General features: G+C 70.5%; 48 protein-coding genes, 2 tRNA genes and 1 rRNA gene. 33 read left to right on the top strand and 18 right to left on the bottom strand.

All coding sequences use genetic code 11. The features are described from left to right. Positions 1-406: 406 nt before the first annotated feature. A complete protein-coding gene (locus AB0C27_RS38005; RefSeq protein WP_357854645.1) occupies positions 407-766 on the bottom strand; it encodes a hypothetical protein in 360 nt (119 codons plus the stop codon). An 869-nt stretch (positions 767-1,635) separates the two neighbouring features. On the opposite strand from AB0C27_RS38005, the gene AB0C27_RS38000 reads away from it, so the two are divergent. The 9 genes from AB0C27_RS38000 (at position 1,636) to AB0C27_RS37960 (ending at position 11,599) form a co-directional block, all read left to right on the top strand. Continuing rightward, positions 1,636-2,535, top strand: a complete 900-nt coding sequence (locus tag AB0C27_RS38000; RefSeq protein WP_357854642.1) for an alpha/beta hydrolase — start codon at positions 1,636-1,638, stop codon at positions 2,533-2,535. A gap of 43 nt (positions 2,536-2,578) precedes the next feature. Beyond that, positions 2,579-3,760 (top strand): adenylyltransferase/sulfurtransferase MoeZ, encoded by a 1,182-nt coding sequence (gene moeZ, locus AB0C27_RS37995; protein WP_357854640.1) that lies wholly within the window; start codon positions 2,579-2,581, stop codon positions 3,758-3,760. A gap of 46 nt (positions 3,761-3,806) precedes the next feature. After that, positions 3,807-4,529, top strand: coding sequence for a hypothetical protein (locus tag AB0C27_RS37990; protein ID WP_357854637.1), 723 nt, complete (start codon positions 3,807-3,809; stop codon positions 4,527-4,529). Then, positions 4,523-5,770, top strand: coding sequence for a S8 family serine peptidase (locus AB0C27_RS37985; RefSeq protein ID WP_357854634.1), 1,248 nt, complete (start codon positions 4,523-4,525; stop codon positions 5,768-5,770). The genes AB0C27_RS37990 and AB0C27_RS37985 overlap by 7 nt, the downstream gene beginning before the upstream one ends. Positions 5,771-5,826: 56 nt before the next feature. Next, entirely contained in the window at positions 5,827-6,729 is a 903-nt protein-coding gene (locus AB0C27_RS37980; RefSeq protein WP_357854631.1) for a hypothetical protein, read from the top strand. Next, positions 6,723-7,871 carry a S8 family serine peptidase gene (locus AB0C27_RS37975; RefSeq protein WP_357854628.1) on the top strand — a complete coding sequence of 383 codons (1,149 nt, stop codon included), beginning with the start codon at positions 6,723-6,725 and terminating at the stop codon, positions 7,869-7,871. Before AB0C27_RS37980 ends, AB0C27_RS37975 begins: the two co-directional genes overlap by 7 nt. 110 nt (positions 7,872-7,981) lie before the next feature. Continuing rightward, a complete protein-coding gene (locus AB0C27_RS37970; RefSeq protein ID WP_346111412.1) occupies positions 7,982-8,341 on the top strand; it encodes a hypothetical protein in 360 nt (119 codons plus the stop codon). Then, entirely contained in the window at positions 8,329-8,643 is a 315-nt protein-coding gene (locus AB0C27_RS37965; RefSeq protein WP_346111410.1) for an MGMT family protein, read from the top strand. The genes AB0C27_RS37970 and AB0C27_RS37965 overlap by 13 nt, the downstream gene beginning before the upstream one ends. 208 nt (positions 8,644-8,851) lie before the next feature. Further along, positions 8,852-11,599 carry a CDP-glycerol glycerophosphotransferase family protein gene (locus AB0C27_RS37960; protein WP_357854623.1) on the top strand — a complete coding sequence of 916 codons (2,748 nt, stop codon included), beginning with the start codon at positions 8,852-8,854 and terminating at the stop codon, positions 11,597-11,599. A gap of 43 nt (positions 11,600-11,642) precedes the next feature. Here the strand turns inward: AB0C27_RS37960 and AB0C27_RS37955 are convergent, their stop codons facing one another. Next, positions 11,643-12,260 carry an NUDIX hydrolase gene (locus AB0C27_RS37955; protein ID WP_357854620.1) on the bottom strand — a complete coding sequence of 206 codons (618 nt, stop codon included), beginning with the start codon at positions 12,258-12,260 and terminating at the stop codon, positions 11,643-11,645. Positions 12,261-12,552: 292 nt separating this feature from the next. Between AB0C27_RS37955 and AB0C27_RS37950 the strand changes: the two genes are divergently transcribed. Together AB0C27_RS37950 and AB0C27_RS37945 are read left to right on the top strand one after the other, a co-directional pair. Next, entirely contained in the window at positions 12,553-15,738 is a 3,186-nt protein-coding gene (locus tag AB0C27_RS37950; protein WP_357854617.1) for an ATP-dependent DNA helicase, read from the top strand. Then, the gene (locus AB0C27_RS37945; RefSeq protein WP_357854614.1) at positions 15,732-19,013 is read left to right on the top strand and encodes an ATP-dependent DNA helicase; all 3,282 of its coding nucleotides are present in this window, start codon (positions 15,732-15,734) and stop codon (positions 19,011-19,013) included. The genes AB0C27_RS37950 and AB0C27_RS37945 overlap by 7 nt, the downstream gene beginning before the upstream one ends. On the opposite strand, the gene AB0C27_RS37940 is transcribed toward AB0C27_RS37945, so the two are convergent. Genes AB0C27_RS37940 through AB0C27_RS37925 form a run of 4 tightly spaced genes read right to left on the bottom strand, consistent with a single transcriptional unit; the run spans position 18,973 to position 24,361 of the window. After that, positions 18,973-20,043 carry a type III PLP-dependent enzyme gene (locus AB0C27_RS37940; RefSeq protein ID WP_357854611.1) on the bottom strand — a complete coding sequence of 357 codons (1,071 nt, stop codon included), beginning with the start codon at positions 20,041-20,043 and terminating at the stop codon, positions 18,973-18,975. The genes AB0C27_RS37945 and AB0C27_RS37940 overlap by 41 nt on opposite strands. Beyond that, positions 20,040-21,737 (bottom strand): IucA/IucC family protein, encoded by a 1,698-nt coding sequence (locus AB0C27_RS37935; RefSeq protein ID WP_357854608.1) that lies wholly within the window; start codon positions 21,735-21,737, stop codon positions 20,040-20,042. The genes AB0C27_RS37940 and AB0C27_RS37935 overlap by 4 nt, the downstream gene beginning before the upstream one ends. Further along, positions 21,738-23,231, bottom strand: coding sequence for an IucA/IucC family protein (locus AB0C27_RS37930; protein WP_357854605.1), 1,494 nt, complete (start codon positions 23,229-23,231; stop codon positions 21,738-21,740). Beyond that, positions 23,228-24,361, bottom strand: coding sequence for a siderophore biosynthesis protein (locus AB0C27_RS37925; protein ID WP_357854602.1), 1,134 nt, complete (start codon positions 24,359-24,361; stop codon positions 23,228-23,230). The genes AB0C27_RS37930 and AB0C27_RS37925 overlap by 4 nt, the downstream gene beginning before the upstream one ends. A gap of 145 nt (positions 24,362-24,506) precedes the next feature. On the opposite strand from AB0C27_RS37925, the gene nudC reads away from it, so the two are divergent. Continuing rightward, the gene (gene nudC, locus AB0C27_RS37920; RefSeq protein WP_357854599.1) at positions 24,507-25,478 is read left to right on the top strand and encodes an NAD(+) diphosphatase; all 972 of its coding nucleotides are present in this window, start codon (positions 24,507-24,509) and stop codon (positions 25,476-25,478) included. A gap of 6 nt (positions 25,479-25,484) precedes the next feature. Here the strand turns inward: nudC and AB0C27_RS37915 are convergent, their stop codons facing one another. Together AB0C27_RS37915 and AB0C27_RS37910 are read right to left on the bottom strand one after the other, a co-directional pair. Next, positions 25,485-25,733, bottom strand: coding sequence for a mycoredoxin (locus AB0C27_RS37915; protein WP_106240949.1), 249 nt, complete (start codon positions 25,731-25,733; stop codon positions 25,485-25,487). A gap of 75 nt (positions 25,734-25,808) precedes the next feature. Continuing rightward, on the bottom strand, positions 25,809-26,681 hold the full coding sequence (locus tag AB0C27_RS37910; protein WP_357854596.1) for an alpha/beta hydrolase: 873 nt from the start codon (positions 26,679-26,681) through the stop codon (positions 25,809-25,811). Between the two features lie 189 nt (positions 26,682-26,870). Here AB0C27_RS37910 and AB0C27_RS37905 point away from each other — a divergent pair, with 189 nt between their 5' ends. The 6 genes from AB0C27_RS37905 to AB0C27_RS37880 all read left to right on the top strand — a co-directional run bounded on the left by AB0C27_RS37905 (position 26,871) and on the right by AB0C27_RS37880 (position 32,715). Further along, positions 26,871-28,913, top strand: coding sequence for an ATP-dependent DNA helicase UvrD2 (locus AB0C27_RS37905; RefSeq protein WP_357854594.1), 2,043 nt, complete (start codon positions 26,871-26,873; stop codon positions 28,911-28,913). A gap of 183 nt (positions 28,914-29,096) precedes the next feature. Further along, positions 29,097-29,966 carry an acyl-CoA thioesterase II gene (locus AB0C27_RS37900; RefSeq protein ID WP_357854591.1) on the top strand — a complete coding sequence of 290 codons (870 nt, stop codon included), beginning with the start codon at positions 29,097-29,099 and terminating at the stop codon, positions 29,964-29,966. Positions 29,967-30,081: 115 nt separating this feature from the next. Next, the gene (locus tag AB0C27_RS37895) at positions 30,082-30,348 is read left to right on the top strand and encodes a hypothetical protein (protein ID WP_357854588.1); all 267 of its coding nucleotides are present in this window, start codon (positions 30,082-30,084) and stop codon (positions 30,346-30,348) included. 128 nt (positions 30,349-30,476) lie between these two features. Next, positions 30,477-30,746, top strand: a complete 270-nt coding sequence (locus tag AB0C27_RS37890; RefSeq protein WP_106240958.1) for a WhiB family transcriptional regulator — start codon at positions 30,477-30,479, stop codon at positions 30,744-30,746. Between the two features lie 74 nt (positions 30,747-30,820). Beyond that, on the top strand, positions 30,821-30,985 hold the full coding sequence (locus tag AB0C27_RS37885) for a hypothetical protein (protein ID WP_346111393.1): 165 nt from the start codon (positions 30,821-30,823) through the stop codon (positions 30,983-30,985). Positions 30,986-31,110: 125 nt separating this feature from the next. Next, a complete protein-coding gene (locus tag AB0C27_RS37880) occupies positions 31,111-32,715 on the top strand; it encodes a hypothetical protein (protein ID WP_357854584.1) in 1,605 nt (534 codons plus the stop codon). A 416-nt stretch (positions 32,716-33,131) separates the two neighbouring features. Here AB0C27_RS37880 and AB0C27_RS37875 read toward each other — a convergent pair whose 3' ends face one another. Next, complete coding sequence (locus tag AB0C27_RS37875) at positions 33,132-33,734, bottom strand: hypothetical protein (protein WP_357854581.1); 603 nt, start codon at positions 33,732-33,734, stop codon at positions 33,132-33,134. A gap of 87 nt (positions 33,735-33,821) precedes the next feature. Here AB0C27_RS37875 and AB0C27_RS37870 point away from each other — a divergent pair, with 87 nt between their 5' ends. Next, entirely contained in the window at positions 33,822-34,451 is a 630-nt protein-coding gene (locus AB0C27_RS37870) for a TetR/AcrR family transcriptional regulator (RefSeq protein ID WP_357854578.1), read from the top strand. A 211-nt stretch (positions 34,452-34,662) separates the two neighbouring features. Here the strand turns inward: AB0C27_RS37870 and AB0C27_RS37865 are convergent, their stop codons facing one another. Beyond that, positions 34,663-35,088 (bottom strand): MarR family transcriptional regulator, encoded by a 426-nt coding sequence (locus AB0C27_RS37865; RefSeq protein WP_357854575.1) that lies wholly within the window; start codon positions 35,086-35,088, stop codon positions 34,663-34,665. A 91-nt stretch (positions 35,089-35,179) separates the two neighbouring features. Here AB0C27_RS37865 and AB0C27_RS37860 point away from each other — a divergent pair, with 91 nt between their 5' ends. After that, entirely contained in the window at positions 35,180-35,911 is a 732-nt protein-coding gene (locus tag AB0C27_RS37860) for an SDR family oxidoreductase (RefSeq protein ID WP_357854572.1), read from the top strand. 341 nt (positions 35,912-36,252) lie between these two features. Here AB0C27_RS37860 and AB0C27_RS37855 read toward each other — a convergent pair whose 3' ends face one another. The 3 genes from AB0C27_RS37855 to AB0C27_RS37845 form a co-directional block, all read right to left on the bottom strand. Then, positions 36,253-37,173: a hypothetical protein gene (locus AB0C27_RS37855; protein ID WP_357854569.1), complete on the bottom strand. Its 921-nt coding sequence runs from the start codon at positions 37,171-37,173 to the stop codon at positions 36,253-36,255. 322 nt (positions 37,174-37,495) lie between these two features. Beyond that, a complete protein-coding gene (locus AB0C27_RS37850) occupies positions 37,496-38,848 on the bottom strand; it encodes an AarF/UbiB family protein (protein ID WP_357854566.1) in 1,353 nt (450 codons plus the stop codon). A 59-nt stretch (positions 38,849-38,907) separates the two neighbouring features. After that, a complete protein-coding gene (locus tag AB0C27_RS37845) occupies positions 38,908-40,785 on the bottom strand; it encodes a ThiF family adenylyltransferase (RefSeq protein WP_357854564.1) in 1,878 nt (625 codons plus the stop codon). Positions 40,786-41,209: 424 nt separating this feature from the next. Between AB0C27_RS37845 and AB0C27_RS37840 the strand changes: the two genes are divergently transcribed. The 3 genes from AB0C27_RS37840 (at position 41,210) to AB0C27_RS37830 (ending at position 43,156) form a co-directional block, all read left to right on the top strand. Next, positions 41,210-41,992 (top strand): enoyl-CoA hydratase-related protein, encoded by a 783-nt coding sequence (locus AB0C27_RS37840; RefSeq protein ID WP_357854561.1) that lies wholly within the window; start codon positions 41,210-41,212, stop codon positions 41,990-41,992. A gap of 67 nt (positions 41,993-42,059) precedes the next feature. Continuing rightward, the gene (locus AB0C27_RS37835; protein WP_169789153.1) at positions 42,060-42,575 is read left to right on the top strand and encodes a M48 family metallopeptidase; all 516 of its coding nucleotides are present in this window, start codon (positions 42,060-42,062) and stop codon (positions 42,573-42,575) included. Then, a complete protein-coding gene (locus AB0C27_RS37830) occupies positions 42,572-43,156 on the top strand; it encodes a hypothetical protein (protein WP_357854558.1) in 585 nt (194 codons plus the stop codon). The genes AB0C27_RS37835 and AB0C27_RS37830 overlap by 4 nt, the downstream gene beginning before the upstream one ends. A gap of 42 nt (positions 43,157-43,198) precedes the next feature. Here AB0C27_RS37830 and AB0C27_RS37825 read toward each other — a convergent pair whose 3' ends face one another. The 3 genes from AB0C27_RS37825 to AB0C27_RS37815 are packed head-to-tail and all read right to left on the bottom strand — an operon-like array spanning position 43,199 to position 45,996. After that, complete coding sequence (locus AB0C27_RS37825; RefSeq protein ID WP_357854555.1) at positions 43,199-44,185, bottom strand: endonuclease/exonuclease/phosphatase family protein; 987 nt, start codon at positions 44,183-44,185, stop codon at positions 43,199-43,201. Between the two features lie 42 nt (positions 44,186-44,227). Then, positions 44,228-44,788 carry an NUDIX domain-containing protein gene (locus tag AB0C27_RS37820; RefSeq protein ID WP_357854552.1) on the bottom strand — a complete coding sequence of 187 codons (561 nt, stop codon included), beginning with the start codon at positions 44,786-44,788 and terminating at the stop codon, positions 44,228-44,230. Beyond that, positions 44,785-45,996, bottom strand: a complete 1,212-nt coding sequence (locus AB0C27_RS37815; protein WP_357855516.1) for a zinc-dependent metalloprotease — start codon at positions 45,994-45,996, stop codon at positions 44,785-44,787. Before AB0C27_RS37815 ends, AB0C27_RS37820 begins: the two co-directional genes overlap by 4 nt. A gap of 130 nt (positions 45,997-46,126) precedes the next feature. On the opposite strand from AB0C27_RS37815, the gene AB0C27_RS37810 reads away from it, so the two are divergent. From AB0C27_RS37810 to AB0C27_RS37770, 9 genes are all read left to right on the top strand, one after another. Next, positions 46,127-47,200 (top strand): NAD-dependent epimerase/dehydratase family protein, encoded by a 1,074-nt coding sequence (locus AB0C27_RS37810; RefSeq protein ID WP_357855513.1) that lies wholly within the window; start codon positions 46,127-46,129, stop codon positions 47,198-47,200. A gap of 52 nt (positions 47,201-47,252) precedes the next feature. Next, entirely contained in the window at positions 47,253-47,678 is a 426-nt protein-coding gene (locus tag AB0C27_RS37805; RefSeq protein WP_346114809.1) for a molybdenum cofactor biosynthesis protein MoaE, read from the top strand. A 10-nt stretch (positions 47,679-47,688) separates the two neighbouring features. Continuing rightward, positions 47,689-48,735 carry a PDZ domain-containing protein gene (locus AB0C27_RS37800; protein ID WP_357854548.1) on the top strand — a complete coding sequence of 349 codons (1,047 nt, stop codon included), beginning with the start codon at positions 47,689-47,691 and terminating at the stop codon, positions 48,733-48,735. A 129-nt stretch (positions 48,736-48,864) separates the two neighbouring features. Further along, the gene (locus tag AB0C27_RS37795; RefSeq protein WP_357854545.1) at positions 48,865-51,828 is read left to right on the top strand and encodes a UPF0182 family protein; all 2,964 of its coding nucleotides are present in this window, start codon (positions 48,865-48,867) and stop codon (positions 51,826-51,828) included. A gap of 92 nt (positions 51,829-51,920) precedes the next feature. Next, positions 51,921-51,997, top strand: a tRNA-Met gene (locus AB0C27_RS37790). 110 nt (positions 51,998-52,107) lie between these two features. Next, positions 52,108-52,184: transfer RNA gene (locus AB0C27_RS37785), tRNA-Met, on the top strand. A 129-nt stretch (positions 52,185-52,313) separates the two neighbouring features. Then, positions 52,314-52,781 carry a group II truncated hemoglobin gene (locus AB0C27_RS37780; RefSeq protein ID WP_357854542.1) on the top strand — a complete coding sequence of 156 codons (468 nt, stop codon included), beginning with the start codon at positions 52,314-52,316 and terminating at the stop codon, positions 52,779-52,781. 48 nt (positions 52,782-52,829) lie between these two features. After that, positions 52,830-55,427 (top strand): ATP-binding protein, encoded by a 2,598-nt coding sequence (locus AB0C27_RS37775; RefSeq protein ID WP_357854539.1) that lies wholly within the window; start codon positions 52,830-52,832, stop codon positions 55,425-55,427. Further along, entirely contained in the window at positions 55,424-56,104 is a 681-nt protein-coding gene (locus AB0C27_RS37770; RefSeq protein WP_357854537.1) for a response regulator, read from the top strand. The genes AB0C27_RS37775 and AB0C27_RS37770 overlap by 4 nt, the downstream gene beginning before the upstream one ends. A 24-nt stretch (positions 56,105-56,128) precedes the next feature. On the opposite strand, the gene AB0C27_RS37765 is transcribed toward AB0C27_RS37770, so the two are convergent. Beyond that, complete coding sequence (locus tag AB0C27_RS37765) at positions 56,129-56,257, bottom strand: hypothetical protein (protein ID WP_346114815.1); 129 nt, start codon at positions 56,255-56,257, stop codon at positions 56,129-56,131. A gap of 321 nt (positions 56,258-56,578) precedes the next feature. Beyond that, on the bottom strand, positions 56,579-56,977 hold the full coding sequence (locus AB0C27_RS37760) for a hypothetical protein (protein WP_357854534.1): 399 nt from the start codon (positions 56,975-56,977) through the stop codon (positions 56,579-56,581). A 597-nt stretch (positions 56,978-57,574) separates the two neighbouring features. Here AB0C27_RS37760 and AB0C27_RS37755 point away from each other — a divergent pair. Beyond that, positions 57,575-57,671, top strand: a 16S ribosomal RNA gene (locus AB0C27_RS37755); the annotation flags it as partial.

The raw sequence follows: 57,671 nt of genomic DNA, 5'->3' as shown, positions 1-57,671 counted from the left end.
CAGAGCTGTCCGCGTCAAAGCGAATGGTTCGTACAGCGACTCGGATGACGACTTGCATTTCATCCGTACGGGGCATATTTCCTGCAGAAAGCGCGACAAACCGGACTTACCGGGTTTTGCCCGACACGAGGCATTTCCATGGGGCATGCGACAGCCCATGGGGCATGCGACAGCACGGCACCACGGCGAAAAAGCCGGGAACGGCGATTCCCGGCGGCAGTGACAATGGCCCGAAAACGACGCAGCGAGGGCTCCCCGGCTGTTGCCGAGGGAGCCCTCACCGAGTTGCCGTGGAGACGAGGAGAAATGAAAGCCTCAGGCCGAACCGCGAGGAAAAGCGGACCGCTCCCGAGAACCCGCACTAATGGCGGGCACTCATCCCTGCGCCATCAACGCACGGACTTTGTTACCAGTTCTGCCCGTCACGGCGCTGGTGGTGGTGCTCGTGCTCGTGGTCGTTGATGTTGTGGTTGTCGTTGCGGATGACGATGCAGATGTTGCCGCTACGGTGGTGCCGGCGGTGGCCGCCCCAGCCCCAGCCCCAGCCGCCGCCACCGTGGTGGCCCCTGTTGCAGCGCTGGTGGTGACGACCGTGGTGGCGGTGGTGACGGCCCCAGCCCCAGCCGTCCGACGCGAGGACGGACGTGCCGCTGGTGACCTGGGTGGCGGCGTTGGCCGCGGTCGTCGCCGCGCCCGCGCTGACCATGCCGCCGGTCAGCGCCGTGCTGAAGGCGAGGCCTGCGATAACACTCTTGAGCTTGGGCATTGCGTTTTCCCCCTAAAGGATCGGTTGCCCCGTTCTCGGCGTTTTCCGGATTGCCGGGAAACAGATCTTGGACGGCTGCTGAAGGCTCATCCACGGAATGTCATTTCCGGGCCGGTGGACGGGCAAACAGTCACGACTCCATTTTGCTCTGCATTAACAATCTTATTGCTCGGATTAAAGATTTATCCACTGAAAAGAGTGGATATGTCCGAATCTTCCGCATTTGGCCCGGCCAAGTATGGGCGGCAACGGCCGTCGTCCGGACGTCGAATGACGCCGGACCCTTTTCGGCGCCGATGATGCGCATGCGCGGGCCGCTCACGGAAACAAAAGTCCGCGAGTGAACAATGGCGCGACGCCGGCCATGACAAACGCACGAACAGGCTTGGCCGTTTTCGCCGCAATGGGGATGCGTACCAAAAACCGATGTGCGTCGTCCGGCGCGAGCGGCGGTCATCGTCGAGCGGGAAGCGGCGATCGAGCCGTCCCGGGAGATGTCCGCCGCTGTGCGTGGATCCCGGTCATGACGCTCGCCGGCCCGTTCCGTCTGTTCACGGTACGTGCCTCGGTCGTCACGCTAGGTATCGTCATGCTTTCCGGCAGGGATGGCCATAAACGGCTTACGCCAGCTTTTGCCACAGCCTTGGTGCGTCATGAGATCGCTTAGACATCTATCCAGCGAAAAATCCAGAAACGCCCGAGTCGGGCCCCGGGCCGGCGGCCATGGGAGAGCGGGCACCACGCAGGACGGCGAGCCCTCCACCGATCATGCGCGTACCCCTCCGCACGGAGTCCGGACCCCACCAAGGGCCGATGGTTATCGTGGAAAGACGGGATGAGGCGTTCGAAGGAAACGAGGAGGAGAGATCATGGCCGCGGAGCCGGTCCCACACTGGCCGGGACGCATGATCGGCTCGGTGCACGTCCGATCCACGCCGAAGGGCCCCGCCGAGCAGGCGGTGTTCGTGCACGGCCTGGCGGGGGCGGCGACCAACTGGACCGATCTGATGGACGAACTCAAGGACACCGTCACCGGCCACGCCATCGACCTGCCGGGCGCGGGGTTCTCGCCCGTGCCGCCCGACGGCGACTACTCGGTCGCCGCCCACGCGGGCGCCGTGGTCGGCCTGCTGGAGCACACGGGCCCGGCCCACCTGTTCGGCAACTCGCTCGGCGGCGCGATCGCGGTCAGGGTGGCCGCCTCCCGCCCCGACCTGGTCCGCTCGCTCACGCTCGTCTCGCCGGCCCTGCCCGACCTGCTCCCGAGGTACGGCCCCGTCCGCATCGCCGCGGCGGCGGTGCCCAGACTGGGCGAGTGGGTGGCCGACAGGCTGCGCATGATCCCGGTCGAGCAGCGCATCACCGCGTCCATGTCCTTGGTGTGGGCCGACGCGGGCGCCGTGCACCCCGTACGCCTGCGCGACGCCATCGACGAGCAGCGCAGGCGCGACGACCTGCCGCACGCGGGCGAGGCCATGATCCGCTCCGCGCGGGGCATCGTCGCCGAGTACTTCCGCAGGGGCGAGGACACGCTGTGGCGCCAGGCGGAGAAGGTCAGGGCCCGCACCCTGATCATTCACGGCCGCCACGACCGCCTGGTCCGCCCGGCCATGGCGAGGAAGGCGTACCGTGCGTTCCGGCAGGTCAGGCTGGTGCTGCTGCCGACGGCGGGGCACGTGGCGATGATGGAGACGCCGAAGGTGGTGGCGGCCGAGGCACGCCGTCTGATCAGTGAGACTCGATTGGGGAATGCCCCACTGCCCAGCTAGGTTTCACAGTTGAGATAAGACCCCTGAAACGGGAGCGTAGAACGTGTCGTTGCCACCGCTGGTCGAGCCGGCCGCAGAGCTGACCGTCGACGAAGTGCGCCGCTACTCGCGCCACCTGATCATTCCCGATGTGGGCATGGCGGGGCAGAAGCGGCTGAAGAACGCCAAGGTGCTGTGTGTGGGCGCCGGTGGCCTGGGCTCCCCCGCGCTGTTGTATCTCGCGGCGGCGGGTGTCGGCACCCTGGGCATCATCGACTTCGACGTGGTCGATGAGTCCAACCTGCAGCGCCAGGTCATCCACGGCCAGTCCGACGTGGGCCGGCCGAAGGCCGAGAGCGCCGCCGCCTCGATCCGCGAGATCAACCCGCTGGTCGACGTCGTGATCCACAACACGGCGCTGACGACCGAGAACGTCATGGAGATCTTCGCCGGCTACGACCTCATCGTCGACGGCACCGACAACTTCGCCACCCGCTACATGGTGAACGACGCCGCCGTGCTGCTCGGCAAGCCGTACGTCTGGGGCTCGATCTACCGCTTCGACGGCCAGGCCAGCGTCTTCTGGGCCGAGCACGGGCCCTGCTACCGCTGCCTCTACCCGGAGCCCCCGCCTCCCGGCATGGTGCCGTCGTGCGCCGAGGGCGGCGTGCTCGGCGTGCTGTGCGCCTCCATCGGCTCCATCCAGGTCAACGAGGCCATCAAGCTGCTGACCGGCATCGGCGACCCGCTGGTCGGCCGGCTGATGATCTATGACGCCCTGGAGATGAAGTACCGCGATGTCAAGGTCCGCAAGGACCCCGAGTGCGTGCTGTGCGGCAAGGACCCGTCGGTCACCCAGCTGCTCGACGACTACGAGGCGTTCTGCGGCGCGGTCTCCGACGAGGCCGCCGAGGCCGCCAGCGGCTCCACGATCACGGCGGTCGAGCTCAAGGGCATGATGGACCGCGGCGAGAACATCTACGTCGTCGACGTCCGCGAGCCCAACGAGTACGAGATCGTCTCCATCCCCGGCGCCACGCTGATCCCCAAGGGCGAGTTCCTCAACGGCTCGGCCCTGGAGAAGCTGCCCCAGGACAAGAAGATCGTGCTCCACTGCAAGTCGGGCGCGCGCTCGGCCGAGGCGCTCGCGGTCGTCAAGAACGCCGGCTTCTCCGACGCCGTCCACGTGGGCGGTGGCGTGCTGAGCTGGGTCAAGACCGTGGACCCGAGCCTGCCCAGCTACTGAGGGTTTCTGGGGATGTTCCCCCGACACCCGCTTTAAGGTCGAAGGTGTGAACTCCGCCCGCCCCTGGCCCACACTCGTGGTGGCCTCCGCGCTGACCCTGTTCTGCGCGGTGACCGCCGGAGTGGCGGGCAGCGCGGCGGGCACGGAGCTCACCAGGGGGCCCAGCACGGCCGAGTTGCGCACGGCGGCCGCGCTGGAGGTGGCCGAGCGCTGGCGTACTTGGCCCACGGGCCGCATCTTCCCCGCGACGTTGCCCTACTCCGCCGAACAGGGCGGGCGCGAGCGGGCCCACCGGGTCGGCATCTCGCCGCACGCGACGTGCGGGAAGGACGCCGTGGACGCCAAGGCGGTCGCGACGCTGCGGGCGGCGGGCTGCAAGGGCGTCCTGCGGGCCACGTACGTGGACGCGTTGCGCGGCGTGCTCGTCACGATCGGCGTGGTGGCGCTGCGCGACGAGCCGGGGGCCGTACACGCCAGGTCGGCCTTCGCCGACAACGGCAAGCCGGCACCCGGGCTGCGTCCGCTGGCCTTCACCGGCACGGTCTCCGACCGGTTCACGCCGGCCGTGCGCCAGTCGGGGTCGGTCCGCCAGGCGGGCCCGTACCTGGTGCTGACCACGGCCGGCCAGGTCGACGGGCGGCCGGCCGACGCGGCCGGCGAGCCCCGGCCCGCGATCTTCGCCTTCGCCACCGACATCGCCGAGCGCGTGCTGAGCGAGCTGAGCACCCCGAAGATGCCCGACTGCGCCGCCAAGGAGTGGCGGTGCTGACCGGGGGCAGAGGGCGCGGCGTTGGCGCCGTGGTGGGGGTGTTGCTGCTCGCCGCCGCCGCCCCCGCCGTCGCTGGGACCCTGCTCCACCCCGCCCACGCCGACGACGTGCGCGGAGGCCAGCAGGCCGTCATCGAGACGCTGAAACTGCCGCAGGCGTGGCGGACCAGCAAGGGCGCGGGCGTGCTTGTGGCGGTGCTCGACTCCGGCGTCGATCCGGGCCATCGCGACCTTTCCGGCTCGGTCCGCGTGGGCAAAGATTTCACCGAGGGCGCAAACCCGCCCGGCACCACGCCCAGCAGGCTGCACGGCACGTACATGGCCTCCCTGATCGCCGGGCACGGCCACGGACCCCAGGGAAAACGGGGGATCATCGGCGTCGCGCCCGAAGCGGACGTACTGTCGGTAAGGGTCATTCTCGAAGACGAGGAGCCGGGCTTCCGGGAGTTCAACTCGGCCGAGCGCTTCGAGAACGTGGTGGCCAAGGGCATCCGCTACGCGGTGGACGAGGGGGCAGACGTCATCAACATGTCGATCTCCAAGGAGCTGGCGACCAGGGAGGAGCGCGCGGCCATCCGCTACGCCATCTCCAAGGGCGTCGTGCTCGTCGCCGCCGCGGGCAACCGGGGCGACAGGAAGGTCGAAGGCGACTTCGCCCCCTACTCCTACCCGGCGGCCTTCCCCGGCGTCGTCTCCGTCGGCGCGACCGACGGAGAGCTGCGGCGGGCCACGTTCTCCAACTGGAACTCCTCGGTGCTGGTGGCCGCGCCCGGCGTGGACATCATGGGCGCGGGCCCCGGCGACGAATACTGGGTCGGCCGGGGCACCTCGCAGGCCAGCGCGCTGGTGTCGGGCGTGGCCGCGCTGATCAAGGCGCGCCATCCGCGCATGTCGCCGCCGCTGGTGGCGCGGGCCATGGCCGACAGCGCCACCGACCGGCCTCCAGGCGGCTACGACACCGCGACCGGCTTCGGCGTGGTCAACGCCGCCAAGGCCCTGGCCGAGGCGGCCCGGCTGGCCGGGCACACCGAGACCGCCGCGGGCGCGCAGGCCCAGGACCCGGCCCGGCCGCTGGCCGGCGGGCAGGCGGGCCCGGTCAAGGTCATCGTCAGGGACGAACGGCGCGTCACGGTCTACGCGGCGGTCGCCGCCGCGGCCGGCGCCGGCGCGCTCGCGTCCCTGGCCGTCATATTCATCCTGGTCAGACGGGTACGCCGGGCCGCCATGGCACAGGACGCATGATCCGCCCACCAAGGGGGACGAAATAGACACGAAGCGAATGCGGGAACGAGGCGGTGGTGAAGGGACGTAGGTCGGTCACAGGGCTCCCGCGTGCCGAGGGAGAGGCCACGCAGGAGCACAGGAACCCGCTCGGCGCCACCACCGGCCGGCGGTCGCGCGTGCGTTCATGGCCGGCGGCGGGCTCGCGCCGGCGTACGGAGGCCAAGGAGCGGGCCGAGCTGGCCCTCCTCCAGCAGGGCATCCGCAACCGCCGCGTCTTCGTGACGCTGCTCGGCGTCATCATCGCCGTGTCGGCGGTCGTCGTGCTGCTCGGCACGGTCGGCATGGTCGCCGAGACACGCTCGCGTCCGCTGACGCCCGCCGAGCAGAACCAGTACAAGCAGGAGGAGATCGCCAGGCGCTGGCAGGCGTGGCCCGCCAGCGGGGTCTTCCCAGAAGAGGTGAGATACCTCGGGCTCGACCGTGCCCAGCAGTACGCCAGAAGGGTCGGCATCGCCCCCGAGACCGAGTGCGCCAAGGGTGTGGACGCCTCCGTGGCCGGCGTGCTGCAGAGCCACGGCTGCCTCACCATGCTGCGGGCCACCTACATCGACCAGACGGCCTCCTTCGTCATCACGGTCGGCGTGGCCGTGCTGAAGGACGAGGCGTCCAGGATCTCGGCCGCCGAGGAGCTCACCCAGGACGACCGCGTCGGCGTGCTGCCCGTCGCCTTCCCCGGCACGGTGAGCGAGCGCTTCGGGCCCGACCAGCGCCAGCGCACCGGATGGGTGGGCGCCGGCCCCTACCTCGTGTTCTCGACGGCGGGCTACGCCGACGGGCGCACCAGGGCCGCGATCCCGCCCGAGGAGATCCTGCACAGCGAGCTGTGGCCGGCCGCCAAGTCGATCGGCAACCAGATCGCCTACTTCCTGGCGGACCCGCCCAAGGTGCCGCCCTGCACCCAGGGGAACGTGTGCTGACCGCCGTACGCGTCGTCACCGCCGCGCTGCTCGCCTTCTCCGCACCCGCCGCCGATCCCGTCAGGGAGCAGCAGCAGTGGGTGCTCGACGCGCTCAACATCGAGCAGGCGTGGCAGGTCACCAAGGGGGAGAACGTCACCGTCGCCGTCGTCGACAGCGCCGTCGACGGCGAGATCAAGGAGCTGAAGGGCCGCGTCGCCGCCGGCCCCGACATGACCTCGGGCTCGGTCACCCGCGAGCTGCCGCCTGGACGGCACGGCACCGCCATGGCCGCCCTGATCGCGGGCTCGGGCAAGGACGACGGGCTCATCGGCACCGCGCCGGCCGCCCGAATCCTGTCGCTGCCCATGGTCATCGACGACGAGCCCGCGCTCATCCCGCCGCTGGAGAGCGAGGCGTCGGCGGAGAGCCCGCTGGCCCGCGCCCTCCGCTACGCCGCCAACCACGGCGCCCAGGTGGTCAGCATGTCGATCGGCTCGTACGGCCCGCTCAGGTCCGAGCGCGAGGCGGTCTCGTACGCGCTCAGCAAGGGCGTCGTGCTGGTCGCGGCCGTGGGCAACGACGGAGTGACCCAATACGCCAAGGACAAGGGCACCTCCTACTGGAGCTTCCCGGCCGGTTACCCCGGCGTCATCGGCGTGGCCGCCACCGACAAGCAGGGCCGTCGGGCCACGTTCAGCAGCGACAACCTGTCCGTGCTGGTCTCCGCGCCCGGCGTGCAGGTGCCGGTGGCCAAGCGCAAGAAGGGTTACGAGCTGTCCGAGGGCACCAGTTCGGCCGCCGCGCTGGTGGCCGGGGTGGCGGCGCTGATCAAGTCGCGTCATCCGACGTTGCCGCCCGAGCAGGTCGCGCAGGCGCTGGCGGCCAGCGCCAGGGGCCGGCCGGCGGCCGGTTACGACGACAAGACCGGGTTCGGCGTGGTGGACGCCGCCGCCGCGCTGAACGCCGCCGAGCGGCTCACGGGCGCGCAGCGCAGCATCACGCCCGGGATGGAGCACTTCGGTCAGGGCGAGGACTCTCCGGCGCCCACCAGGCCCGGCCCCGACCCCTTGCGGCTGTGGCTGTACGGGGGCGGCCTGCTCGTGGCGCTGGTCACGTTCTGCGGCGCGATCGTCGTGCTCAACCAGCGCAAGGAGCAGTGACAGGCCCGATGACAGGCATCGGCCAGCCGCAACGACATGCTCGACCAGGCATAACGGCATGAGGTGAACAGGTTTCTCGTTGGTGGGAAGATCCGCTATGGTCGCGCGTCATGGGATACGAGCTGCGGGTGGTGCGCGAGTCGCCACTCGCCTTCGCGGAGCTCGCGAAGGCCATCGCGCCGGCCGGTTTCGAGCTGCGCGGATCTGAGGAGATCGTGGCCGGGCACGGGGGCGGCACGCACGCCGTCGCCCGCTGGCACGGTCAGCTGGTCGGCGAGCCCGGCTCCGACTGGCAGGTGGCCCAGCTCCTGAGGCTGGCGACCGCGCTCGGAGCCCGGCTCATGGGCGAGGACGGCGAGGTCTACGCGCTGCGCGACGGCGTCATCGAGGTCTCGACGGGCGGCAGCGTGGTGGAGATCGGCAAGTTCGAGGAGATCATCGACGCGGGCCCGTCCGCATGGAGCCCGTGAACCCCTTCGCCGAGCGCGTGCTCGACGTGGTCGAGCGGATTCCGCCCGGCAAGGTCATGGCGTACGGCGACATCGCCGAATATCTCGGCGAGGGCGGCCCCCGTCAGGTGGGCAAGGTCATGTCCACGTGGGGCGGCGGCGTGCCGTGGTGGCGCGTCGTCCACGCGGACGGCACCGCCGCGGCCCCTGACCACCTGCGACGCTGCCTGGACCACTGGCGCGAAGAGGGCACTCCGCTGCGCGGCGAGCGGGTGGACATGCGCCTCGCGCGCTGGGACGGGCGTTCAGCCGATTTTCAGTAACCCAGTTGACCAGCACTTTCTCCAATACGGCGATTCTGTGACATGTGACTCCCATTACCATGGGCAAAACACTGATGGCGGCCCGAAAGGCGGTGCCACCCCTATGGCCACCGGCGTCACAGCCCAAAGCCAGGGCGGCGATTCGCTCGCCGACCGCCTGAAGGCTGTCCAGGATCTCTGTGATCGTGGCGAGCCTTTTGAAGCGGTCATGCGAGCCGTCGGCCCAGGCGGCCGCGACGCGGCATTCGACACCGAGGTGCTCAGCAACCACCTCGGCGCGCGCATCGAGCTGGCGGTCAAACGCGGCCCCGCGCGGCGGCGCGAGATGCTCGACCTCATCCGCCCGTACCTCGCGGGCGTGGACGCCGGCGTCAAGCGCGACCTGCCGGTCGCGCGCCGCGTCCTGTGCCACCTGATCGAGACCCGCCCCGACGAGGAACTCGTCGACGGCGAGACGCTCACCAAGGTGGTGACCGCGGCGGCAGAGCCGTCCAAGCGCATCCGCAAGGGCCTGCGCTGGTACGCCGACCTGCCCTTCCGCGACGAACTGCCGCCCGACCTCTACCGCCTGCGGCGCGCCGACCTGGTGCCCGTCACCCACATCGACGACATCGTCTGGGTCGACGGCAAGCTGCGCGTGACCGGCTTCGCCTACCTGGCGGGGCTCTCGGTCCGCAGCCGCAGGTTCAACCGGGCGACCGTGGTGTTGCGCGGGCCGCGCTGGCTGCCGCCCATCCGGATGCGCACCCGCCGGGTGCTGGCCCCCGAGGCCACCCACGGAGCGCGCGAGCCGGGCTGCAACTACGACTGGTCCGGCTTCAACGCCGAGGTGAGCATGTGGCCGCTGCGCTGGCGCGGCGCCGTGCGCAGCGTGGTCTCGGGCGTGCGCCGCCGCATGCGGCACCGTCCGTCCGTGCCGGACGCCACGACGTGGCGGGCCGAGATCGTGTTCTGGAGCCGGGGCGCGCGGGCCACGGGCCTGCTGCGCGGCTCCTCGATCGGCCGTCCCGAGCGGCCGGCCGGGCTCAAGCTGAAGCCCGGCTGGTGGGTCAGGCCGGTCTGGACCTCCGACCGGGCGCTGCAGGTCGTGCTCCAGCCCAACAGGGCCGAGCTGACCGGCGTGACGCTCGACGGCGAGCACCTCGAACTGAAGATCTCCCTGCCCGGCCGTCAGGTCACCAAGGGCCACGCCAGGCTGGGCGGCCACCGCATCGCCGCCGACTTCACCCCGTCGGGCGACGGCACCGAGGTCAAGGTCGGGCTGGCCGTGCCCGCGCTGCTGCAGGAGAAGGACGGGCGGCGGCTCTGGGTCGAGCCCAAGGGCGACCCGGCGGCCTCCGTCATGCTGGCCGACCTGGTGGAGACCCGCACGCCGGTGGGCGACCGCGAGATCACCGTGCTCGGCGACCGCCGTGACCGGGTCGTGGTCTCCGCCCACCGCATCCGCCCGGTGATCACCTCGGCGACCTGGGAGGGCTCCGCGCTCGTGCTGCGCGGTGACTATCCCGACGCGCCCGGGCCCCGCACGCTCACGCTGCGGCACCGGTCGGGGCTGTCGTACTGGCTGCCGATGGAGCGCTCCGGCCAGGAATTCACCGTACGGGTGGAGCCGGCCTCGATGGACCGCTTCGGCGAGGCCGTCCCGCTCTCCTCGGGCACCTGGAACATGTCGCTGCGCCACCCGTCGGGCGAGATCGTCCCGCTGCGGATGGACCACGCGGCCTTGGGCGGCCTGGACGAGGAGCCGCGCACGCTCGGCGGCCACCTCTACCGGATGGTCTCCACCCGCTTCGACGTCCCGGTGATCACCGTCGAGGAGGACCGTCCCGCGCAGGAGCGCGGCGTCGCGGGCACCCACGTCCTGCGCCGCGTCTTCTACCCGGCCCAGCGCACCGAGCCGCTGCGCGACGCTACCGTGTACGTGGTCAACGACGGCCGGCTCTACGCCGACAGCGTCCGCGCCATCTACGAGGAGCGGCTGCGCAGGGGCGACGATCGCGAGCACCTGTGGGTGGTCAAGGACGGCGCGTTCGTGCCGCCCGGCGGCGCGACCGTCATCCGCGCCGGCAGCCGCGAGCACCACGAGGCGCTGGCCAGGTCCCGCCACATCATCACCAACTCGTTCCTGCCCGTCTGGTTCCGCGCCCGCGAGGACCAGGTGGTGGTGCAGACGTGGAACGGCACCCCGGCCAAGCTCATCGGCGGCGACCAGCCCCACATGAAGCGCGACCCGAGGCCGCCGATCTGGCACCGCCAGGTGGCCGAGGTACGCGGCTGGGACCTGCTGCTGTCGCAGTCGCCGTGGGCCACGCCGGTGCTGCGCAAGGCGTTCGGCTACAAGGGCGAGATCCTGGAGAGCGGCCTGCCCCGCAACGACGTGCTCAACTCGCCCGACAGGGACGCGCTGGCCGCGGCCGTGCGCGAGCGGCTGGGCCTGGCCGAGGGCAAGCGCGTGGTGCTGTACGCGCCGACGTGGCGCGACTACGACCGCAAGAACGCGATGGTCAAGCTCGACCTGGCCAAGGCCCGCGAGGCCCTGGGCGCCGACCACGAGATCCTGGTCCGCGCCCATCCGATGCAGGCCGCGCCCGCCGTACCCGACATCGCCCGCGACGTCACCACATATCCGGATATCGCGGATCTGCTGCTGGTGGCCGACGTGCTCGTGACCGACTACTCCTCGGTCATGTTCGACTTCGCCGCCACCGGCAAGCCGATCGTGCTGTACGGCTACGACCTGGCGAAATACTCCTCCAAGCGCGGCCTCTACATCGACCTGCCCGAGCAGGCGCCGGGGCCGCTGCTCTCGACGTCGGCCGACGTGGTCGACGCGCTGCGCTCGATCGACGAGGTGGCGGCGGCCCACGCCGACCGCTACGACGCCTTCCGCGCCACGTTCGCGCCCCGCGACGACGGCAAGGCCACGGCCCGGGTGGTGGACCACCTCTTCTCCTGACGCCTGAACAGGCCCCGCCCGGCGAGGGCGGGGCCTGTGGCGTTCAGAAGAGCTCGGGCAGGTCGTCGGGCAGCACGTATCGCCGGCCAGGGTCGTGGTCCATGCCGTAGGCCCTGGGCTTCGCGCCGCCGGCCGGCAGGTGCTCGACGAGTACGTACAGCAGCGCCGAGATGCTGGTGGCGCAGACGATCTCACCGCTGTCGATCAGCTTGCGGATCCGCGCGAGCCGCACCCACTCCACCCGCTCGGCCTCCCACGGATCCGACGGGGGCCCGATGTGGGTGGCCGAATCGCCCCGGTAGACGTGGTGCAGGCTGTCGGAGACGCCGTTGCTCGGCTGGACGCCCATCAGCGGACGCAGCGGCCCAGGACGCCAGCCGGTCTCCTCCTCGAACTCGCGCGCGGCCGCGGCCATCGGCGATTCGCCCTCCTCGACCTGCCCGAGCGGGATCTCCCACGCCCAGCTGTCGGTGATGAAGCGGTGGCGCCAGATGAGCAGCACCCGATCGCGGTCGTCGGTCACCACGGCTCCGGCGGCCGGCGCCGTGCGCAGTAGCCGGTGGTCGAGCCGGCTTCCGTCGGGCAGCTCCACATCCGCCACGCGGACGTCCATCCATGGATCGCGATAGAGCGACTTCTCCGAGTGGACCTGCCAGCGCATGCGCTCAACCCCCCGCACAAAGGCGAATTTTGACTGTACGCTACAGGTCTTCACTCTCCGTGAGAGGGCGCAAATCGCCGGTGCCGCCGTCCCATCGTGACGCTGCGGGCGAACAAAGCCACCGGCGTGTCACGAGAAATCCGGCATCTCCCTCGATAACGTAGGCGGATCTCCCAGGGAGACCGGGCAAGTCGGCACGATCTACCCCTGTGGTCTGGTGGAATCTAGTGCTGTGAGTGCTCAGACCTGGCGGTTGGTGCGACGAGGGGGCGGGGGGCCCGCTGCGCCTCCTGTGCTGGATGAGCACCAGCGTGCCGTGGTGGCCCACCAGGGCGGCCCGCTCCTCGTTCTCGCAGGTCCAGGCACCGGCAAGACCACCACGATCGTCGAGAGCGTGGTCGAGCGGATCGAGCGGCGCGGCGTCGACCCCGAGCGCGTGCTCATCCTCACCTTCAGCCGCAAGGCCGCGGAGGAGCTGCGCCGGCGCGTCACCGGCCGCCTGCGCCGCACCACCCGCTCCCCGCTGGCCCTGACCTTCCACTCCTACGCCTACGCGCTGCTGCGCCGTGAGTGCGTGCTGGCGGGCAAGGCGCCGCCGCGCCTGCTCACCGGCCCCGAGCAGCTGCTGGAGATCCGCCGGCTGCTCCACGGCGAGCTGGAGCGGGGCGCGCCCGACTGGCCCGCCTCGCTGCGCGAGGCGCTCAAGACGCGCGGCTTCGCCGAGGAGCTGCGCGACTTCCTGTCCAGGGCCAACGAGCGCGGCCTGGACGCCGAGCGGCTGGTGGCGCTCGGCCGGCTGCACGGGCGCGCCGACTGGGCGGCGGCCGGGCGCTTCGCCGAGCGCTACCAGGACCGCTTCGACCTGGCCCCCGAGGAGACCTACGACTACGCCGAGCTGGTCGGGGCGGCCTCCGCGCTACTGGCCGACCCGGAGGTGCGCGAGCGCGAACGGGCCGCGCACGACGTGGTGTTCGTCGACGAATACCAGGACACCGACCCGGCTCAGGAGCTGCTGCTGGCCCACCTCGCCGGCGACGGCCGCGACCTGGTCGCGGTGGGCGATCCCGACCAGTCGATCTACGGGTTCAGAGGCGCCGACGTGCAGGGCATACTCAAGTTCCCCGAGCGGTTCAAGACCCGCGACGGGCGCGAGGCACCGGTGCTGGCGCTGCGGGTGTGCCGCAGGAGCGGGGCCGACCTGCTGGAGGCATCGCGCCGGGTGGCGGCCAGGCTGCCGGTCGCGCCCGCGCCCGAGCACGACCAGCGCCACGGCCACCGCGACCTGGTGCCGCTGCCCGACGCCGACATGGGCGACGTGCGGGTGCTGCTGGCCGACAGCGTCAGCCAGGAGGCCGCGATCGTGGCCGACGCGCTGCGCCGCGCCCACCTGATCGACGGGGTGCCGTGGCACCGGATGGCGGTGCTGGTCCGCTCGGCCCGCCGGCAGGTGCCGCTGCTGCGGCGGGCGCTGGTCAACGCCGGGGTGCCGACGATGATCGCCGGCGACGAGGTGCCGATCGCGCAGGAGCCCGGCGTGCGGCCGTTGCTCACGATGCTCCGGGTGGCGCTGGATCCGGCCGAGCTCGACGAGGGGGTGGCCGAGGAACTGCTGACGGGCCCGCTCGGCGGCACCGACATGATCGGCGTACGCCGCCTGCGCCGCGCCCTCAAGATCGCCGAGAACGAGGCCGTACAGGCGGGCGACACGGGCGACGCCGAGCCCGACGCCGACGGCGAGGCGAACGGCGACGACGAGGCTGAGGTGCCGTCGCGGGCTGGGGCGCGTTCCTCGGGTGAGTTGCTCGTGGCCGCCATCAAGGACGTGCGCGAGCTGACCCGGATCGAGCCCCACGTGGCGCTGCCGGCCGAGCGGGTGGCCAAGCTGCTGGCCACCGCCCGCGAGGCCGCCAGGCAGCAGGGCACCGCCGAAGACCTCCTGTGGGCCGTCTGGGACGGCAGCGGCCTGGCCGGGCGGTGGGGCGAGCTGAGCCTGTCGGGCGGCGCCAGGGGCGCCCAGGCCGATCGCGACCTCGACGCCGTCGTGGCGCTGTTCGACCACGCGGCCAAGTTCGTCGACCGCATGCCCATGGCCGGCCCCGAGGTGTTCATCGACGACCTGGCCGCCCAGGAGATCCCCGGCGACACGCTGGCCGACCGCGCCCCCGACGGCGACGCCGTGCGCGTGCTGACCGCCCACCGCTCCAAGGGACTGGAGTGGGACGTCGTGGTGGTGGCGGGCGTGCAGGAGGGCGTCTGGCCCGACCTGCGCCTGCGCGGCTCGATGCTGGGCGTCGAAGACCTGGTGGAGGTGGTCGAGGGCGCCAAGCCCAACGCCGCCTCGCTGGCCTCCAAGCTGCTGGCCGAGGAGCGCAGGCTGTTCTACGTGGCCGCCACCAGGGCCAGGCGCAGGCTCGTGGTCACCGCCGTGGGCGGGGAAGACACCGACGAGCGGCCGTCCAGGTTCCTGTCGGAGCTGATGCCGGGCGCGGTCGAGTCGGCCACGGTCGACGACCGGGCCCGCTGGCTCACCATGTCCGCGCTGGTGGCCGACCTGCGCAGCGCGGTGACCGACCCCACCAAACCGGCCAGGGTGCGCCGGCGGGCGGCGCGGCAACTGGCCCGCCTGGCCGCCGCCGGGGTCCAGGGCGCCCACCCCAACGACTGGTACGCCCTGACCCCCATCTCCGACGACCGCCCGCTGAGCTGGCCCGGCGACATCGTGAACATCTCACCGTCGGCGGTCGAGAGCTTCACCAAGTGCGGCCTGCGCTGGCTCCTGGAGACGGCGGTGGGGGCGGCCGGCACGAGCACCGCGCAGGGCCTGGGCAACATCATCCACGCCCTGGCCGTGCTGGCGGCCACCGACCTGCCCAGCGAAGACCTGCTGGGCGACCGTCTCGACCAGATCTGGAACGAGCTCGACTTCGGCGGCGTCTGGTACAACCGCAAGCAGCGTCAGGTGGCCGAGCAGATGATCGGCAAGTTCCTGCGCTGGCACAAGGAGAATCCGCGCGAGCTGGTGGCCCTGGAGGAGGCGTTCACGGCGATGGTGTCGGAGGGCGTGCAGATCAAGGGCCGCGTCGACCGTGTCGAGCGCGACTCGGAGAACCGGGCGGTGATCATCGACCTCAAGACGGGCGGCGCCAAGCCCAAGGCGGGCGACCTCGACCGGCACCCGCAGCTCGGCGTCTACCAGCTGGCCGCGCTGCTGGGCGCGTTCGCCAGGCACGGCATGACCGAGCCCGGCGGGGCGGCGCTGCTCCAGCTCGGCAAGGCGGCGGGTAAGAACGACGCCCTGGAGCAGAAACAGGGGGCGCTGGCCGACGACAAGGACCCGGGCTGGGCCAAAGACCTGGTCGACACGGTGGCGATCGGCATGTCGGGGCCGTTCTTCCAGGCGAAGGTCAACGACGGCTGCCGCACCTGCGCGGCCAGGGCCAGCTGCCCGGTCAACGACAACGGGGGCCAGGTGTGCTGACCCCGGCCGAACTCGCCGGCAAGCTCGGCGTTCTTCCCCCCACGCCCGAGCAGGCGGAGGTCATCGAGGCCCCGCTGGAGCCGATGGTCGTCATGGCCGGCGCCGGCTCGGGCAAGAGCGAGACCATGGCAGGGCGCGTGGTCTGGCTGGTCGCCAACGGCCTGGTCAAACCGGAAAACGTGCTGGGCCTGACGTTCACCCGCAAGGCCGCGGCCGAGCTGGCCACCCGGGTCAGAGAGCGGCTCAACGGCCTGGCGGAGGCCGGCCTGGTCGAGCCGGGCTCGCTCGACACCGAGCCGACCGTGTCCACCTACCACGCCTACGCCGCCCGCCTGGTCACCGACCACGCGCTGCGCGAGGGGCTGGAGCCGACGATGCGGCTGGTCACGCCGGCCGTGTCGTGGCAGCTCGCCTCGCGGGTGGTGGCGATGTACGACGGCCCGATGGACAAGATCGAGCTGGGCCCGCCGTCGGTCACGGCCGCCCTGCTCGAGCTGGCCGGCGAGCTGTCGGAGCACCTGCGCTCGCCCGCCGACGTGCGCCGGGTGGGGGAGTGGCTGCGCGAGCGGCTCGACCTGCTCCCCGGCCGCACCACGATCGCGCAGCGCAAGCCGGTCAGCGTCCAGGCGGCCAGGGAGCAGCTGCTGCCGCTGGTGCAGGCGTACGAGCGGCTCAAGCGCGGGCGTGAGGTCATCGACTACGGCGACCAGATGTCGCTGGCCGCCAGGATCGCGTCCGGTCACAAGGAGGTCGGCGAGATCGAGCGCTCGCGCTACTCCGTGGTCCTGCTCGACGAATACCAGGACACCAGCCACGCCCAGCTCGTCCTGCTGCGCTCGCTCTTCGGCGGCGGCCATCCGGTCACCGCCGTCGGAGACCCGTGCCAGTCCATCTACGGCTGGCGCGGCGCCTCGGCCGGCAACCTGCGCCGCTTCCCGCAGGACTTCCGCACCGCCTCCGGCGACCGGGCCCCGGTCCGCCAGCTCAGCGTCAGCTTCCGCAACGGCGACCGGGTCCTCGACGTCGCCGCCCGGGTCCAGCTCCCGCTGCGGATGGAGGCCAGGGAGGTGCCGGTCCTGATCCCGGGCCCCAACCGGGTCGACCGGGGCCGCGTCACCTGCGCCTTCCACGAGACGGCCGAAGACGAGGCCAGGTGGATCGCCGACGGCATCGCCAAGATCCTCGGCCAGGAGGTCGCGCCCGACGGGCTGCCGTGGGGGGAGAAGGAGCGCAAGAAGACGCTTGCCGTCCAGCCGCAGGACGTCGCGATCCTGGCCAGGAAGCGCTCGCAGTTCCCCGCGCTGCGCAGGGCGCTCGAAGATCGCGACATCCCGGTCGAGGTGGTGGGCCTGGGCGGCCTGCTGACCGTGCCCGAGGTCAACGACATCGTCGCCACGTTGCGCGTCCTCTACGACCCCACGGCCGGCGACGCGCTGGCCCGGCTGCTGGCCGGGCCCCGCTGGCGGATCGGCCCCGCCGACCTGCGGGTGCTGGGCGAGCACGCCAGAGAGCTGGCCCGCGAGCTGAGCGACAGCCACCGCGAGAGCGATCCGCTCGACCAGGTGGTGGCCGACCTGGCAGAAGAGCGCGGCAGCCTGGTCGACGCGCTCGACGAGCTGCCCGACAGGGAGGCGTGGCTGGAGTCGTTCTCGCCGCTGGCCCGCACCAGGCTGGTGGCGCTCGCCCATGAGCTGCGCCAGTTGCGTGCGCACACCGCGCAGCCGCTGCCCGACCTGATCATGGAGGTCGAGCGCAGGCTGGGTCTCGACATCGAGGTGGCCGCGCGCAGCGGCGTGGTGGGGGCGTTCGCGGCGCGGGCCGACCTCGACGCGTTCCTCGACGCGGCCTCCAGGTTCGCCGGCGACTCCGAGGACCCGACGCTGGGCGCCTTCCTGGCTTATTTGCAGGCTGCGGAGAGCGAGGAGTTCGGGCTGGAGGCGGGCCGGGTCGGCGAGAGCAACAGCGTCAAGCTGATGACCGTGCACGCCTCGAAGGGCCTGGAGTGGCCGATCGTGGTGGTGCCCGGTCTGTCGCAGCTGGTCAGCTCGAAGGGGACGATCGCGACCGGCAGCATGTTCCCCGCCACCCCGGTCATGAACAGCCGCTGGACGGAGAACCCGCGCAAGCTCCCCTACGGCCTGCGCGGCGACGCCGCCGACCTGCCCCGGCTGAGCGGGCTGAGCAAGGAGGAGCTGGCGGCGTTCGACGAGCACTGCCGCGAGCGCGACCTGATGGAGGAGCGCAGGCTCGCCTACGTCGCCGTGACCCGCGCTCACTACCACCTGATCGCCTCCGGCTACCGCTGGGGCACCGCGACCAAGCCGCTCGCGCCCTCCGACTTCCTGCTGGAGATCCGCGACACCGCCGACCGGGTCTCGGCCTGGGCCGACGACCTGGCCGACGGCGCCACCAACCCGCTGCTGGCCGAGCCCGCCGAGGCCGTCTGGCCGGTCACGCCCGAGGGGCTGCGCTACGAGTCTGTGCTCGACGGCGCCCGCCTGGTCGAGGACGCCCTGGCCGGCACGCTGGGCGACGACGATGACGACGAGCCGCTCAAGACGTACGAGGAGGAGCGGCTGCGTGCCTGGGACCGCGACACCGACCTGCTGCTGCGTGAACGGGAGCTGCACCGGCGCCGGCCCGCGACCACGGTCGAGCTGCCGGCCAAGCTGACCGTGTCGTCACTGGTGACGCTGGCGGCCGATCCGCGCGAGCTGGCCCGCAGGATCCGCCGGCCCGTCCCGGTCAAGCCGGCGCCGCTGGCCCGGCGCGGCACCTCGTTCCACAAGTGGCTGGAGACGCGGTGGGAGCAGCAGCGGCTCATCGACGACCTGGAGCTCTACGACGAGGAGCTCGAAGAGGCCGATGTGCGGCTGGCGGAGCTGCAGGAGCGGTTCGAGGAGAGCGAGTGGGCCGACCGGCGGCCGATCGACCTTGAGGTGCCGTTCGAGACGATGATCGCCGACCGGCTGGTGCGCGGGCGGATGGACGCCGTCTTCGAGCGGCCGGGCGGCGGTTACGAGGTCGTCGACTGGAAGACCGGGCAGCCGCCGCGGGGCAAGGCGGCCAAGGCCGCCACCGTGCAGCTGGCGGCCTACCGGCTGGCCTGGGCACACCTGGCGGAGGTGCCGCTGGAGGAGGTGGGGGCGGCCTTCCACTACGTGCGCGCCAACCGCACCGTGCGGCCGGTCGACCTGCTCGACGCCGACGGGCTGGTGGCGCTGATCGAGCGGGTCAAGCTCGTAGATGATGGAAAGCGGGCTTCGGGTGCATGAGGAAGTCGTGGTGGGAGATGTTCCAGGCGTAGGCCCCGGCCATCTCGAAGACCACGGTGTCCCCGACGGCGAGTGACGTCTCGGCATTCGCCGCGAAGACGTCTTTCGGGGTGCAGAGCTGGCCGACGAGCGTGACCGGCCCCGCGACCCGCCCTTCGGCACGGCCTGTGGGCAGCACCGTGAAGGGCTGGTCGTGGCCCTTGGTGGCCGGCGTGCGCAGGTGGTGGGTGCCGCCCAGCAGCACCGCGTACGCCCGGCCGCGCACCCGCTTCACGTCCACGACCTTCGTCACGTAGTAGCCGCAGTAGACGGTCAGCGCCCGGCCCGGCTCGATCCGCAGCCGCCTGCCCCGCCCCAGCTCCGCCAGCCCGGCCCCGTACGTCTCCCAGCCGAACCTGGTCTCGGGGCTCTCGTACGACACCGCCATCCCGCCGCCCAGGTTGACCTCCTCGTACGGATTGTCCAACAGCGCCCGCGCCAGCCCGAGCAGCCGATCAGCCTCCAGCCCGCTGGCCAGGTGCGTGTGCAGGCCGCGCAGGCGTACCCGGTCGCCGAACAGCGGCAGGCACTCCGCCACCCCGTCCTCGTCCATCCCGAACGGCCCGCTCATCGTCAGCGCCGCCCCCTCGACCGGCAGGTCGGGGTTCAGCCGGAGCAGCACGTCGGCCTCGACGCCCGCGGCGAGCAGGCGGCGCAGCTCGTTCGGCGACTCCACGTGCAGCCGGTGGTGGGGCAGCCGCAGCTCGGCGTCGGTCTTGCCGGGCCCGCCCAGCGCCACCGGCACCCCCGGCAGCAGGTCGGTGACGTGCGCGTGCTCGCCCGCCGACGACACCTCGAACCCGTCCACGTGCCCGGCCAGGACCCGCAGCAGCTCGGGGTCGGGGTTGGCCTTGACGGCGTAGTACAGCTCCGTGGGGCCCAGCGCCCGCCGTACGGACGCGACGTGCTCGTCCAGCGCGGGCAGGTCATAGAGGTAGGCGGGGACCTCGGGAAGGCGTGCGGCGGCTTCCTGGACGCGCGGGCCGATCATGCGAGCGGGTTCGCGATCGGGACGTAACCGGCGGCGCGGTCGGCCGCCCTGGCCCAGCGCACGCCCAGGTTCGCCTTGGCGGGCAGCGGCGCCCCCGCCAGCAGGTCGGACAGCGGCAGCGGCCGGCCCAGCTCGTCCGCCTGGCGGGCGAGCACGTCGCGGGCGATCCGCCACAGCTCGCGCAGCAGCTCGTCGTCGGTCCCGGCGACCGTGGCGGCGATCTCGGTGAGGTGGTTCACGAGCAGGCAGTAGACCACGCGCGCCCAGCCGCGCCCGGCGTCGTAGGTCAGCGCGCCGGCCACCTCGGGGGCCAGCCCCGACAGGTCGTGCCGGCCCGCGACGAGCTTGGTGCCCTCCAGGTCGCGGAAGACGGCCTGCACGGGGGTGCCGGAGGAGTCCAGCCCGACCAGGACGTTCTGCAGGTGGGGCTCCAGCACTACGCCGTGCGTGAAGTACAGCTCCAGCACCGGCGGCGCCACCACCGTCACGTACGCCCGCCACCACGCGAGCGGATCCGTCACCGGGGCGGCCACGGCGAGGGCGGCGGCCAGGGCCGGGGTCACGCCGGGGGAGCAGACCGCCCAGGGGCCACGCCGGACGATCACGCCGAGCCCTTCGCGCAGCCGGACGCCGAGGCCGGCCGAGCGGTAGCCGGGTTCGGGCAGCCAGCGGGTGCCCGGATGCCTGGCGGCCGTCAGGTCGAAGAGGGGCGCCAGGCGCCGGGTCAGCTCGACCGCGCCGGCCAGCTCGTACCAGGCGTTCTTCCGTACGCAGTTGGTGATCCGGACGTCCAGGGAGAACTTCAGGCAGACCTCCGCTTCCGGGGCGTACACCGTGCGTACGGACGAGGTCGGGGTCACCACCGGGCCAGGGCCCAGGTCGATCAGTTCCGGTCCGAAGGCAGGTCGCAGCAGGTCGAGCTGCCACGGGTGCGCCGGCAGCACGCGGTAGCCGTCGGGAGCCCGGCCCATCGTGTCCAGCGCGGCGGGGTCGCCGCCTTCGTCCAGGACGTCCTCCCGGACGCCGAGCAGCCTGAGGGGGAACTCGGCGTGGGTCTCGGGCGCGTACCGCAGCCAGTCGCCGCCGCCTCGTGCCTTGGGGCTGGGGTGGAACGGGTGCCCGTACACCAGCGCCTGCTCCGAGGCGAGCCACGGATCGGCGGGCGGCTCCGCCTTCGCCCTGGTTTCCAGGATCGCGGCCACGGCACGCCTGCTGGCCGCCACCTGCCCGGCGAACTCGCCATTGTGCCCGCGCGCCGCGACGCCTCCCTCGACGGCGTGCCCGCGCAGCCCGGTTTCAACGAGGTGGACCAGTTCGTCGCTCGTCAGAGGCCGCCACGCGCCGGACTCCAGCCGCTCGGGCCGGCCCTCGAAGCGCAGCGCCGCGCCGCCGGAGGTGCGGGCCCGCAGCAGCGTCCCCGCCACCCGCAGCAGCAGGTACGGCGGCGTCGGCCACACCAGGCCGCGCGGCCCGGCCACCTCTCGCACGCAGCACCGCAGCAGCGCCGCCAGCGTCGCCTCCTCGGCGAGGCGGGAAGGCGAGTCGGCCCGGCCCGCCTCGGCCCGGCAGGAAAGCGCGTCGGAAAGCGCGTCGGAGGGTGCGCCGGCCAGGTCGAGGGGCGCGTCGGTCAGGCCGGAGGGCGCTTCGACGGCCTCGGCGGCTTCGACGGCGTCGACGGCCAGTCCTCGCAGCATTCAAGCTCTCCTCAGATAGTTGGGCCCGCTGGTGCCGTAGAACTTGTTGACGTCACGGGCGCCTGAGCGCTCCTTCGACACGAGGGTCCCAGCGGTGATCATGGACTTGCCGGTGAGCCTGACCGCGTCGAGCGTCCGGCCGCGCAGGATCTTGGCCATGGGGTCGTCGCCGTACTCGTCCAGTGCCTCGGCCAGCGTCTCCCTGACCAGGGCGGCCGCGCGGGCGTGCGGCAGGGCGCCGAACGTCACGGCGGCGGCGGCCAGGTGCAGCGTGATGGTGACGAAGACGTCCGCGAGGGCGTGGGGGTCGTCGTTCAGCAGGCGTTCGTCGGCGAAATCGGGCATCTCGACCCCGGCCGCCCGCAGCCGCGACGGCGAGGCGAGCAGGCCGTCGTTGTCCTTGACCAGCAGGCGCATGCGCTCACCCTGGAAGAGCAGGGCCAGGTTCTGCTGGTGGGCTTCGAGCGCGACGCCGTACCGGACGAAGAGCCGCACGTTCCAGCGCAGCAGCAGCCGCAGGTAGCCGGGCAGCACGTCGCCCAGCTCGGCGAGCACCCCGGGGGCGTTCAGCGCGGCGACCGGCACGATCGTGCCCTCGGGCAGCCGCCTGACCATCCAGGCCAGGTATTCGTGGCCGGCGTGCGCCCAGGTCTGCTCGTCGGCCAACACGACGTCGGGATCGGCCAGCCGGCGCAGCAGCGTCTCGGCCCTGGCGCCGTCGGCCAGCGTGCCCGGCTTGATCGAGCGCCGGTTCCGCACGCCGAGGGTGCTGATGGGCAGGGGCAGCTTGAGGTGCAGGCGCGGGCTCAGCTCGACCGTGCGCATGGACAGCGTGGGCCGTACGGTGACGGCCGCCCGGTCCAGCACCCGTACGCCGTCGATCTTGCGCACCTCCGCGACGGACAGCGGATGCACGGGGAAGAGCACCTCGCCGGCGCCGACCTCCCACTCCCCGTCCGGCACGGCGTCGGCGGGCAAGCTTCCGGCGGAGCCCGGGGCGAGCGCCCGGCGCGGGACCGCCGCCCACCGCAGCTCGAACGAGGGCCCGAACTCCGGCGCGTACGCCGGCAGCTCGGCAGGGGCTATCCCCACTCGCGCGCGCGAGGTCGGATAGACCGGATGGTCCACGAACGCGGCCAGCGTCTCGTACGAGGGCCCGGAGCTCAGCACGGAGGCCGCGACCCCGTCGTGCAGCTCCAGCGCGGCCAGGGCCGCCAGGCACTCCTCGAAGAAGGCGGCCACCCCTTCCGCGTCCGCCGGGTCGGCGACCTCCGCCAGCGTCTCCAGCACCTGTTCGAGCCCCAGCCGCTCCTGCGGCGCGAGCACGAAGTCCTGGAACAGCACCCCGGGCGTCAGCCGCGCCCACCGCCCGTCGGCCAGCGTCAGCCCGACGCCGTCCCTGGTCCTGGTGATGCGGGCGGCCAGCCGGCCGTAGTCCTCGCGCAGCAGGGCGTTCAGCACGCGGGCGGCCAGGTAGGCCTCCCTGGAGCTCATTCGACCACCCACGGCCGGGTGGCCCGGTAGTCCTCGATGGCCGCGTCCACCAGCTCGCGGGAGGGGCCGACGCCGCGGACGACGCCCAGATAGTCGCGGTTCGTCCTGGTCAGGGTGACGACGTCGCCCACCTCGCGCAGCGGCCGGTGCCAGAGCCGTACGTCGCCGGCGGTCACACTCTCGTGCCCCGGCGCCTTCTTGACGACCCCCTCGCGGTCCGCGACGAGGCTGACGGCACTTCCAAAAGAGCTCCCTCTGGTGAAGGAGGGGACGCGCTCCCCGAGGTGCACCCGCAGGATCCACTCGAACAAGGGCACCCCGAGCACGTCCGCCAGCAGAAAGTCGCAGTGGTCGCCGATCACGCGGTAGTTGACCTCGACGATCCTGGGCCCGTCCGCGGTGAGCACATACTCGGTGTGGCAGGCGCCGAACCCCACGCCGAGCGCCCGCAGCGCGGCGAGCACGTGCGCGTCCGGTTCGGGAGCCCAGTCCAGCCGCTCCTCGACGAAGTACGGCAGCGCCCCCAGGCTCGTCTCGAACCCGCCGAGCACCCGCAGCCCGCTCTCGTCCCCCAGGGTCTCCAGCGTCCGCAGCGGCCCTTCCAGGTACTCCTCCACGACCAGCGCCTCGCCGGGACGCCGCCGCCTGACCTCGGCGACGGCCCGCGCCAGGTCCCGCTCGACCAGCATGACGTCCTCGCTGGCCACCCCTTCGCGGGGCTTGAGCACCACGGGGTACGGCACGTCGGCGGGCACGGGATCGCCGGGCCCGAGCCGCAGGCAGAACACCCGCTCGATCCCGGCCTCGGCCAGCCTGCGCCGGGTCAGGAACTTGTTCTTGGCCGTCGCGCACGCCCGCCAGTCCTTGCCGGGCAGCCCGAAGTAGGATGCCGCGAGCGCGGTCTCCGTCTGCAGGTGGTCGGAGTTGGAGAAGATCGCGTCCGGCCGGCCGAGCTGCTCGACGGTGTCGATCAGGGCTCGCGGGTCCCGTACGTCACACGCCACCGCGTGCGGATGCCGCTCCGGGCGATCGGTCAGGATGATCACCTCGCAACCGAGCGCCCGCGCCGCGGGCAGGAAGCCGTCCGTCACGGAGTCGGTCGGTTTGAGCGCGGTCAGGTAGAGCCGCAACGGCAAGGCACCCCCGAGGAATCAGGTAAGGCTAACCTAACTCGTCGATCTTAGCCCCAGAGAGATCACCCCGGTGCCCGGATACCGCAATCGCGGGTTAACGGCGAGGTCATAGGATGACATGGGACTCAGGAGGGGGCGGCCAGTGGAGACCGCGGAAGAGCAACTCATCGGGCCACTGCTTCTCGCGCGGGGGACCATCGACCGATCCTCGGCGCTGCGGGCCGACGAGCGGTGGCTGGAGCGCGCGTGGTCCGACCCCGCGACGAGGGTGCTGGTGATCGACAACGGCCATACCCTGGTGCGGCGATCGGGAGACGACGTCCAGGCCGTGCTGTTCACGGCGCAGGACGCGCCCCCTGGGCAGCGTTACCTGCTCGGCGTCGAAGACGGGGTCGCCTACTTCGCGGTCGCCGCGCCGCTGCCCGGCGTGTCCAAGGGCGACGTCAACGGCCGCCTGACCGTGCCGATGAGCCTGCGCGACACCCCCGAGGGCGAGCCGGTGCCGGCCGGGCTGCGCCAGGCCGGCGGCCTGCTCGGCGACCGCGACGCGGGCCTGCTGGTCTACGCCGTGGCGCTGGAGGCGTGGCACTCGACGCACGAGTTCTGCCCGCGCTGCGGCGCACGCACCGAGGTCTCGGCGGGCGGCCACATCCGGGTCTGCCCGAAGGACGCGAGCCAGCACTTCCCGCGCGTCGATCCGGCCGTCATCATGCTGATCCGCGACGCCGACGACCGCTGCCTGCTCGCCCGCGGGCCGCAGTGGCCGGAGGGGCGGCTGTCCATCCTGGCGGGGTTCGTGGAGCCGGGGGAGTCGCTGGAGGCGGCCGTCGTCCGCGAGGTGGCCGAGGAGGTCGGCATCGCCGTGGCCAACCCGCGCTACCTCGGCAGCCAGCCCTGGCCGTTCCCGCGCAGCCTCATGCTCGGCTTCTTCGCCGAGGCCGTCACCACCACGCTCGTGCCCGACAGGGACGAGATCGCGGAGGCGCGCTGGTATTCGCGGCAGGAGCTCACCGCGGCCCTGGAGTCGGGTGAGCTGCGCCTGCCGCCTCCCGTGTCGATAGCCCGCCGCCTGATCGAGACCTGGTACGGCGGCGAGCTCGTCGGCGACTGGTGAGTCCGGTCAGGCTGCTTCGAGCAGCGCCTTGACCTCGCGCGCCGAGGGGTTCGTGCGGACGACCCGGCCCTTCGGCGTCTCGATCACCACGGTCGGCACCACCTGGTTGCCGTTGTTGACGCTCATCACGAACTCCGCGGCCGCGGGGTCGCGCTCGATGTCGATCTCATCGAAACTGATCCCCTCGCGGGCGAGCTGAGACTTGAGCCGCTTGCAGGGGCCGCACCACGTGGTGCTGTAGACCGTGAGCGCCATCTCGGGGAATCCCTCCAAGGTCAGGAAATCAGGCGATCCGTGCAACAACGCCGTGCGCCTGGTTAATCCCGGTTCTTACCCGATGCGTTCGGCGATCCACGCCTGCACCCGCTCGGCCACGCCGGGCTCCCGGTAGAGCGGCGAGCTGTGGTTGATCCCCGGCACCGTGACCACGTTCACCGGCACCCCCACCTGGCCGAGCATCTTCTGCAGCAACTGGCTCTGCACCGGCGGCACGAACTCGTCCTTGGAGTGCACGGTCAGCATCGGCGCGTCCTTGGGGCTGGCGTGCCAGGCCACCTCCATGCTGGCCCAGATCCGCGAGCACTTGCCCTTGGGCGCGCAGCCGCCGGCCACCTTGATGGCGGCGGTGCGCAGCCTGCGCTTGTCGGGGTCGGGGCTCTTGTCGCCGTCGGCGTAGGCCCGCAGCGGCGAGATGATCGGCGACAGCCCGACCACGCCCTTGAGCCCGCTGACGCCGTTGCCGTACGTCCCCACCGCCGCCGCGATGTGCCCGCCCGCGGAGAAGCCGACCAGCACGTAGTTACGCGGATCGAACGACCACCTGGCCGCGTGCTTGCGCGCCACCGCGATGGCGGCCAGCGCGTCCGTGCGCTGCGCGGGCCAGGCCGCGTCACCGGACAGGCGGTAGTTGAGGTTGAAGACGGTGTAGCCCAGCTCGGCGTAGCTGCGGGTGATCTCCCGCATGTACTTCTTGTCGCCGCTGGACCACCAGCCGCCGTGGATGAGGAAGATCCCGGGCCGGTTCTCGCCGTCGGTCGTCCACCACACGTCCATGCTCTGGCGGTGGTGAGATCCGTACTTCACGGTCTCTGCCGCCAGCCCGTCGAACCCGTCGTCGATGATGGAGCTGCTCGCCGTCGGGGCGGGTGTGGGCTCCTTGATCGCGCTCGCGTTGCTCGCGGTCGCGGCGACGGGTGTGAGCACAACGGCTGCGAGCGCGACAGCGCTCACGGAAACCGCAGTTCGCACGGCCTTCCTTTCCCCCATGCAGATGGTCGGCCCCATTGTGGGGGAAGAGACCAGTTCTTCGCATCCGGCAGACTAAGAACATACGTCGGCCCGCATGTTGCCAGAATAAGGTGCCGCACCGCCAGCGGCTGGGAGGATGTACGGGTGAACAACGCGGACGACGTACTGATCGGACTCGATCCCGAGCAGCGCGCGGTCGCCGAGGCCGTGCGCGGACCGGTGTGTGTGCTGGCAGGAGCGGGGACCGGCAAGACCAGAGCGATCACCCACCGCATCGCGTACGCGGTCCGCAGCGGCGTCGTCGACGCGCAGAGCGTGCTGGCTGTGACGTTCACCACTCGCGCGGCGGGCGAGCTGCGCCAGCGGCTGCGCGCGCTCGGCGCGCCCGGCGTCCAGGCCCGCACCTTCCACGCCGCGGCGCTGCGCCAGCTCACCTACTTCTGGCCGCGCGTGATCGGCGGCGACGCGCCCTCGATCATCGAGTCGAAGCTGCCCGTCCTGGCCGAGGCGTGCCGCCAGCAGCGCAGGACCCCCGAACGCTCCGAGCTGCGCGACATCGCCGCCGAGGTCGAGTGGGCCAAGGTCACCCAGGTCGGCCCCGAGGACTACGTGGCGGCCGCGGCCAAGCACCACCGCACGCCGCCGATCCCGGTCGAGGAGCTGGCCCGGCTTTACGAGGCGTACGAGCAGATCAGGCGCGAGCGCCACCTGCTCGACTTCGAGACGATCCTCGAACTGACCGCGGCGGTGATGACCGAGCACCGGGAGGTGGCGGCGCAGATCCGCCAGCAATACCGCTACTTCGTGGTCGACGAGTACCAAGACGTCAACCCGCTGCAGAAGCTCCTGCTCGACACCTGGCTCGGTGGGCGCGACGACGTCTGCGTGGTCGGCGACCCCAACCAGACCATCTACTCCTTCACCGGCGCCAGCCCGCGCTACCTGACCGGGTTCGCGGTCGAACATCCCGACGCGGCCGTCATCAAGCTCGTGCGCGACTACCGCTCGACCCCCCAGGTGGTCGACCTGGCCAACCTGGTCATCGCCAAGGGCAAGTCCCCGCACCGCCTGGAGCTGGTGGCCCAGCGCCCCGACGGGCCGCGGCCGGCGTTCTCCGACTACGACGACGAGCCGGCCGAGGCGGCCGGCGTGGCCCGCGCGATCAGGAAGCTGCTCGACAAGGGCGTGCCCTCGCGCGAGATCGCGGTGCTCTTCCGGGTCAACTCCCAGTCCGAGGCTTACGAGGAGGCCCTGTCCAAGGCCGGCATCCCCTACGTGCTGCGCGGCGCCGAGCGCTTCTTCGAACGCCCCGAGGTGCGTCAGGCGGTCGTGCTGCTGCGCGGCGCCGCCCGCTCCGTGTCGGGCGAGCCGCTGGCCTTGGAGGTCCACCACATCCTGGCCGGCGTCGGCCTGACCCCCTCGCCTCCCGGCGGCGGCAAAGCCAGGGAGAAGTGGGAGTCGCTCAAGGCCCTGGCCGACCTGGCGGAAGACCTGGCCGCCGAGGGGGCCGACCTGCCCGCGTTCGTGGCCGAGCTCGAACGCCGCGCCTCCGAGCAGCACGCGCCGCCCGTCGAGGGCGTCACCCTGGCCTCGCTCCACGCCGCCAAGGGCCTGGAGTGGGACGCCGTCTTCCTCGTCGGCGTCACCGACGGCATGCTGCCCATCATCTACGCCGAATCCCCTGAGCAGATCGAGGAAGAACGCCGTCTCCTCTACGTGGGCGTCACCCGCGCCAGGGAGCACCTGTCGATCTCGTGGGCGCTGGCCCGCGCGCCCGGCGGGCGCAAGAGCCGCCGCCCGTCCCGCTTCCTCGACGGCCTCACGGGCCGCGCCGCGACCCCGCCGCGCGCCGCGCAGGCCCCGCGCGAACGCCGCCAGGTGGCCGCGCCGGTCAGCTGCAGGGTGTGCGCGAAGACGCTGGTGGCCGCCACCGAGCAGAAGCTGGGCCGCTGCTCGACCTGCCCCGCCGACTACGACGAGGCGCTGCTCGAACGGCTCAAGGCGTGGCGCACCACCATGGCCAAGGAGGCGAAGGTGCCCCCTTACGTCATCTTCACCGACGTGACGCTGCAGGCCATCGCCGAACGCGCGCCGGCCACAGAACAGGAGCTGCGGGCGATCCCCGGGGTCGGCAAGGTCAAGATCGACCGTTACGGCGAAGCCGTCCTGTCGCTCTGCCACGCGTAACGCCCCCGACATCGAGACCGGCCATGATGAGGTCGGGACGGGTCGCGTTCGAGTGCTTTCGTACGACACGTCAGACTTGACGGTCGTAAGACACGTCAGACTGGCTTCGTCCGGCGTTTCGGATTTGGCCGCGTCCTGCGGCACATATGCCAGGACCGGAGAAGAGCACGAGGGGACCGACACGTGAACGAGGCGCTCAAGGAGCTGCTCGACCTGCTCGACCTTGAGCAGATCGAGCTCGACATCTTCCGCGGCAGGAGCCCGGAAGAGCGCATCCAGCGCGTCTTCGGCGGCCAGGTGGCGGCGCAGGCCCTGGTGGCGGCCGGCCGTACGGTGCCCAAGGACCGCCACGTCCACTCCCTGCACGCCTACTTCATCCGGCCGGGCGACCCGTCCGTCCCGATCGTCTACAACGTCGACCGCCTGCGCGACGGACGCTCGTTCACCACCCGCCGCATCGTGGCCGTCCAGCACGGCAAGGCGATCTTCACGATGTCCGCGTCGTTCCACATCGTCGAGGAGGGCGTGGCCCACCAGGCGTCGGTGATGCCCCAGGTGCCCGACCCCGAGACGCTGCCGACGTTCCAGGACAAGATGTACGAGCTCGTCGGCGACCACCCGGAGCTGCGCGACTGGCTCTCGCGGCCCAGGCCGGTCGACTCCCGTCACGCCTCGCCGCTCACCTGGGAGGCGTACCAGAACCCGGAGCTGCGCAGCTCCCGTACCAACGTGTGGTTCCGCTACCACGCCGAGCTGCCCGACGACCCGCTCCTGCACGTGGTGCTGGCCGCGTACGCCTCCGACTTCACCTTGGTCGACACGATCCTGCTGGCGCACGGCATGGCGTGGGGCGCCTCCGACATCGTCGGCGCCTCGCTGGACCACGCGATGTGGTTCCACCACCCCTTCAGGGCCGACGACTGGCTGCTCTATGCTCAGGAGTCGCCGTGGTCCGCGGGGGCCCGGGGGCTGGCGCGGGGCGAGATGTTCACCGCGTCGGGTGAGCTCGTGGTCTCCGTGGTTCAAGAGGCCATGATTCGCCTCGCGAAGTGACACGAAATCGCAGGTAGAAAATATGTTGCCCCTTCCCGGCTTCCCGGTTTAGGGTCATGGTCAAGCGAGTCGGACAGTCCTGTTCCGACGATCCCGAGAGTGGAGGTGGGTCACTGTGATCAGCATCAAGATGCCAGTCACGCCGTGGCTCGCCTTCGCATGCCGTGACTCGGTGAGTCTGGCCGATGGCCCCGCCAAGCCGCGGCAGGAGAAGTCTGCCCGTAGCCAGGCCGCCGCCTTTTACGCGCACGCCTATGCCGGTGTCGCCGCCGAGCAAGGTGCTCCTGTCTACAGCGCACGTATCGAACTGCCGGCCAACCAGCTCACCAAGGGTGGACTGCGCGGTCCGCATCCCTGGAGGGATGCTCCGGTCATAACCTGACCGGCAGCAAAAGCCTCCAGGCCGCGGATCCGCAGACAGGATCCGCGGCCTTCTTGTTTGTCCGTGATCCCCGACCACCCACGAGGTGCCCGAACAAGATCAAAAAGATCGATCAAAGGAGAAAGCAGATGGGGGCGAAGACGATCATGGACCTGATCGACGAAGCCAAAATCCCCTGTCGTACCGACCCTGACCTGTGGTTCGCCGAGTCGCCGGAGGACGTCGAGTTCGCCAAGGCACTCTGCGGCGGCTGCCCGATCCAGGAGGCCTGCCTGGCCCGCGCGCTCGAGCGCGAGGAGCCTTGGGGCGTCTGGGGCGGCGAACTGGTCCTCAGGGGAACCATCGTTCCCCGCAAGCGTCCGCGCGGGCGTCCCCGCAAGCACCCGGTCGCTGCCTGACCACCACGCACCAACGCACGACACACAGAAAGCGAACTGAACCGATGAACGCACGACCGTCGAGGAGCCTCACCGTGCCGGATCTTATTCATGACCTGGTAAACGACCGAATACAAACCCTCCACCGCGAAGCGGCCGAACAGCGCCTCATCTTGCGCGTCAGCCGCGTGCAGCGGGCGCGGCGCGAGGTCAAGCGGGCGAACGACCGCCTCCGCAAGGCCCTGAGCCGCCAGATCTGATCGAGGAGATCCTGCCGCCGGCGTAGGATCTCCCGCACAGATCGCTCATGAGAGAGCCGGGCGCAACCAGCGCCCGGCTCTTTCTCTGTCCGATGGGGAACGGTTCCCAGCGGGAGGAACACTTCGTGAACAAGCCGCACCAGATCGAGTTCCGGACCGATCCCCGGCAGGGGCCCGGCGCCCTCATGGAGATCGTCATCGACGACGTACCCCTGCTCGACCTGGTCCGAGAAGCCGAACTCCCCTTCGCCCGCGAGGAGCAACTCGAACGCCAGGCGGACTTCGCCCCCGAACCGGCCCCACTGCTGGCCGGCGACTACCAGGGCTTCCCCCGCGACCGCTTCGGCTGGCCGAGCCGCCACTACCTGGGCGAGCGGGAGCAGACGGCCTGCAACCAGGAGGACGACGAGACCATGCTGCTCGGGTGCCCGTGCGGCATCGCGGACTGCTGGGCCCTGCTGGCCAGGATCGAGATCGACGGCGTGGTGGTGCGCTGGTCGGGCTTCCGCAACAACCACCGCGACTGGGACCTGACCGGTCGCCTCGGCCCGTTCGTCTTCTCCCGCCGCCAGTACGAACACGCCCTCCACACCACCGCCCCATCCCGTCACCAGCACCCGGCCCCCACTCCGCCACTCCTCACCGGCCTGCGCCTGGTCCCCGTAGTGGACACCCTCTCCGGCCTCCTCGACCACCTCCCTCCCCAAGCCCCACCCGCGCCTACGGTCCTTCTGGATTCGGCCGACCACGCCTCACCCGCGCCCACGGCCTCGTCGGATTCGGCCGGGCACGCCCCACTCGCACACGCCGCCCGCTCGAGTTTCGGGGAGTACGTCCCGCCCCCGGACCACTCCGAGGACAGTGCGTCCTCGGTTCACCTGAGCGAGGATGCCCTACCCTCGGACCACCTGTCCCAGGACGCTTCGCCTTCGACGGGGGAGCCTCTGCTCCGGGACAGCCCGGCTACCGACGAAGATCTCCGCAACGCGTACTGGACCGCCAAGGTGATCGCGGCCGGCTTTCCGGCTCCTATCCCAGGCCACCGCCCCGAATCCTTGATCCGCCTGTCGGACTTCTTCGCCGAAGGCCCACTGATGACCCTGCTCCGGGCCGCCCTGCGGCGAGACTTCGCCGAGTCCGAGTCCGAGTCCGAGTCCGAGTCCGAGTCCGAGTCCGACACCGACACGTCACTTCGACCCCCTGGTAGCGCCGGCAACGTCGGCAACCCACGAGAAGTCGCACTTCCCTCACCACCGGACTGCGCCACTGATGAGCTGTCCGATGTGCGACGACACCTCGCTCACGACGCCGACGCCGCCATCGATCGCATCAGCCCCCTGCCAGGCGGATACCTGCTACTAGGGGAAGACGGCACGATCGTGTCCCCAGGCTGCTGCAGCGACCTGACCGATGTCATGAACTGGGGCAACGCCGCCTGCCACACCGACACCTCGCCGTGCATGGTGTGGGTCGGACACCCCTGGGTGCACGCCGCCGCAGACGGAGACACCCTGCTCCTGACCGGACCAACCGAAGGCGACCCCGGCCCTGAACTGGGCTGGCTCCCCAGACGCGAACTGGCCCAGGCCGCAGAGGTCGCCGCAGCGGAGGTCCGCTACTTCGCCCGATGCCTCGAAGCCGCCTGCACCCGCCTCCTCGGCGAGGACCACGCCACCGCCGTATGCAACGCCCTCCTCGGCGACGCCTGGCTACGCACCGGCACCACCTAACTCACCCAAACACACCCGCCCGCCACGACCCCGACCACAGGATCGCCCGACACAGGATCGCCCGACCCTGGGATCGCCCAACCACGCGGCTGCGCGAGCCCACCCAGGGCCCGACTCGCGCGACCCCGGCCATCAGACGTCCCGACACGGGTCGCGCGAGCCTAGACACGGCGAGACTCACGCGGATTCATGATCGAGCACGCAAGCTCACCAGGCCGCCAGCCTCCACAAGGTTTGCCGGTACCGGGCTCGCCCGGCCGCCTTGGGCCCCCTGGCGGCATGAGCCCTGCGGCGGCATCGGGCCTGCCCGCGTCAGCCCCAAAAGGTCGTCAGCCCCAGGACCGCCAGCCCCATCAGGCCCGCCAGCGGCGTGAGGCCCGGCCGCCGGTATGAAGGCCGGGCCCGCCGCCGGAAGCTCAGCCCGTAGGGCGAACCGGACGCCGCGCGGACACCACGACCTCCCCATCCACCCTCTTCGCCGACCAGAGCCGCGCAGCCATCCACGCGACCCCGATCCCCGCGATCACCAGCCCCCCGAGATACACCGGCAGCGGCACCACACTCCGCAGCGCCCCGGGCACCATGCCCCCGGCGTACAGCAGCACCGCCATCACCGGCATCATCCCGCTCCTGACCGCCGCCGCGCTGAAGGTCAGCACCCCCACCAGCAGGACGATCGACGTGACCAGGAACGCCCGCCCGGTCCCCCCGGCGAGCAGCCCGGTCACGGTGCCGCCGCCGAGGTACGGGAAGACGAAGTGCAGCGTGTACTCGATCGCGAACGCCCCGGCCAGCCCCGCCGAGTTGAGCACGTACCCGACGAGCCCGAGGGCGCCGGCCGTACCGCGAATGAGCAGGTAGATGCCGGTGATCGCGAGTAACCCCGCAAGGGCCGCGAACGGTGCGATGGCATGCGTGAGAGCCGTTTCCGGCAGAAGCCCGGCGCGACGGGCGGAGTTGACGACGAGCAGCACGGCGCAGAGGAACCCGGCCGCCGCGGCGGCCCGATGAACGCTCATGTCCCGATTCCCTTCTCGACCTCTCGGTCCTCTTTGGTAGTGATAACGCTTGTTATGATGAGCGTTATCGACCGATATGGTGAGAGGGTGCCGAGAGCCGTAAGCACCTCGAAAGAACTCGGCGCCCTGCGCCAGGACCTGCTCGACGCGGCCATGCGCGTGCTCCGCGAGCAGGGCGCGCTCCACCTGACCCTCCGCCGGGTGGCGGACGCCGCCGGCACTTCGACCATGGGCATCTACACCTGCTTCGGCGGCCGCGCCGGCCTCCTGGAAGCGATCTACGAGTACGGCTTCCGCCTCCTCCACGAGGCGATGACCACCTCCATGGACGGCCACGCGGACCCGCTGGCCCGCATCATGGCGGTGGCGTACGGCTACCGCCGGTTCGCCCGGGCCGACCCGGCCCTGTACGCGCTCATGTTCGAGCGCCCGCTGCCCGACTTCGACCCTTCTCCCGAGCAGCGCCACGACGCCCTGCGCCTGTGCTTCGACCCGCTCACTCTGGCCGCCTCCGCCGCCGCGCAGGAGGGCCTCATCCGATCGACGGACCCGCAACGCGCGGCCTACCTGGTGTGGACCACGATCCACGGCCTCGTCAGCATCGAGCTCACCTGCTCCCTGCGCACCCCGCTCCCCGGCTGGTTCCTGAACTCGGAGCAGGATGGCGAACGTATCCTCACCGCCGGCGTCCAAGCCCTCCTCTCCGGCCTGACCTGAACCCCGGTACGGGCGAGCTGAGAACAGCCGTACACCGGGACGGGTCCCAACGCCGTACCGGATCAACGACACCGTGACCGAGCCGACGGCGACGTCCGGTGTTGATGGAGGGGCGTGAACCCGGCTTCCTGGTCGGGTCACGCTGGTCCGGTGTGATCGGCCCTGCCAGGACTGACCGGTGGTGGATGCGGATCGGTCGCGACCGCAGCGATCAGGAACGCAGCGCAGTCGTGGCGGATCGGAGCAGCTGAGCGAGGCGGTCGCGTTGGCTGCTGGGCCAGGAATCGAAGCGCGTGATCAGGGTGGTGTCGATGGCCTGCTGGAATTTCCTGGTAACCGCCTCGCCCTCGGGAGTGAGGTGCACGCGGATCATCCGCCGATCGTCGGGGTCGGGTTCACGGGTGAGCAGGTCGCGTCGCCGCAGCCGGTCGACCAGGCCGGTGATGTTGGTCTTGTCGCAGTGCAGCAGAGTCGCGAGCTCGCCGAGGGACGGCTGCATGTGCTGGGCGAAGCACAGGAGTTGCGCTTGCTGGGGAGTCAGTCCCAGTTGGCGGCTGGCCGTGCTGAACAGGCCGTCGATCTCCATGTAGACGCCGATCAGCGTCTCGACGAGTTCGTCATCGGGTGCGGCGGCCATGCCACGCAGTCTACTCCCTGGACAGTTGACACTCTCGACCAAATTAGTCGATGCTGTGGACCATCCATAGAGTCGACCAATTGGAGAGTTCATGCGTACCGAGGATCGGGTCGCGGTCGTCACCGGCGGATCGCGCGGCATCGGACGGGCGATCAGCGACCGGCTCGCCGCGGCTGGGATGCGCGTCGTCATCGGCTCCCGCGACCAGGAGACGGCCGCGCGGGCGGTGGACCAGATCAAGAACGCGGGCGGGCTGGCCACCGCGGTCCGCACGGACATCACCCGCCCCGAGACGGTCAGGGAGTTGTTCGATGCTGCCGAGCGCCAGTACGGCCGGGTCGACGTATGGGTGAACAACGCCGCCACGGCGACCGGCGGCCCGCTGGCCCGCGCCACCGATGCCGACTTCGGCCAGTTCTTGCAGGCCAACGTGCTGGCCACGTTCGTGGCACTGCGCGAGGCCGCGCAACGCATCCGCGACCATGGCCGGATCATCCTGATCTCGTCCGCGCTGACCGTATCGCCGCTGCCCGGCATGGCGCTGCTGGCCGCCGGCAAGGCCGCCGGTGATCAACTCGCCCGTACGCTGGCCTGGGAGGTGGGTGCCAGATCCGTCACGGTCAACAGCGTCCTGCCCGGATTGACCCGTACCGACGTCCTCGACACCGTGCCCCCGCACGTCATCGACGACGCCAAGGCCCGCACCCCGCTGGGCCGCCTGGGCGAACCGGCCGACATCGCCGACGTCGTCGCGTTCCTGGCCTCGGACGCCGCCCGCTGGATCACCGGCCAGAGCATCAACGCCGCCGGTGGCATGATCTGACGAGCCGGACGCCGCACGATCCCCAGACCCCGGCCAGTACGGCTCACAAGTTGGTTGCGCGATCACGGTGATGGTGATCGCCAGCGTGGACCGACCGAGACGGCGTGCCGGGGACCAGGGTCTGCGCCGTGAAGAGGGCGCTGGCCGGCGGGGCAGGTGCGAGCATTTACCCCGCCGACCAGCCATTGAGCTGTCCACCCCCGCGCACCCATCAGGCTCGTGCGGAAGTTCGAGTACCTGACGGGACGGGCGGATCGGACAACTCGGTCAGAACACCGGCCACGTGCGTGCCCGACTCGCGATCACGACAACATCCGCAACCGCTCGCCGGAGTCGCACACTCAGTGCCCGGTGATGCAGGAGAGGGCGCCGACCTCGACGGGTGCGCCCGAGTACGACGGATCGATGATGGCGGTGACCTTCCCCGCCTTGGAGATCAAGCACTCACCGGTGACGTTCGGATCGGCGATGGCGTTCGCGACCGGCGCGGCAACCCCCGGATCGACAACGGCACCCATGACCGGGACAGCGGCCGGCGGACCATCCGCAATCCCCATCTGGGGCGATGTGGTGGCGGTTGTTCCAGCTGTGGCTGCCATCGCGATCGGGCCAGCGAATGTTCCACCTGTACGCGCCCTCGGGATCGCGCCGGTGGCACGTGTACTGCCTGCGAACGCCATCAGAGCCGGTCTGGTGACGATGGTCTTGCCTATGCGCACCCTCTTAGCCGGGTTGATGGTGCGTGCGCTGACTTCGGACGTCATCGGGGCCCGGGTGGTGGCGGACGTCCTGCCTGTGTGCACCCCCAGGATCGGGCCGGTGGTCGGCGCACCGCCTGTGAGCATCAGTGGGGTCGGAACGGTGACGAGCGCCCCGGCCGTGGACGCCATCGCAGCCGGAACGGTGCCGAGCGAGCCGGCCATCACCGCCGAGCCGATCACCACAATCGGCGCGGCGACCACTTTTGCGGCGGGGTGTCCCAGTGAGCGTGCACCCACCAACGCGGCGGCGAGCGAACCGACGATCACCAGCGGCCCGATCCACCCCAGCGGCCTGATCCCCGCCAACGAGCCGATCTCCGCGAACGCAGAGATCCCCGCGAACGAGCCGGCCCCCGCGAATGTGGCGGCGCTCACCAGCACGGCCACGCCCGCCAGTGAACCAGTGACCACTCGTGTGGTGGCGCCCGTCAATGAACCGGCGACCACTCGCGCGGCGGCGTCCACCAGTGAGCCGGCAACCACCCGCGCGGCGGCGACCACCGGGCGAGCTGATCGATGCATGAGGCGTCTCCGAAGGAATCGTTACTCTTCGAAGTCATATCATTACACAGAGTGGCACTAGTTCAACGCTGGGTCTCCAAAGTCTCACGTATCTCACCTTGGGCCGTGCTCCAGGAGGCTGGCTTGGCGGTAGCGCGACCAGCAACGAAGGAGAGGGCAGCGTGAGGCGAAGACCGCGGGTGACGGCGCGACGGGGGAGGAGCCGAGCCGGAGGAAGGTGAACCGGAAGGAGCCGCGTTGGGAAGGTCGAGCTGGAGGAAGTTGGGCCGGAGGAAGTCGAGTCGAAGGGACCTGAGCCGGGTCAGCCGATCGCCAGCGGTTCGTCGTCGGAGTTCGCATCCGGGTCAGGGTCGTCGGCGAAGCCCGGGACCCAGCGGATCACCTCGTCGCGAAACCGGGCCGTGGTGCCGAGCTGGCAGAGCACGCCGATACCGGCCGCGTGCACCCGGTGGATGAGCACGTACGACGTCGGCAGGTTGAGCTGGCGGATCACGTTGGTCGGCCGGAGGTCCGTGACGCTGGCCGCCTGCTCCTGCAGCCACTCCCGGCTGAACGTGAACTCCTCCACGGCGGTCGGCTCCACGTACGGCGCGAGGAAAGCGCGCAATGCGTCGGCGTCGACCTCGATGTCCGGCCGGATGAAGCCCTCCTGCCGCAACCCCTCCGTGACGGTGGCCATGTCGCCCTGGTTGAAGATGCGGGTGAGCTTTCCGAACGCCGGCGGATAGCCCTCGGGCAGGCGGTTGACCGCGCCGAAGTCGAGCACGCCGAGCTTGCCGTCGGCCAGCATGCGGAAGTTGCCGGGGTGCGGGTCGGCGTGCAGCATCCCGACCCGTGCGGGGGAGCAGAACAGGAACCGTACGAAGAGCAGTCCGGCCTGGTCGCGTTGTTCCTGGGTGCCCTCGGTGATGATGCGCGACAGGGGCGTGCCGTCCATCCACTCCGTGACCAGCACCATCTCGTTGGCGGCCACCACATCGGGCACGTGGAAGTCGGGGTCGCCGTTGAACTCCAGGGCGAACGCGTGCTGGGCCTCGGCCTCCCTCAGGTAGTCGAGCTCCTCCGCGATCCGCTCGCGCAGTTCCCCGAGCACGGCTTTCATGTCGAGGCCCGGCAGCAGCGCGCCGAACAGCTTGCCCAGCCGCGCGAGCTGCGCGAAATCGCCGAGCAGGGCCTTGCCCGCCCCCGGGTACTGGATCTTGACGGCCACCTCCCTGCCGTCGTGCCACACGGCCCTGTGCACCTGGCCGATGGAGGCGGCCGCGGTCGGCTGGTCGTCGAACGATAGGAAATGCTCGCGCCAGCCGTCGCCCAGTTGCTCGGTCAGCACCTTGTGCACCGTGGACACGGGCAGCGGCGGGGCGGACTCCTGCAGCTTGGTGAGCGCGGCGCGGTAGGGCCCGACGACCTCCTGCGGCAATGCCGCCTCGAAGATCGACAGAGCCTGGCCCAGCTTCATCGCGCCGCCCTTGAGCTCGCCGAGAACCTTGAAGACCTGCTCGGCCGTACGCTGCTGCACCTCCTGTGCCACGATCTCCGCGGACTTGCCGCCGATGCGCTTGCCCAGCCCCAGGGCGGCGCGGCCCGCGAAGCCGAGTGGAAGGGTGGCCAGTTTGGCCGAACGCGTGACAGCGCGGCGCGGAAGATCGTTCACACCGATGCGCGGAACCTCGTCGAGATGCCGCTTCCCCCCTTCGTGGTCGTCTGAGCACGTCAGTCGCGGTTGGGTGCCATGACCATTCTTAGCGAATATGGGTTACTTCGCATACAACGACATTGCGGATGTACCCTCCACGATCGCCTTTTCCATTGCCAATCAGGCGTTACGTCTACTGTGCCATTGGTCACAGATGACTCCTTACCGTCCAGGTAGGCGAGTGCGTGACCGGTCGCCGCGGCCGCCACGGCGGTGGCCAGCGCCACGTCGCAGGCGATCTCGCCGGGCGGATAGCCGCCCAGCCGGGCGGTGACGATCGGCCAGTGGGGATCGTGGTCGCGCCGGGTGAGATCGAGGCAGTGCAGGCACGCGGTCTCTCCGGGCAGGACCAGCGGACCGACACACCCGTACCCCTCGAAGGCGGCCACGAGGAGGTGGGGGATGCGCAGCGTGTTCAGCTCGTTGACCAGCACCGTGTCGAGAGGGCCGACCTGGGCCAGGACGACGAGATCGGGCCGATCCCACTTGTCCCCGAGAAACGGCCCACCGGCGACGACGTTCGAGGTGGGCTTGTGGTTCGAGGTGGGTTGGTGAACGCCACCCTTCGAGGCTTGAACGACATCAGACCGGCTCTCTCGCCGCCCAGAGCCGCCCATCGGTCCGGTTCCGGTCCCGGTTCTGCCGGAGTCGGACGCGTCCCGTCGTGCGGGTTCGCCCTTGCGCGCGGTCCTGGTTCCGCTCGACTCCGATCCGCCGACCCGCCTGGTCCCGGGCGAGTCGATGTCCTTTCGCCCGGTCCCGGTGCCAGTCCCGCGCGGGTCGGTGCCCTGTCGCTCGGTTCCGGTCCCGCCCGGGCCGGTGCCGCTCTCTCGCCCGGACGTGGGGCTGTGCGAGTCGGCCCTGGTCCCGCGTGTGTCCAGGGTCGTTTCGCGGGTGTGGGACGTGTCCACGCGCGGGCTCTGGGCCGCCCCTTGGGTGTCGGATGTCGCCCCGCCTGGGTTCCGGGCTGCTCCGTGAGTGTCGGACGTAGCCCCGCGCGGAGCCTGGGCTGTAGGGCGTGGGGCGGCAAACGTTCCGCGCGCGTTGGTGACCCCGCGCGTGGTGGGAGTTGCACGCATGGTGGTTGTCCCGCGCGTGCTCGGTGCGACTCCTCGCAGACCGGGACCAGGGCGGGGGCCGGGGTTCAGGCCGGGGGCGGCGTCGGGGCCTGGGGTGGGGGTGGTGTTGCGGCGGTTCGTGGGGGTGGTGAGGGTGGGGTAGACGGCGGGGCTGGAAGGAGTGCGGTTGGTGGTTTGGGGGTTGCGGGGTCGCCCGGTGGTCTCGTCGGGGCCGTGAACAGCTGCACCCGGCGTGGCGCCGCCTGAGGTGATTCTGTTGGCTGCGGCGACCGCCCCCACCTCCCTGGGCAGGCCCACCTCCGCCCACGTCAGCCCGCCCGGGGTGAGGTCGGCCGGCTGGGTCGTGCCGGGGTCGAGGACTCGGATGTCGCCCACGCCGGCCGCCGCCAGCAGGGCGACGACCTGGGCGCCGATGCGGCCGGCGCCGTAGACGCGTACGCGCGATCGTCTGCGGCGTTCGAAGTGGGCGATCATTCCGTCGGGAGCCGTGGAGGCGAGGTCGAGGGCGTCGAGGTCTGGTTTGAGGCGGTCTCTCTCGGCCAGCGGGAGCTCGCGCAGAGAGCCGGGGCCGGCGGCGGCGTCGTGGAGGGCGCCCTGGGCGGCGAGCTGGTCGAGCAGGGCCCGGGCGCGCGTCGCGTCGAGCCCGGCACGAGCGGCGTCGCGAAGGACCGCGTCGAGGTCGCGGGTGCCGTCGAGGCCCTCGATCCACTGCCGGACGGGTCTGGTCAGGCCGCTCAGCATGACCGCCCGCAGCGGGTGGACGCCATATTGCAGGGTCTGCTCGTCGCGGAGGAGGTGCCGGAGGATGGGCTTCACGCGTGGCCTCATGGCGGGAAGGTTTCCATGCCGGAGCAAGATCCCGAGCGGGTTCGGCGACGGCTGTGGATAACCGCCGGAATTGATGAAAGCGCCTGTGGACGAAGCGAAGCGAAGCGTTGATCCGTAGAAAAGATCATTCCTTCAAGGGGTCTCTGGAGGCCGCCGCCTCTCCTGCCGCGATGCGCGATCATCGACCTGCGTGACGAACGCCGGCGATCATCGACCTGCGTGACGAACGCCGGCAATCATCGACCTGCGTGATGAACGGCAGCGATCATCCTCAAGCGATGATCATCCCTACATGAAGATCATCCTCAAGTGATACGACCACACGTGATCACCGCAAAGCCTTATGCCGTACGTGATCACCGCCAACCGCCAGGCCCCGACATGATCACCGCCAAGCGTTACGCTTCCCGGCATGGACGAGCTCTTGGTTGATCGTAAAGACGACGGAGTCGTACTCATCACCCTCAATCGCCCCGACATGCGTAACGCGATGACCGACGCCATGACCGCCCGATGGCGCGAAACCATGTCCGAGCTGGCCACCGACAGAGACGCGAGGTGCCTCGTCGTCACGGGCGCCGGCACGGCGTTCTCCTCGGGCGGTGACCTGTCGTGGATCGGCGAGCGCGGCGCGGAGGCCGTGCCCCGGCTGCGTGAGCGCATGCTCGCCTTCTACCGCACCTGGCTGATGATCACCGAGCTGGAGATCCCCACGGTCGCCGCCGTCAACGGCCCGGCCGTCGGTGCGGGGCTGTGCGTGGCGCTGGCCTGCGACCTCGTGTACGCGGCCGACGACGCCAAGCTGCTGGCCCCGTTCACCTCGCTGGGGCTGCACCCGGGCATGGCCGCCACCTACCTGCTGCCGCGCAGGGCGGGCGCGGGGCTCGCGCGGGAGATGCTGCTGACGGGCCGCAGCCTGTCCGGAACGGAAGCAGCGGCTAAAGGGTTGGTAAATCAATCTTTCCCGAAAAATGACCTAATGTCGGAAGTAGGCGGCATCGCCGCGAAGATCGCTCAGAACGCACCCATTGCCACAAGGCTCACCAAAGTAGCCCTCAACCAAGACCATCAAGACCTGGAAGCCGCTCTGAGGTGGGAATCCTTGGCCCAGCCCGTGACCATGGCCTCCGCCGACATGATGGAGGGCCTCACGGCACATCGGGAAAGGCGCATGCCCAAATTCACCGGCTCTTAATCATCTGACCAGCAGAAACAACGTCCACCCTCTGTGGAATTTCGCCAGTCTCGGCTACCGTGCATATGTGCCCCCCGAGACAGTCGAGGTTCGTCGCAGTTCTCGTCGCCGGCGTACGGTCTCCGCCTACCGCGACGGCGACAAGACGATCGTGCTCCTGCCCGCCTGGTTGAGCGGCGAAGACGCGGATGAGTGGGTGAGCCGGATGCTGGATCGGCTGGCCGCCAAGGAACGCCGAAGAAGGCCCACCGACGAGGCGCTGCTCGAGCGGGCCAAGGAGCTGTCGGCCAAATATCTGGACGGCGAGCCCGACCCCGTGAGCGTGCGCTGGGTCGACAACCAGCAGCACCGCTGGGGCTCGTGCACCCCCGAGACCGGCACGATCCGGATCTCCACCAGGCTCAAGGGCCTGCCCGAGTGGGTCATCAACTATGTGATCATCCATGAGCTGGTGCACCTGCTGGTGCCCAGCCACGGGGCCAAGTTCTGGGCGCTGGTAGAACAGTATCCGAAGGCGGAGCGGGCCCGCGGGTTCCTCGAGGGATTCTCCGCGGCGGCCCACACGGCACCGGAGGAGTGTTGACGCGCATCGCCGCGGTCCTCGTCCATCAGCACATGGCACAGGCGGCCCCGCCGGGCGTCGACCCCAGGGAGTTCCTGGAGGCGGTGGCCGAAGACACCTACGAGATGGTCGCCGGCCTCGACCTCGTCACCCCGGTCCTGCTCACCAGCGTCCCCGGCCTGGACGATCTCGTCTGGCCGGGCACCGAGGTGATCTCGATCGCCGAGGGCGAACCGCTCAGGACGACCCTCGCCCGCCTCGACGCGGAGCAGGCGGCCGTGATCAGCGCCGACGCACCCGACCTGCCGCCACTGCTGGTCGGCAAGCTGTTCAGGGAGCTGGGCCGGGCCGAGATCGTCGTCTGCCCGGCGGAGAACGGCGGCGCCGTGGCCCTGGCCTGCGTGCTGCCCCCGCCCGCCTGGGCGGACCCCGACCTCGACGCGTACGACATCGTCAAGGAGCTGCGCGCCCAGGCCCCAGGCCCGCGCCGGGTCGCCACCACCCCTGGCTGGCACCGCCTGCGCGCACCTGAGGACGTCGCCCGCCTCGACCCCGGCCTCGAAGGCTGGGACAACACCAGAGCGCTGGTCGGGGCAGGCTGAGAGCTCGCCACCCCGAGCCGAGCGCCGACCGGGGCAGGCCGATCAGGGCAGGCTGAGCCGGGCCAGCACGGCCCGGTGGTCGGTGCCCGGCACGTCGCGCACGCTGACCTCCTGCACCCCCACCCGCTGATCCACCAGCACATGATCGATCGTGATGAACGGCGGCACCCGCTTGCCGGCCGGCCACGTCGGGATCAGCCCGGCCCCCACCTGGTCGGCCGCGTCCTTGTAGCCCCGCGACAGCACCCCGCGCAACGCGGCGTGGTCGAGCGAGGCGTTGAAGTCGCCGGCGATGATCCGGATCCGGTCGGGGGAGGTGGAGGGGAAGGCCGCCATTGCCTCGTTCCAGCTGGTGACCTGCGGGCCCAGCGGCGGGAACGGATGCGCGTCCACGAACTCGATCGGCTTGCCGCCCGGCACCGAGATCAGCGCCGCGGGCATCTGGTGGCCGACGGGCGGCATCAGGTCCCAGAGCGCCTCCATCGGGTAGCGGGAGTAGATGCCGCTGCCTCCGGCACTCCACTCGGCCTGGAGCACGCGGTGCGGCATGATCTCCTTCAGCCCGTCCGCGTCCAGGTCGGCGACCGCCCCGGGGGTCAGCTCCTGGGTGCTGAGCACGTCGGGGGCGAACTCGCGTACCAACCGCATGATCGACGCGACGTCGGCCCGGCCGAACAGCATGTTGATCGTCATGACCCGAAGCGGCCGCGCCGACGCGGCGTCGGCGGTGCCGAGCGCCCTGGGCAGCACGCTGAAGCCGAGCGCGGTCGTCGCGAGCAGCGCGACGGCGGCCGCGGCGCGCTTGCGTCCGACGGCGGCGATCAGGAGCGGCACCAGAGAACCCGCCGCCGCGTACGGGGTCGCGGTCATGAGCTGGGTGGGCAGCGAGCCGCGCTCCAGCCCCGCCACCCTGACCAGCGCCCAGGCGGCGAACGGCGTCACCGCCACCCACGTCAGCGCCGTCGCGGGGAACTTCCTGCGCTTTCGCACCGGTGTCACGATGGTGCCGCCGACAGGCGATGTCTCCACGCAAGCCCCCTTTGGAACGACGCAAAACGCCGCAGATGGACTCTAGCCAAGCGCGCGTGAATCCGAGGTAAGGGCGGCCTGTCCGCGTGCGGCCAAACGGCGGGTCGCCTCGTCGGACAGCTCCGGGATCTCGTCCACGGGGAACCAGCGCAGGTCGAGCGACTCCTCGCTCATCACGGCCTCCGCTCCGGCCGGCGCCACCGCCGCGTATTCGACGTCGAGGTGCCAGCAGCGCGGCGGATGGCACCACACGGCGTGCCGGTCGAGCGCGAGCGGACCCGGCAGCAGCCGGAGCCCGGAGATCCCCGACTCCTCCCACGCCTCCCGCAGCGCCACCGCCGCGAGGGACGTGTCGGAGATCTCACAGTGGCCGCCCATGGGCAGCCACATCTTGGCCTTCGGATGCAGGGTGAGCAGCACCTTGGCGCCGTCGTGCGACAGCACCGCGGTCGTCGCCGTCAGATGCCCGGGAACGCACTCACGCAGCATGGCGTCGTCGTGCTCGCGCAGGTGGTCGAGGAACTGCTCGCGCAGCGCCTCCTCCTCGGGGGTGGGCGCCGACCAGGTGGACAGCACCGCCACCGCGTCGTGGTGCAGGCTCAACCCTGGCCGCCCTCGCCGTCGTCGTCGGGCTTGGCGTCGAGCTGCGAGATGTCCCAGGCCGTGTCTCCGCGTACGAACGCATCGGGGTCGTCGAGGTCGTCGGCCGTCGGCATGAGGTCGGGGTGGCTCCACAGCGCGTCGCGCCCGTCGACGCCGCGCTCGTTCTCCAGCGCCCGCCACAGCGCCGCCGCCTCGCGCAGCCGCCTGGGCCGCAGTTCCAGCCCCACCAGCGTGCCGAACGTCAGCTCGGCGGGCCCGCCGGTGGCGCGGCGGCGGCGTACGGTCTCGGCCAGCGCCACGGCGGAGGGCAGCTTGCCGTCGGCGGCCTGGTCGACCACCGTCGCCACCCAGCCCTCGACCAGCGCGAGCATCGTCTCCAGCCGCGCCAGGGCGGCCTTCTGCCGCTCGGTCTCCTCGGGCTTGAGCAGGTTGCCCCCGCTCAGCGCCTCCTGGATGGCCTCGGGGTTGTTGATGTCGAGCCCGCGGATCTGCTCTTCGAGCGCGGAGGTGTCGACCGTGATGCCCCTGGCGTATTCCTCGACCGCCCCCAGCAGGTGTGAGCGCAGCCACGGCACGTGCTGGAACAGCCGGTGGTGCGCGGCCTCGCGCAGCGCCAGGTAGAGCCTGATCTCGTCGGCGGGGACCTCCAGGCCCTCGCTGAAGGAGGCGATGCCGCCCGGCAGCAGCGCGGTCGTGTCGGACAGCGGCAGGCCGATGTCGGTGGTGCCGATGACCTCGCGGGCCAGCGAGCCGAGCGCCTGCCCGATCTGCTGGCCGACCATCATGCCGCCCATCTGCTTGAGCATGCCCATGAGCGGCCCGGCCATCTGCTGGGCCTCAGGAGGCAGCCCTGAGCCGCCGAGCGCGCCGCCCATGGTCTCGACCATGCGCTCCGCGATCGGTTCGCAAAGCTTTCGCCAAATCGGGATCGTGTTCTCGATCCACTCAGACCGGCTCCAGGCCTGCGGGTTGGACACGCCGCTCGGCAGCGCGGTCGCCTCGTTGAGCCACAGGTCGGCCAGGCTGAGCGCCTCGACGATCTGACGGCGCTCGCCTTCCATGACACTCGGGTCGCCCTCGGCGACCACGGCGTGCCGGGCGATGTTCTTGGCCATGTCCCAGTTGACAGGGCCTGAACCCTGGGGCGCCGACAACATGTCGGCGAACTGGCGCATCGCCTGAGCCATCTGCTCAGGGTTGCCGAACATGGCGAACGGGTTCTCGTTGGGGTCGTTTTCGCGACCTGGCAGGTCAGTCACCGCTCTACCTCGTGCAGGATGGAGGAGTCCACATCCGCCACGTTAGCCGTCCTACGGCGGATCAGTGCAAAGTGAGGACCTGGTGCCTACCTCGAAACGCCCGCGTCAACCCGTCGTCGCCGTAACGGGCGCGGCCTCCGGACTAGGTCGCGAAGTGCTCGTGAAGCTCGTCTCCTCCGCGGATTTCCGCAGAGTGGTGGCCATCGACGAAGAACGCGGCGACGTCCAGGAAGCCACGTGGAGGGTGATCGACGTCCGAGATCCGCTCTTGGCGAACCGGATCTCCGACATCGACGTGCTGATCCATCTGGCCGGCGACTACGCCGTCGACTCCGACCCGGCCGAGCGGCGGGCCTACAACCTGCGCGCCGCCCAGACGGTGCTGACGGCCTGCGCCGCCGCACGCGTGCGCCGTGTGGTGCTCGTCACCAGCGCGATGGTGTACGGCGCCGCGCCCGACAACGAGGTGCCGCTGCCCGAGGACGCCCCGGTGGCGGCCGAGCCCGACACCGGCGTCGTGGGCGACTTCCTGGAGATCGAGTCCCTCGTCCGCAGGTCGTTGCGCAGCCACCCGGGCGTGGAGGTGACCGTCCTGCGCCCGGCCGCGGTCGTCGGCCCCGGCGTCGACACGGTGCTCACCCGCCACTTCGAGTCGCCCAGGCTGCTGACCGTCAAGGGCTGCAGCCCGCACTGGCAGTTCTGCCACATCGACGACCTCGTCTCGGCGCTGGAACTGGCGGCGCGCGGCGTGGTCAGCGGCGTGCTGGCGGTCGGCTCGGACGGCTGGCTGGAGCAGGAGCAGGTCGAGGAACTGTCCGGCATCCGCAGCCTGGAGCTGCCCGCCGGCCTGACCTTCGGCACGGCGCAGCGCCTGCACCGTCTCGGCGTCACTCCGGCCCCCGCCACCGACCTGCACTACGTCGTCTATCCGTGGGTGGTCGACTGCGCGGTGCTGCGCGAGGCGGGCTGGAAACCGGCGTGGACCAACGAGGCCGCGTTGCGGCAGCTCATGGAGCTGCGCGAGAACAGGACGACCGTGGTCGGCCGGCGCCTGCCGGTCAAGGAGGCCACGCTCACCGCCGCCGGAGCCACCGTGGCCGTGATCGGCACCGCCGCCATCGTCCGGCAGGTCCGCAAAAAGCGCCGCCAATGATGCTTCTTCGCGGCGCGTAAGAAACGCGGCCGGTAAAGGTTAGGCTTTTTCCGTGGACGTCATCCGGTTGCTCGGCATTCGTGACACACCGCTCTCGGTCGACGAGGTGCTGGCCGCCGTCGGCGACCACGCCGCGGGCGGCACCACGTTCTTCGTGGGCACCGTGCGCGAGCAGGACCACGGCAAGGCGGTGACCGGCCTGTCCTACTCGGCGCATCCGACCGCCGAGGCCGAGCTGCGCCAGGTGGCGGAGAAGGTGGCCGCCGACTTCCCGGTGACGGCGCTGGCCGCCGTGCACAGGGTGGGCGACCTGGCGCTGGGCGACACGGCGGTGATCGTCGCGGTCGCCGCGCCCCACAGGGACGAGGCGTTCAAGGCCGCGCGGCGGCTGATCGACGACCTCAAGGCACACGTCCCCATCTGGAAACACCAGGTGTTCTCCGACGGCGAGACCGAGTGGGTCGGCGCCGGAGAATAAGCTCATCGACATGTCACGACGCGCCCTGACCCTGCTGCTCGCGGGTTTCCTCGTGCTCGCGTTCGGGGTGGTGGGCGCCTTCCGTCCGGTCCCGTACGTCGTGCTGAGCCCAGGGCCGACGGAGAACACCATCGGCGAGGTCGACAAGAAGCCGGTCATCTCGATCAAGGGCCGGCAGACCTACCCCACCAAGGGCGCGCTCCACCTGGTCACGGTGGCCTACCAGGGCGGCCCCGCGGCCCAGATCGACCTGCTCACGGCCCTGCGGGGCTGGATCGACCCCACCGTGGCGGTGGTCCCGCAGGAGACCATCTTCGCTCCCGACCGCGATCCGAAGCAGGTCGAGGAGGAGAACGCGGTCGAGATGACCAACTCCCAGGACTCCGCGACCGCCGCCGCGCTCAACGAGCTCAAGATCCCTTACTCGATGGCCGTGAGCGTGGCCTACACCGAGAAGGGCAAGCCCGCCGACGGCAAGCTGAAGAAGGACGACGAGATCGTCGCCGTCGACGGCAAGGCGGCCAGGGACGTCACCGCCGTCAGCGACGCGGTCAAGGCGCACAAGACGGGCGACAACGTCGTCTTCACCATCACCCGCGGCAAGGACAAGCTCGACGTCACCGTGCCGACCGTGGCGGGCCCCAAGGGGCAGCCTCTGGTGGGGGTGACGATGCAGGCGAAATACAAGTTCCCGTTCGAGGTCGACATCAACGTGGGCGACGTCGGCGGGCCCAGCGCCGGGCTGATGTTCTCGCTCGGCATACTCGACAAGCTCACGCCCGGCGAGCTCACCGGCGGCAAGCAGATCGCCGGCACCGGCACGATCGATCCCGGCGGCGCCGTCGGGCCGATCGGCGGGATCGCGCAGAAGATGGTCGGGGCGAAGGATTCCGGCGCCACGATCTTCCTGACCCCCGCCGACAACTGCGCGGAGGCCATGAAAGCCGTGCCCGACGGGCTGCGGCTGGTCAGAGCGGACACGTTGCACAGCGCGGTGCAGGCGCTCGACGCGCTGCGCACCGGCAAGGGCGAGGTGCCCGCTTGTGAGACCGGATGAAACTTCTGGCCATCGCCGTGCGTTAGTCGTAGGGCTGGCACAGCGGTGTAAGTTGCCAGACACGGACCGTTTCTTCATTACGACGAGGGGTTGGCCTTGAGCTTCCGGACCCCAGGAGCCGGCAGGGCGATGCGCTTGCCCCGCCGACCGCGACTGCTTCTGCCTGTGGCGATCGCTCTGGTAGTGATCGTCGCGCTCTTTTTCCTTTTTTCGGGCATCTATACCGATTTTTTGTGGTTTGACTCGACCGGCTTCACCTCGGTCTTCAGCGGAGTGCTGCTGACCCAGATCGTGCTGTTCCTGGCCGGAGCGGTGCTGATGGTCGCCATCGCGGGCGGCAACATGCTGCTGGCCTTCCGCACCCGGCCCATGTTCGGGCCGGCGATGTTCGGCGGGGGCAGCGGAGCCGACCGCTACCGCATGGCGCTCGATCCCCACCGAAAGCTGATCTTCATCGTCGGCATGGGGTTGCTCGCGCTCTTCTCCGGCTCCTCGTTCGCGGGGCAGTGGAAGACCTGGCTGCAGTTCAGCAACGGCGCGTCCTTCGGCAAGCAGGACCCGATGTTCGGCTACGACATCGCGTTCTTCATGTTCGACTATCCGTTCATCCGGATGGTGCTGAACTTCCTGTTCACCGCCGTGATCATCTCCATCGTGCTGGCGGCGATCACCCACTACCTCTACGGCGGGTTCCGGCTGCAGTCGCCCGGCGTGCACGCCTCCAGGGCGGCCCGCGTCCACTTGTCGGCGCTGCTGGGCATCTTCGTCCTGCTCAAGGCCGTCGCCTACTGGATGGACCGCCTCGGCCTGGTCTTCTCCGACCGGGGCTTCGTCCACGGCGCCTCCTACACCGACGTCAACGCCGTGCTGCCGGCCAAGACCATTCTCGCGATCATCGCGCTGATCTGCGCCGCGCTGTTCTTCGCCGGCGTCGTGCGCCCCGGCGGCATGCTGCCCGGCGTCTCCTTCGGCCTGCTCGTGCTCTCGGCCATCCTGATCGGCGGCGTCTACCCGGCGCTGGTCGAGCAGTTCCAGGTCAAGCCCAACCAGCAGGGCAAAGAGGCGGCCTACATCCAGCGCAACATCGACGCGACACGGGCGGCGTACAACGTCGACAAGACCGAGGTGGAAAACTACAACGCCCAGGCCGACCCGACCAAGGTCCAGTCCAAGGGCGACACCTCCGTCTCCGGCGTGCGCCTGCTCGACCCGGCGCTGGTCTCCTCGACCTACGAGCAGACCCAGCGGATCAGGGGCTTCTACAGCTTCGCCGACCCGCTCGACGTCGACCGCTACCCCGACAGCTCGGGCAAGCTGATCGACCACATCGTCGGCGTACGCGAGCTGACCAGCCCGCCCGAGGGCCAGAACAACTGGATCAACCGGGCCCTCGTCTACACCCACGGCTACGGCTTCGTCGCCGCGCCGGGCAACCAGGTCGACTCCAGCGGCCTGCCCGCCTACGACGCCAAGGACATGCCGGTCAGCGGCCCGCTGGTCACCAGCACCAACCTCAAGGAGCCGCGCGTCTACTACGGCGAGGATCCGGCCTCGTCCTCCGAATACGTGATCGCGGGCGGCAACCCCAACAACCCGCAGGAGCTCGACTATCCGGAGACGGGCGGCACGGGCCAGAAGAACACGACCTACACCGGCACCGGCGGCGTGCCCGTCGGCTCGTTCGTCAACAGGCTCGTCTACGCCGCCAAGTACAGCGAGGCGAACATCGTCCTCTCCGGCGACATCAACGACAACTCCAAGATCCTGTACGTGCGCAACCCGCGCGACAGGGTGCAGAAGGTCGCGCCCTACCTCACCCTCGACGGCAACCCGTACCCGGCGATCGTCGACGGGCGCATCCAGTGGATCGTCGACGGTTACACGACCTCCAACGACTACCCGTACTCGCAGAGCGAAAGCCTCGGCGACATGACGCGCGACACCTCCACGGACCGTCGCGTGATCGCCCAGCAGCCGAGCGACAAGGTCAACTACATCCGCAACTCGGTGAAGGCCACCGTCGACGCCTACGACGGCACGGTCAAGCTCTACGCCTGGGACAACAACGACCCGGTGCTCAAGACGTGGAGCAACGCCTTCCCCGGCACCATCCGCCCGGCGTCGGAGATGAGCCCCGACCTGCGCCAGCACGTGCGCTACCCGGAAGACCTGTTCAAGGTGCAGCGCTACACCCTGTCGCGCTACCACATCACCAACCCGGCCGCCTTCTACAGCGGCCAGGACTTCTGGAACGTCCCGGGCGACCCGACACAGGGCGACAAGAACATCAAGCAGCCGCCCTACTACCTGACCACCACGATGCCGGGCAGCACGCCCGCGTTCTCGCTGACCACGACGTTCGTGCCGCGGCAGGGCCCCAACCTGGCTGCCTTCATGGCGGTCGACTCGTCGGAGGGCGCCGACTACGGCCGCATGCGCATCCTGCGCATGCCGTCGAGCACACCCATCCCAGGCCCAGGACAGGCGCAGAACTCCTTCCAGAGCCGTTTCGCGGGTGAGCTCAACCTGCTCGGCGTGGGTGCCTCGTCGGTCCGCTACGGCAACCTCCTGACGCTCCCGTACGCGGGCGGCCTGGTCTACATCGAACCGGTGTACATCCAGGTGGCCGCGGGCGGCGGGCAGGAGCCGTACCCGATCCTGCAGCGGGTGCTGGTGTCGTTCGGCAGCAAGATCGGCGTGGCGCGCACCCTGGACGAGGCGCTCCAGGAGGTCTTCGGCAGCGAGCAGGAAGAACAGGCGCAGCCGAGCGATCAACAGCAACAGGGGCGGCCAGAACAGGCCAACACGGCGCTCAACTCGGCCATCTCCAACGCCAAGAAGGCCTACTCGGACGCGCAGAAGGCCCTTCAGGCCAGCCCGCCCGACTGGGACGCCTACGGCGACGCCCAGAAGCGGCTGGAGGAGGCGCTCAAGGCGCTGGAAGGGGCGAACACGCAGCAGGAGACCGCGCCGTCGCCCTCGGCCTCACCGTCGGCCAGCGCGTCACCCACCGCCTCGACCACCGCGGCACCGACCGGGTCGCCTCCGGCGACACCGCCACCGGCGTCGCCGTCGGCCTCTCCGACCGGTTAGCCGGCCCGGAACCGGCCCGGAACCGAGGCGGAAACAGGATCTGGTTTGCGTACACCCCGCGTCGCCGATAGTCTTGTAAAGCACGAAGACGACGCGGGGTGGAGCAGTTCGGTAGCTCGCTGGGCTCATAACCCAGAGGTCGCAGGTTCAAATCCTGCCCCCGCTACCAGGCCGAAGGCCCGGGATTTCGACATCGGAAACCCGGGCTTTCGCGTGTGAGCGAGGGATCACGGTCCATCCACTCTCAGGAAGCCTGTATAGTAACTAGTGACACACCGACGCGGGGTGGAGCAGTTCGGTAGCTCGCTGGGCTCATAACCCAGAGGTCGCAGGTTCAAATCCTGTCCCCGCTACCAAAGAAAATCCTCGGTCGCCAGAACATCTGGCGGCCGGGGATTTTTCGTTTGTGCCCATGTATGGACGGCCTGGCGTTATGTCCGGATAATGCCTTGTTTCATGGCCTGTGGTGGTGATCACATGATTACATGGCTGATGAGACAGTGCCCACCCTGTACGAATGGGCCGGCGGCACCGAGGCGCTGGAGCGGCTGACCGAGGTCTTCTACCGCAGTGTCGTCAAGGACGATCTGATCGGGCCGCTGTTCGCGCACATGGATGGCGATCATCCGAAGTACGTGGCGATGTGGCTCAGCGAGGTCTTCGGCGGCCCCGACCGCTACACCCGCGAACGCGGCGGCTATCCCAACATGCTCCGCCACCACCTCGGCAAGGCCATCACCGAGCCGCAGCGGCGCAGATGGGTGAGCCTGCTCATGGACGCGGCCGACGAGGTCGGTCTGCCCGACGATCCCGAGTTCAGGGCGGCGTTCGCGGGTTACATCGAATGGGGCACCCGGCTGGCCAGGTCCAACTCCCAGCCCGGCGCGACCCCGCCTGCGCAGGCGCCGGTGCCGCACTGGGGCTGGGGCGTGGCGCCGCCGTACCAGCCTTAGCCCCGCCGCTTAGCCCTGCCGCTCAACCGGGCCGCTTAACCTGGAGGAATGGGAGGCAGGCCCCGAGGGCGGCTGCGAGTCCACCTGGGCGTCGCGCCCGGGGTGGGCAAGACGTACGCCATGCTCAGCGAGGCGCGGCGCGCCCGCGAACGGGGCGAGGACGTCGTCGTGGGCCTCGTCGAGACCCACGGCCGTGCCGCCACCGCCCGCCTCCTCGACGGCCTGGAGGTCCTGCCCCTGCGGACCCTGCCGTACCGGGGGACGACGTTCACCGAGCTGAACGTCCGTGCCGTCATCGCGCGCGCTCCCGCGATCGTCCTGATCGACGAGCTGGCCCACACCAACGTCCCCGGCTCGCGCAACGCCAAGCGCTGGCAGGACGTGGCCGAGATCCTCGACGCCGGGATCGACGTCGTCTCCGCCGTCGGCGTCCAGCACCTCGCATCGCTGAACGACGCGGTCGAGCGGATCACGGGGGTGCGGCAGCGGGAGACCGTACCGGATGAGGTGCTGCGGCGGGCCGACCGGATCGAGCTGGTCGATCTGCCGCCCGAGACGCTGCTGCGGCGGCTGGCCCACGGGGACCTCTACCCGGCCGACCAGGTGGACGCGGCCCTCGCCGGCTATTTCCGCCTCGGCAACCTGACCGCCCTGCGGGAGCTCGCCCAGCGCTGGCTGGCGGCCGACTCGCGACTCGGCCTCGACCAGGACGAGCGGCTTGGCCTTGATAGGGACGGCGGGCCGGACGACGAGCGACCCCGCCTCGACCGGGACGAGCGGCTCGGTCTTGATCGGGACGGGCGGACGGACGGCGAGCGGCCCGGTTTCCCGGGCGCGCGTTCGTGGGAGGCGCGTGAGCGGGTGGTGGTCGCGCTCACGGGCGGGCCGGAGGGCGACACGCTCGTACGGCGGGCGGCCCGCATCGCCGCCAGAGGCAAGAACGTCGATCTGCTGGCCGTGCACGTCACCAACGCCGACGGTCCGCCCGGCGGCGACCCCGCCACCCTGGTACGCCAGCGCGCCCTCGTCGAGACCTTGGGCGGCACCTACCACCAGGTGGTCGGCGAGGACGTGCCGCGGGCGCTGCTGGAGTTCGCCCGTGGCGTGCGCGCCACGCAGCTCGTGCTCGGCGCGTCGCGGCGGCGGTGGCCGTTCGCGCGCGGGGTCGGTGCGACGACTTCGGCGCTGTCGGGCCCGATCGACGTGCACATCGTGCCGCACGAGGCGACCGGCCTGGGCCGCGGTCTGGCCCGGCCGGGTCCCGCGCTGACGCGGACGCGGAGGTTGTCGGGCTGGGCGCTGGCGCTGCTCGGGATGCCGCTGCTGGCGGCCGTGCTCGTGCCGCTGGGCCTGTCGCTGCCCAGCGAGCTGCTGCTCTTCCTGCTGCTCGTCGTGGCCGCCGCCATGGCGGGCGGCATGTGGCCCGCGCTGACGGCGGCGGTGTTCGCGTTCGGGCTGCTCAACTGGTTCTTCACGCCGCCGGTGCGCACGCTGACCGTCGCCAGGCCGGAGAACGTGCTCGCGCTGGTCATCTTCGTCCTGGTGGCCGTCATGGTCAGCACGGTCGTGGACCTGGCGGCCAGGCGCAGCAGGGAGGCGGCGCGCTCGCGTGCCGACGCCGAGGTGCTGTCCACGCTGGCCGGCCACGTGCTGCGGGGCGAGTCGGCGCTGCCGTCGCTGCTGGCCAGGACGCGGGAGACGTTCGGGCTGAGCGCGGTGACCCTGCTCGAACGGAGCGACGAGTCCGGCGAGTGGCGGGTCGTGGCCACGTCGGGAGGGATGCCCGCGACCCGTCCGGGATCGGCCGACACCGACGTCGCGGTCGACGACCGGCTCGTGCTGGCCGCGCGGGGGCGTCCGCTGGAGGTGAACGAGCGCAAGGTGCTGGAGGCGTTCGGGGCCCAGGCGGCGGTGGCGCTGCGGCAGCAGCGGCTGCGTGAGGTCGCCGACCGGGCCGGGCCGCTGGCCGAGGTCGACCGCATGCGTACGGCGCTGCTCGCCGCCGTCGGCCACGATCTGCGTACGCCGCTCGCCTCGGCCAGGGCCGCGGTCGAGAGCCTACGCAGCACCGACGTCACGTGGACCGAGGAGGATCGGGGCGAACTGCTCGCCACTGCCGACGAGTCGCTGATCAAGCTGAACCGCCTCGTGTCCAACCTGCTCGACATGAGCCGCCTCCAGGCCGGAGCCCTCGGCGTGCGGCTCGAACCGGTGGCGATCGAGGACGTGCTGCCGCACGCCGTGGACGACCTCGGCCCGCTGCGCGACCGCCTCGAAACCGACATACCGTCCGACCTGCCCGAGATCTCGGCCGACCCCGCCCTGCTGGAACGCGTACTCGTCAACCTGATCACGAACGCCGTGCGCCACAACCCCGGCGGCGAACCCGTACGCGTCACCGCCGGCTCCCACGGCGGCGACGTGGAGATCCACGTCATCGACCGGGGCCCCGGCATTCCCGCAGAAGCGCATGAAAGGGTGTTCCTGCCGTTCCAGCGGCTCGGCGACCGTGACAACCACGCGGGCGTGGGGCTCGGGCTTGCGCTCTCACGCGGCCTCACCGAGGCGATGGGAGGCACGCTCACGCCTCAGGACACGCCAGGAGGAGGACTGACCATGACCATCTCGCTGCGGCGGGCCTCATGACGCGCGTACTCGTGGTGGACGACGAGCCGCAGATCCTGCGCGCCCTGCGCGTCAACCTGGCCGCCAGGCAGTACGAGGTAGCGGTGGCGCCCGACGGCGGCACGGCCCTGCGCCAGTCCGCCGAATGGCACCCCGACCTCGTCATCCTCGACCTCGGGCTGCCCGACCTCGACGGCGTGGAGGTCATCCAGGGCCTGCGCGGCTGGACCACCGTGCCGATCATCGTCCTGTCCGGCCGCGCGGACAGCACCGACAAGGTGGACGCCCTGGACGCCGGCGCCGACGACTACGTGACCAAGCCGTTCAGCATCGACGAACTGCTCGCGCGGGTGCGCGCGGTGACGCGCCGCACGGGTCAGCAGGACGAGGAGAACGCCACGGTACGGGTGGGCGACCACGTCGTCGACCTCGCCGACAAGACGGTCTCGGGCGGGGTGCACCTGACTCCCACGGAGTGGCACTTCCTGGAGCTGCTGGTACGCAATCCCGGCAAGCTGATCAGCCAGCGGCAGTTGCTCACCGAGGTGTGGGGGAGCGCGTACCTCAAGGAGACGCACTATCTGCGCCAGTACATGGCCCAGCTGCGGCGCAAGCTCGAACGGGACCCGGCGCATCCGGTGCAGCTGCTGACGGAGCCCGGGATGGGGTACCGATTCCAGCCACTGCCGCCAGAGTGATCCAGGGTCTGGCGATTGCCGGATTCAGACCCTGCCGCCGGGCATCCTGAACGCCTTCCGCACGGCCCAGCCCAGAAGCAGCAGGCCGAAGACGACTTGTACGACGCGCATCCAGAGGGAAGAGCCCTGGTCCGCGTAAATCACGATGCCCACCCACATCAGGCCAAATAGCCCAACCAAGATGATTGCCACCCAGTTCAGCCCCCGCTGCCACATATGCGAAGTCTTACAGGCGGTGCGCCAAGGGGAGGTATGCCCGAAGTCCTCATCACACCAGCGTGAACCGACGGTCGGCCACGTGGGCTGGGTGACCCGGCTTGGGCGGCCGGGAGTCGGGCAGCCCTGGGTGGATCGCCTGGGTGGCGTGACCGGAGCCGGGCAGCCATGGATCGGCGGCCTGACCGACGGCGCTGGACCGACAGCGCTGGACCGACGGCCATGGATCGGCGGCCTGAATGGTGCGGGTGCGGGTGCTTACCGGCGGAGGGTGCGGCCGGTGCCGACGCAACGGCGCAGGCGCATGCCGCGCGGCCGTCGCGGCGCCGGCTCCTCCAGGCAGGCGAGCAACGCCGCCGCCGCGCGCGCGTCGGACAGGATGCGCTGCACGGCCTCCCCGTCCTCCGGCAGCTGACCGCGCTCGGCCAGCTCGTGCTTCAGGAACGCCAGCGGCTCCGCCTCGCCGACGGTGTCCGCCGCCACCGTCGCGCGCGCGGCCGTGAGCAGGCGCAGGTAGTGGGTGCGCAGGACGGCCTCACGCATGCGCGCGTGTTCGAGGTCGTCGATCAGAGTCCTGGCGATGCGCAGCAGGTCACCCACGTGGGTCGCCTCGTCGGCGAGGAACGCGCGAATGTCGTCGAACTCCGACCGGGTCATGGCCGCCACCTCCGAGAGCGCAGTCTGCTCGTACGTACTTCGTACGTGAGAACGATTGCGGATGACTTGCCATCGACTTGCGATCGGAGGCGTCGTCCAGGGGGTGGACAGGTGAGGTTTGAGGGTCTGGTGGTGAGGGGAGAACCGTCTGATTACCTGAGTCGGCCAAAGTGGGCGCGCCAGGCTGCTAGAGTTGCTTCGCGCAGGGCGGCCAAGAGGTTCCTAGAGCTTCGGAAGATGCCCGGCAAATCCCACTACCTTCAGGGTCGTCCTTCGATGGTGACAAACCACTTCGGATGAGCTGGTAAGTTAGAGGGGTTGTCTCCGAAAGGGGCGGCGCTTAATTCCCGCAGGTCGAGCGAGTCCGGTCAATTTGACAGGGACTTGAACGGCTGAAAGAATTAAGACACAACGAAAGAACAAAACGGAGTGAACGCCTCCGAGCGGGAGCCGCGAGAGTGTGGTTTCGGTGAGGATGTACGCGTCCGTTTCTTGAGAACTCAACAGTGTGTTAAAAGCCAGTGCATGATTTTCATGCAACACCTCGTCAAGTCATAGTGCTTGATTTGGATTTTTGTTGGGATTGTTTCCAGACATTGTTTGGAGAGTTTGATCCTGGCTCAGGACGAACGCTGGCGGCGTGCTTAACACATGCAAGTCGAGCGGAAAGGCCCTTCGGGGTACTCGAGCGGCG

It is taken from the genome of Nonomuraea sp. NPDC048882, assembly GCF_040649755.1.
Classification (GTDB): domain Bacteria; phylum Actinomycetota; class Actinomycetes; order Streptosporangiales; family Streptosporangiaceae; genus Nonomuraea; species Nonomuraea maheshkhaliensis.
This window is presented reverse-complemented; position numbering and strand designations above follow the sequence as displayed.

Excerpts from the sequence above, each read along its gene's own strand:
- AB0C27_RS37965 (WP_346111410.1), top strand. The coding sequence starts at position 8,329 with ATGGAGCCCGTGAACCCCTTCGCCGAGCGCGTGCTCGACGTGGTCGAG.
- AB0C27_RS37930 (WP_357854605.1), bottom strand. The coding sequence starts at position 23,231 with ATGAGCTCCAGGGAGGCCTACCTGGCCGCCCGCGTGCTGAACGCCCTG.
- AB0C27_RS37935 (WP_357854608.1), bottom strand. The coding sequence starts at position 21,737 with ATGCTGCGAGGACTGGCCGTCGACGCCGTCGAAGCCGCCGAGGCCGTC.
- AB0C27_RS38005 (WP_357854645.1), bottom strand. The coding sequence starts at position 766 with ATGCCCAAGCTCAAGAGTGTTATCGCAGGCCTCGCCTTCAGCACGGCG.
- AB0C27_RS37955 (WP_357854620.1), bottom strand. The coding sequence starts at position 12,260 with ATGCGCTGGCAGGTCCACTCGGAGAAGTCGCTCTATCGCGATCCATGG.
- AB0C27_RS37760 (WP_357854534.1), bottom strand. The coding sequence starts at position 56,977 with ATGACCCGGTCGGAGTTCGACGACATTCGCGCGTTCCTCGCCGACGAG.
- AB0C27_RS37780 (WP_357854542.1), top strand. The coding sequence starts at position 52,314 with ATGGCTGATGAGACAGTGCCCACCCTGTACGAATGGGCCGGCGGCACC.
- AB0C27_RS37970 (WP_346111412.1), top strand. The coding sequence starts at position 7,982 with ATGGGATACGAGCTGCGGGTGGTGCGCGAGTCGCCACTCGCCTTCGCG.
- AB0C27_RS37915 (WP_106240949.1), bottom strand. The coding sequence starts at position 25,733 with ATGGCGCTCACGGTCTACAGCACCACGTGGTGCGGCCCCTGCAAGCGG.
- AB0C27_RS37840 (WP_357854561.1), top strand. The coding sequence starts at position 41,210 with ATGGACGAGCTCTTGGTTGATCGTAAAGACGACGGAGTCGTACTCATC.
- AB0C27_RS37815 (WP_357855516.1), bottom strand. The coding sequence starts at position 45,996 with ATGTTCGGCAACCCTGAGCAGATGGCTCAGGCGATGCGCCAGTTCGCC.
- AB0C27_RS37795 (WP_357854545.1), top strand. The coding sequence starts at position 48,865 with ATGCGCTTGCCCCGCCGACCGCGACTGCTTCTGCCTGTGGCGATCGCT.
- AB0C27_RS37875 (WP_357854581.1), bottom strand. The coding sequence starts at position 33,734 with ATGAGCGTTCATCGGGCCGCCGCGGCGGCCGGGTTCCTCTGCGCCGTG.
- AB0C27_RS37860 (WP_357854572.1), top strand. The coding sequence starts at position 35,180 with ATGCGTACCGAGGATCGGGTCGCGGTCGTCACCGGCGGATCGCGCGGC.
- AB0C27_RS37960 (WP_357854623.1), top strand. The coding sequence starts at position 8,852 with ATGCGAGCCGTCGGCCCAGGCGGCCGCGACGCGGCATTCGACACCGAG.
- AB0C27_RS37770 (WP_357854537.1), top strand. The coding sequence starts at position 55,424 with ATGACGCGCGTACTCGTGGTGGACGACGAGCCGCAGATCCTGCGCGCC.
- AB0C27_RS37865 (WP_357854575.1), bottom strand. The coding sequence starts at position 35,088 with ATGGCCGCCGCACCCGATGACGAACTCGTCGAGACGCTGATCGGCGTC.
- AB0C27_RS37775 (WP_357854539.1), top strand. The coding sequence starts at position 52,830 with ATGGGAGGCAGGCCCCGAGGGCGGCTGCGAGTCCACCTGGGCGTCGCG.
- AB0C27_RS37800 (WP_357854548.1), top strand. The coding sequence starts at position 47,689 with ATGTCACGACGCGCCCTGACCCTGCTGCTCGCGGGTTTCCTCGTGCTC.
- AB0C27_RS37940 (WP_357854611.1), bottom strand. The coding sequence starts at position 20,043 with ATGATCGGCCCGCGCGTCCAGGAAGCCGCCGCACGCCTTCCCGAGGTC.
- AB0C27_RS38000 (WP_357854642.1), top strand. The coding sequence starts at position 1,636 with ATGGCCGCGGAGCCGGTCCCACACTGGCCGGGACGCATGATCGGCTCG.
- AB0C27_RS37890 (WP_106240958.1), top strand. The coding sequence starts at position 30,477 with ATGGGGGCGAAGACGATCATGGACCTGATCGACGAAGCCAAAATCCCC.